At 65.5% G+C, this 57,671-nt stretch carries 44 protein-coding genes; 17 read left to right on the forward strand and 27 right to left on the reverse strand.

The window, feature by feature from the left end:
- The 3 genes from ACYVNQ_RS05955 to ACYVNQ_RS05965 form a co-directional block, all read left to right on the forward strand.
- Positions 1 to 1,207 (forward strand): MdtA/MuxA family multidrug efflux RND transporter periplasmic adaptor subunit (locus tag ACYVNQ_RS05955; RefSeq protein WP_460901395.1); only part of this gene is annotated, 1,207 nt, incomplete at its 5' end.
- A 21-nt stretch (positions 1,208 to 1,228) separates the two neighbouring features.
- The gene (locus ACYVNQ_RS05960; RefSeq protein WP_460901397.1) at positions 1,229 to 4,363 is read left to right on the forward strand and encodes an MdtB/MuxB family multidrug efflux RND transporter permease subunit; all 3,135 of its coding nucleotides are present in this window, start codon (positions 1,229 to 1,231) and stop codon (positions 4,361 to 4,363) included.
- Positions 4,364 to 4,366: 3 nt separating this feature from the next.
- A complete protein-coding gene (locus tag ACYVNQ_RS05965; protein WP_460901399.1) occupies positions 4,367 to 7,678 on the forward strand; it encodes an efflux RND transporter permease subunit in 3,312 nt (1,103 codons plus the stop codon).
- 112 nt (positions 7,679 to 7,790) lie between these two features.
- Here the strand turns inward: ACYVNQ_RS05965 and ACYVNQ_RS05970 are convergent, their stop codons facing one another.
- From ACYVNQ_RS05970 to ACYVNQ_RS05980, 3 genes are all read right to left on the reverse strand, one after another.
- Positions 7,791 to 8,255, reverse strand: coding sequence for a hypothetical protein (locus ACYVNQ_RS05970; protein ID WP_460901401.1), 465 nt, complete (start codon positions 8,253 to 8,255; stop codon positions 7,791 to 7,793).
- Between the two features lie 100 nt (positions 8,256 to 8,355).
- Positions 8,356 to 8,916, reverse strand: coding sequence for a peroxiredoxin (locus ACYVNQ_RS05975; protein ID WP_460901403.1), 561 nt, complete (start codon positions 8,914 to 8,916; stop codon positions 8,356 to 8,358).
- Positions 8,917 to 9,060: 144 nt separating this feature from the next.
- Positions 9,061 to 10,521: an EAL and HDOD domain-containing protein gene (locus ACYVNQ_RS05980; protein ID WP_460901405.1), complete on the reverse strand. Its 1,461-nt coding sequence runs from the start codon at positions 10,519 to 10,521 to the stop codon at positions 9,061 to 9,063.
- Between the two features lie 338 nt (positions 10,522 to 10,859).
- On the opposite strand from ACYVNQ_RS05980, the gene ACYVNQ_RS05985 reads away from it, so the two are divergent.
- Together ACYVNQ_RS05985 and ACYVNQ_RS05990 are read left to right on the forward strand one after the other, a co-directional pair.
- On the forward strand, positions 10,860 to 12,692 hold the full coding sequence (locus ACYVNQ_RS05985) for a putative bifunctional diguanylate cyclase/phosphodiesterase (protein ID WP_460901407.1): 1,833 nt from the start codon (positions 10,860 to 10,862) through the stop codon (positions 12,690 to 12,692).
- A gap of 94 nt (positions 12,693 to 12,786) precedes the next feature.
- Complete coding sequence (locus ACYVNQ_RS05990) at positions 12,787 to 14,244, forward strand: HDOD domain-containing protein (protein ID WP_460901410.1); 1,458 nt, start codon at positions 12,787 to 12,789, stop codon at positions 14,242 to 14,244.
- 98 nt (positions 14,245 to 14,342) lie between these two features.
- Here the strand turns inward: ACYVNQ_RS05990 and ACYVNQ_RS05995 are convergent, their stop codons facing one another.
- The 10 genes from ACYVNQ_RS05995 to ACYVNQ_RS06040 form a co-directional block, all read right to left on the reverse strand.
- Positions 14,343 to 15,749, reverse strand: a complete 1,407-nt coding sequence (locus ACYVNQ_RS05995) for an EAL and HDOD domain-containing protein (RefSeq protein WP_460901412.1) — start codon at positions 15,747 to 15,749, stop codon at positions 14,343 to 14,345.
- 218 nt (positions 15,750 to 15,967) lie between these two features.
- Positions 15,968 to 17,050 (reverse strand): succinylglutamate desuccinylase, encoded by a 1,083-nt coding sequence (gene astE, locus ACYVNQ_RS06000; protein ID WP_460901414.1) that lies wholly within the window; start codon positions 17,048 to 17,050, stop codon positions 15,968 to 15,970.
- Complete coding sequence (astB, locus tag ACYVNQ_RS06005; protein ID WP_460901416.1) at positions 17,034 to 18,374, reverse strand: N-succinylarginine dihydrolase; 1,341 nt, start codon at positions 18,372 to 18,374, stop codon at positions 17,034 to 17,036. The genes astE and astB overlap by 17 nt, the downstream gene beginning before the upstream one ends.
- Entirely contained in the window at positions 18,361 to 19,848 is a 1,488-nt protein-coding gene (gene astD / locus ACYVNQ_RS06010) for a succinylglutamate-semialdehyde dehydrogenase (protein ID WP_460901418.1), read from the reverse strand. The genes astB and astD overlap by 14 nt, the downstream gene beginning before the upstream one ends.
- A complete protein-coding gene (astA, locus tag ACYVNQ_RS06015) occupies positions 19,845 to 20,894 on the reverse strand; it encodes an arginine N-succinyltransferase (protein WP_460901420.1) in 1,050 nt (349 codons plus the stop codon). Before astA ends, astD begins: the two co-directional genes overlap by 4 nt.
- Positions 20,891 to 22,138: an arginine/ornithine succinyltransferase subunit alpha gene (gene aruF, locus ACYVNQ_RS06020; RefSeq protein ID WP_460901422.1), complete on the reverse strand. Its 1,248-nt coding sequence runs from the start codon at positions 22,136 to 22,138 to the stop codon at positions 20,891 to 20,893. The genes astA and aruF overlap by 4 nt, the downstream gene beginning before the upstream one ends.
- 72 nt (positions 22,139 to 22,210) lie before the next feature.
- A complete protein-coding gene (locus tag ACYVNQ_RS06025) occupies positions 22,211 to 23,443 on the reverse strand; it encodes an aspartate aminotransferase family protein (protein WP_460901424.1) in 1,233 nt (410 codons plus the stop codon).
- A 136-nt stretch (positions 23,444 to 23,579) separates the two neighbouring features.
- Positions 23,580 to 24,635, reverse strand: a complete 1,056-nt coding sequence (locus ACYVNQ_RS06030; protein ID WP_460901426.1) for a GlxA family transcriptional regulator — start codon at positions 24,633 to 24,635, stop codon at positions 23,580 to 23,582.
- 41 nt (positions 24,636 to 24,676) lie between these two features.
- The gene (locus tag ACYVNQ_RS06035; RefSeq protein ID WP_460901428.1) at positions 24,677 to 25,468 is read right to left on the reverse strand and encodes an ABC transporter ATP-binding protein; all 792 of its coding nucleotides are present in this window, start codon (positions 25,466 to 25,468) and stop codon (positions 24,677 to 24,679) included.
- A gap of 159 nt (positions 25,469 to 25,627) precedes the next feature.
- Complete coding sequence (locus ACYVNQ_RS06040; RefSeq protein ID WP_460901430.1) at positions 25,628 to 26,392, reverse strand: SDR family oxidoreductase; 765 nt, start codon at positions 26,390 to 26,392, stop codon at positions 25,628 to 25,630.
- A 153-nt stretch (positions 26,393 to 26,545) separates the two neighbouring features.
- On the opposite strand from ACYVNQ_RS06040, the gene ACYVNQ_RS06045 reads away from it, so the two are divergent.
- Positions 26,546 to 27,514, forward strand: coding sequence for a LysR family transcriptional regulator (locus tag ACYVNQ_RS06045; RefSeq protein WP_460901432.1), 969 nt, complete (start codon positions 26,546 to 26,548; stop codon positions 27,512 to 27,514).
- Positions 27,515 to 27,807: 293 nt separating this feature from the next.
- The gene (locus ACYVNQ_RS06050; RefSeq protein ID WP_460901434.1) at positions 27,808 to 29,028 is read left to right on the forward strand and encodes an NAD(P)/FAD-dependent oxidoreductase; all 1,221 of its coding nucleotides are present in this window, start codon (positions 27,808 to 27,810) and stop codon (positions 29,026 to 29,028) included.
- 235 nt (positions 29,029 to 29,263) lie between these two features.
- Here the strand turns inward: ACYVNQ_RS06050 and ACYVNQ_RS06055 are convergent, their stop codons facing one another.
- The 6 genes from ACYVNQ_RS06055 to ACYVNQ_RS06080 form a co-directional block, all read right to left on the reverse strand.
- Positions 29,264 to 30,136 (reverse strand): hypothetical protein, encoded by an 873-nt coding sequence (locus tag ACYVNQ_RS06055; RefSeq protein ID WP_460901436.1) that lies wholly within the window; start codon positions 30,134 to 30,136, stop codon positions 29,264 to 29,266.
- A 283-nt stretch (positions 30,137 to 30,419) separates the two neighbouring features.
- Positions 30,420 to 31,727 carry a shikimate transporter gene (gene shiA, locus ACYVNQ_RS06060; RefSeq protein ID WP_460901438.1) on the reverse strand — a complete coding sequence of 436 codons (1,308 nt, stop codon included), beginning with the start codon at positions 31,725 to 31,727 and terminating at the stop codon, positions 30,420 to 30,422.
- Between the two features lie 195 nt (positions 31,728 to 31,922).
- The gene (locus ACYVNQ_RS06065; protein WP_460901440.1) at positions 31,923 to 33,659 is read right to left on the reverse strand and encodes an FAD-dependent oxidoreductase; all 1,737 of its coding nucleotides are present in this window, start codon (positions 33,657 to 33,659) and stop codon (positions 31,923 to 31,925) included.
- A gap of 227 nt (positions 33,660 to 33,886) precedes the next feature.
- Positions 33,887 to 34,828 carry a LysR family transcriptional regulator gene (locus ACYVNQ_RS06070; RefSeq protein ID WP_460901647.1) on the reverse strand — a complete coding sequence of 314 codons (942 nt, stop codon included), beginning with the start codon at positions 34,826 to 34,828 and terminating at the stop codon, positions 33,887 to 33,889.
- 88 nt (positions 34,829 to 34,916) lie between these two features.
- Positions 34,917 to 35,612, reverse strand: coding sequence for a haloacid dehalogenase type II (locus ACYVNQ_RS06075; protein ID WP_460901442.1), 696 nt, complete (start codon positions 35,610 to 35,612; stop codon positions 34,917 to 34,919).
- A gap of 154 nt (positions 35,613 to 35,766) precedes the next feature.
- On the reverse strand, positions 35,767 to 36,351 hold the full coding sequence (locus ACYVNQ_RS06080) for a CGNR zinc finger domain-containing protein (RefSeq protein ID WP_460901445.1): 585 nt from the start codon (positions 36,349 to 36,351) through the stop codon (positions 35,767 to 35,769).
- 187 nt (positions 36,352 to 36,538) lie between these two features.
- On the opposite strand from ACYVNQ_RS06080, the gene ACYVNQ_RS06085 reads away from it, so the two are divergent.
- Positions 36,539 to 37,087, forward strand: a complete 549-nt coding sequence (locus ACYVNQ_RS06085; RefSeq protein ID WP_460901447.1) for a helix-turn-helix transcriptional regulator — start codon at positions 36,539 to 36,541, stop codon at positions 37,085 to 37,087.
- Entirely contained in the window at positions 37,084 to 37,500 is a 417-nt protein-coding gene (locus tag ACYVNQ_RS06090; RefSeq protein ID WP_460901449.1) for a VOC family protein, read from the forward strand. The genes ACYVNQ_RS06085 and ACYVNQ_RS06090 overlap by 4 nt, the downstream gene beginning before the upstream one ends.
- A 131-nt stretch (positions 37,501 to 37,631) precedes the next feature.
- On the opposite strand, the gene ACYVNQ_RS06095 is transcribed toward ACYVNQ_RS06090, so the two are convergent.
- The 3 genes from ACYVNQ_RS06095 to ACYVNQ_RS06105 form a co-directional block, all read right to left on the reverse strand.
- Positions 37,632 to 38,642 carry a patatin-like phospholipase family protein gene (locus tag ACYVNQ_RS06095; protein ID WP_460901451.1) on the reverse strand — a complete coding sequence of 337 codons (1,011 nt, stop codon included), beginning with the start codon at positions 38,640 to 38,642 and terminating at the stop codon, positions 37,632 to 37,634.
- Positions 38,643 to 38,723: 81 nt separating this feature from the next.
- Positions 38,724 to 39,302, reverse strand: a complete 579-nt coding sequence (locus ACYVNQ_RS06100; RefSeq protein WP_460901453.1) for a hypothetical protein — start codon at positions 39,300 to 39,302, stop codon at positions 38,724 to 38,726.
- Positions 39,303 to 39,982: 680 nt separating this feature from the next.
- A complete protein-coding gene (locus tag ACYVNQ_RS06105; protein WP_460901455.1) occupies positions 39,983 to 40,630 on the reverse strand; it encodes a hypothetical protein in 648 nt (215 codons plus the stop codon).
- 739 nt (positions 40,631 to 41,369) lie between these two features.
- Between ACYVNQ_RS06105 and ACYVNQ_RS06110 the strand changes: the two genes are divergently transcribed.
- On the forward strand, positions 41,370 to 42,359 hold the full coding sequence (locus tag ACYVNQ_RS06110; protein ID WP_460901457.1) for an LLM class flavin-dependent oxidoreductase: 990 nt from the start codon (positions 41,370 to 41,372) through the stop codon (positions 42,357 to 42,359).
- A 223-nt stretch (positions 42,360 to 42,582) separates the two neighbouring features.
- Here the strand turns inward: ACYVNQ_RS06110 and ACYVNQ_RS06115 are convergent, their stop codons facing one another.
- On the reverse strand, positions 42,583 to 43,620 hold the full coding sequence (locus ACYVNQ_RS06115) for an alpha/beta fold hydrolase (RefSeq protein WP_460901649.1): 1,038 nt from the start codon (positions 43,618 to 43,620) through the stop codon (positions 42,583 to 42,585).
- Positions 43,621 to 44,267: 647 nt separating this feature from the next.
- Here ACYVNQ_RS06115 and glgC point away from each other — a divergent pair.
- Together glgC and glgA are read left to right on the forward strand one after the other, a co-directional pair.
- Positions 44,268 to 45,542 (forward strand): glucose-1-phosphate adenylyltransferase, encoded by a 1,275-nt coding sequence (gene glgC / locus ACYVNQ_RS06120; protein WP_460901459.1) that lies wholly within the window; start codon positions 44,268 to 44,270, stop codon positions 45,540 to 45,542.
- Between the two features lie 335 nt (positions 45,543 to 45,877).
- Positions 45,878 to 47,338 carry a glycogen synthase GlgA gene (glgA, locus tag ACYVNQ_RS06125; RefSeq protein ID WP_460901461.1) on the forward strand — a complete coding sequence of 487 codons (1,461 nt, stop codon included), beginning with the start codon at positions 45,878 to 45,880 and terminating at the stop codon, positions 47,336 to 47,338.
- Positions 47,339 to 47,415: 77 nt separating this feature from the next.
- On the opposite strand, the gene ACYVNQ_RS06130 is transcribed toward glgA, so the two are convergent.
- Positions 47,416 to 47,712 carry a hypothetical protein gene (locus ACYVNQ_RS06130; RefSeq protein ID WP_460901463.1) on the reverse strand — a complete coding sequence of 99 codons (297 nt, stop codon included), beginning with the start codon at positions 47,710 to 47,712 and terminating at the stop codon, positions 47,416 to 47,418.
- A gap of 26 nt (positions 47,713 to 47,738) precedes the next feature.
- Here ACYVNQ_RS06130 and pdxY point away from each other — a divergent pair, with 26 nt between their 5' ends.
- Positions 47,739 to 48,602, forward strand: a complete 864-nt coding sequence (gene pdxY / locus ACYVNQ_RS06135) for a pyridoxal kinase PdxY (RefSeq protein ID WP_460901465.1) — start codon at positions 47,739 to 47,741, stop codon at positions 48,600 to 48,602.
- Between the two features lie 27 nt (positions 48,603 to 48,629).
- Here the strand turns inward: pdxY and ACYVNQ_RS06140 are convergent, their stop codons facing one another.
- Positions 48,630 to 49,505: an alpha/beta fold hydrolase gene (locus ACYVNQ_RS06140; protein WP_460901467.1), complete on the reverse strand. Its 876-nt coding sequence runs from the start codon at positions 49,503 to 49,505 to the stop codon at positions 48,630 to 48,632.
- Positions 49,506 to 49,716: 211 nt separating this feature from the next.
- Between ACYVNQ_RS06140 and ACYVNQ_RS06145 the strand changes: the two genes are divergently transcribed.
- Together ACYVNQ_RS06145 and ACYVNQ_RS06150 are read left to right on the forward strand one after the other, a co-directional pair.
- Positions 49,717 to 50,178 carry a hypothetical protein gene (locus ACYVNQ_RS06145; protein ID WP_460901469.1) on the forward strand — a complete coding sequence of 154 codons (462 nt, stop codon included), beginning with the start codon at positions 49,717 to 49,719 and terminating at the stop codon, positions 50,176 to 50,178.
- 258 nt (positions 50,179 to 50,436) lie between these two features.
- Positions 50,437 to 51,384 carry a phosphodiester glycosidase family protein gene (locus ACYVNQ_RS06150; RefSeq protein WP_460901470.1) on the forward strand — a complete coding sequence of 316 codons (948 nt, stop codon included), beginning with the start codon at positions 50,437 to 50,439 and terminating at the stop codon, positions 51,382 to 51,384.
- A 97-nt stretch (positions 51,385 to 51,481) separates the two neighbouring features.
- On the opposite strand, the gene ACYVNQ_RS06155 is transcribed toward ACYVNQ_RS06150, so the two are convergent.
- On the reverse strand, positions 51,482 to 52,477 hold the full coding sequence (locus tag ACYVNQ_RS06155; RefSeq protein WP_460901472.1) for a helix-turn-helix domain-containing protein: 996 nt from the start codon (positions 52,475 to 52,477) through the stop codon (positions 51,482 to 51,484).
- Between the two features lie 293 nt (positions 52,478 to 52,770).
- Here ACYVNQ_RS06155 and ACYVNQ_RS06160 point away from each other — a divergent pair, with 293 nt between their 5' ends.
- Together ACYVNQ_RS06160 and ACYVNQ_RS06165 are read left to right on the forward strand one after the other, a co-directional pair.
- Positions 52,771 to 54,120, forward strand: coding sequence for an aminotransferase class III-fold pyridoxal phosphate-dependent enzyme (locus ACYVNQ_RS06160; protein WP_460901474.1), 1,350 nt, complete (start codon positions 52,771 to 52,773; stop codon positions 54,118 to 54,120).
- A 389-nt stretch (positions 54,121 to 54,509) separates the two neighbouring features.
- Positions 54,510 to 55,661: a branched-chain amino acid ABC transporter substrate-binding protein gene (locus ACYVNQ_RS06165; protein ID WP_460901651.1), complete on the forward strand. Its 1,152-nt coding sequence runs from the start codon at positions 54,510 to 54,512 to the stop codon at positions 55,659 to 55,661.
- An 89-nt stretch (positions 55,662 to 55,750) separates the two neighbouring features.
- Here the strand turns inward: ACYVNQ_RS06165 and ACYVNQ_RS06170 are convergent, their stop codons facing one another.
- A complete protein-coding gene (locus ACYVNQ_RS06170; protein ID WP_460901653.1) occupies positions 55,751 to 57,634 on the reverse strand; it encodes a DUF3857 domain-containing transglutaminase family protein in 1,884 nt (627 codons plus the stop codon).
- Between the last annotated feature and the right edge of the window lie 37 nt (positions 57,635 to 57,671).

Raw genomic sequence — 57,671 nt, forward strand, 5'->3', positions numbered from 1 at the left:
GGCCGGCGCGGCAGCGGGAGCCAGCGGCGCGCACGCCGGGCGCGGCGGCGCGGGCGGCGGCCGGCGCGGCGCGTTCGCCAACCAGCCGCAGCCGGTGCAGGTTGCCGGCGTCACGCAAGGCGAAATGCCGATCGTCATCAGCGCGCTCGGCACGGTCACGCCGCTCGCCAACGTCACCGTGCGCACGCAGCTGTCCGGCACGCTACAAACAGTCGCGTTCCAGGAAGGCCAGATGGTCAGGAAGGGCGATCTGCTCGCGCAGGTCGATCCGCGTCCGTACCAGATCTCGCTCGCCAACGCGCAAGGCACGCTGGCCAAAGACGAAGCGCTGCTGCAAACCGCCCGCCTCGATCTGAAGCGCTATCAGACGCTGCTCGCGCAAGACTCGATCGCAAGCCAGCAGGTCGATACGCAGGCGTCGCTGGTCAAGCAATATGAAGGGCAGGTGCAGTCCGACCGCGCGAACATCGACACCTTCAAGCTCGACCTGACCTACGCGCGCATCACCGCGCCGGTGTCGGGCCGGGTCGGTCTGCGCCAGGTCGATGCCGGCAACTACGTAACGCCGGGCGACACCAACGGCATCGTCGTGATCACCCAGCTGCAGCCGATCAGCGTGATCTTCACGACCTCGGAAGACAATCTGCCGTCGATCCTCAAGCAGTACCGCGCGGGCAGCCAGATGTCGGTTACCGCGTACGACCGCACCAATACCACGTCGCTCGAAGCCGGCCATCTGGATACGCTCGACAACCAGATCGATACCACCACCGGCACTGTCAAGCTGCGCGCGATGTTCCCCAATACCGGCGGCATGCTGTTCCCGAACCAGTTCGTCAACGCCCGCCTGCTGGTGGACGTGATCAAAAACGCCACCATCGTGCCGACCTCGGCGGTGCTGAACGGCTCGATCGGCCCGTTCGTCTACGTCGTGAAGCCGGACAACACCGTCACCGTGCGCAAGATCGCGGTCGGCCCGGTCGACGGCGAGCGCACCAGCGTCAAGTCGGGGCTCGAAGTGGGCGAACGGGTCGTCACCGACGGCTCGGACCGCCTGAAGGACGGCGCGAAGATCACCATTCCGGCCGAGCATCCGCGCGGCGCGTCGGGGGCCTCGGGCGCCGCGGCGGCATCCGGCGCCTCGCACGCGTGGGGTGCCTCCGGCGCGCATGCGCATCGGCATCGCAGTGCATCGCAAGCGTCGTAACCCGGGCCCGGCCACGATCGAATGAATCCTTCCCGCGCCTTTATTCTGCGTCCCGTCGGCACCGCGCTGCTGATGGCGGCGATCATGCTGGTCGGTCTGGTCGCGCTGCGCTTCCTGCCGCTGTCCGCGCTGCCGGAAGTCGACTATCCGACCATTCAGGTGCAAACCTTCTATCCGGGCGCGAGCCCGGATGTGATGACCTCGTCGGTCACCGCGCCGCTCGAGCGGCAGTTCGGCCAGATGCCGTCGTTGAACCAGATGTCGTCGCAAAGCTCGGCGGGCTCGTCGGTGATCACGCTGCAGTTCAGCCTCGATCTGCCGCTCGACATCGCCGAGCAGGAAGTGCAGGCCGCCATCAACGCGGCCGGCAACCTGCTGCCGTCCGATCTGCCCGCGCCGCCGATCTACGCGAAAGTGAACCCGGCCGATGCGCCGATCCTGACGCTCGCGATCACGTCGAAGACGATGCCGCTCACCGAGGCGCAGGACATCGCCGACACCCGGCTCGCACAGAAAATTTCGCAGGTGGCCGGCGTCGGCCTCGTCAGCCTGTCGGGCGGCCAGCGCCCGGCGGTACGGATTCAGGCCAATCCGCTCGCGCTCGCATCGTACGGCCTGAATCTCGACGATCTGCGCACCACCATTTCGAACCTGAACGTCAATACGCCGAAAGGCAGCTTCGACGGCCCGACGCATGCGTTCACGATCGACGCGAACGACCAGCTTAAAGACGCGGGCGCCTACCAGAGCGCGGTGGTGGCCTACAAGAACGGCCGCCCGGTGATGCTGACCGACGTCGCGACGATCGTGGCCGGCGCGGAGAACACCAAGCTCGGCGCGTGGGTCGACGGCACGCCGGCGATCATCCTGAACGTGCAGCGCCAGCCGGGCGCGAACGTGATCCAGGTGGTCGACAACATCAAGCAGCTGCTGCCGACGCTGCAGCAGTCGCTGCCGGCCGCGCTCGACGTGCGCCTGGTCACCGACCGCACCACCACGATTCGCGCGTCGGTGCGCGACGTGCAGTTCGAACTGCTGATGTCGGTGGTGCTGGTGGTGCTGGTGATGTACCTGTTCCTCGCCAATATCTACGCAACCATCATCCCAAGCCTGTCGGTGCCGCTGTCGCTGATCGGCACGCTGGCGGTGATGTACCTGTGCGGCTTTTCGCTCGACAACCTGTCGCTGATGGCGCTGACCATCGCGACCGGCTTCGTGGTCGACGATGCGATCGTGATGATCGAAAATATCGCGCGCTACGTCGAGGAAGGCGTGCCGCCGCTCGAAGCCGCCTTGAAAGGCTCGAAGCAGATCGGCTTTACGATCATCTCGCTGACGGTGTCGCTGATCGCGGTGCTGATTCCGCTGCTGTTCATGGGCGACGTGGTCGGGCGTCTGTTCCATGAGTTCGCGATCACGCTGGCGGTGACCATCGTGATCTCGGCAATCGTGTCGCTGACCCTCGTGCCGATGCTGTGCGCGAAGCTGCTGCGCCATACGCCGCCGAAGGAAAGCCATCGTTTCGAAGCGCGCGCACACGCGTTTATCGACTATGTGATCGACCGCTATGCGGTCGCGCTGCGCTGGGTGCTCGACCGTCAGGCGTCTACTCTGGTGGTCGCGGTGCTGACGCTGGTGATCACCGCGCTGCTGTACGTGTATATCCCGAAGGGTTTCTTCCCGGTGCAGGATACCGGCGTGATCCAGGCGATCACGCAGGCGCCGCAGTCGGTGTCGTATCAATCGATGGCCGAGCGGCAACAGGCGCTGGCCGCCGAGGTGCTGAAGAATCCGAACGTCGACAGCCTGACGTCGTTTATCGGCGTCGACGGCAGCAACATCACGCTGAACAGCGGCCGCATGCTGATCAACCTGAAGCCGCGCGACGACCGCGACGCGAATGCCAGCGAAGTGATCCGCCAGTTGCAGCGCGCCACCGCGCATCAGTCCGGCGCGACGCTGTTTATGCAGCCGGTGCAGGATCTGACGATCGATTCGACGGTGAGCCCGACGCAGTACCAGTTCATGCTGACCGATCCGAACATCAACGAGTTCTCGGAATGGGTGCCGAAGCTGGTCGAGCGGCTGCAGCAGATTCCCGACATCACCGACGTCGCCACCGATCTGCAAAGCAACGGGCAATCGGTGTACGTCGAGATCGACCGGCCCACCGCCGCGCGCTACGGCATCACGCCCGCCACCGTCGATAACGCGCTGTACGACGCGTTCGGCCAGCGCATCATCTCGACCATCTTTACGCAGTCGAACCAGTACCGCGTGATTCTCGAAGCGCAGCCGACATTGCAGCATTACTCGGACTCGCTGAATTCGATCTACCTGCCCTCCTCCACCGCGGCCGGCGGCCAGGTGCCGCTGTCGGCGATCGCGAAGTTCCACGAGCGGCCTGCGCCGCTGCTGGTCACGCACCTGAGCCAGTTCCCGGCCACCACGGTGTCGTTCAATCTCGCACCGGGGGCATCGCTCGGCGCTGCGGTAAAAGCGATCGATCAGGCGGAAAAAGACATCAACCTGCCCGCGTCGTTCCAGACCCGCTTCCAGGGCGCGGCGCTGGCGTTCCAGGCGTCGCTGTCCAACGAGCTGTTCCTGATCCTCGCGGCGATCGTCACGATGTATATCGTGCTCGGCGTGCTGTACGAGAGCTTCGTGCATCCGGTGACGATCCTGTCCACGCTGCCGTCGGCCGGTGTCGGCGCGTTGCTCGCGCTGCTGGTCACCGGGCACGATCTGGACATCATCGGCATCATCGGCATCGTGCTGCTGATCGGTATCGTGAAGAAGAACGCGATCATGATGATCGACTTCGCGCTCGAAGCGGAACGCGAACACGGCAAGTCGCCGCGCGAGGCGATCTATCAGGCGTGCCTGCTGCGCTTCCGGCCGATCCTGATGACCACGATGGCCGCGCTGCTCGGCGCACTGCCGCTGATTCTCGGCAACGGTGCGGGCTCGGAGCTGCGCCGGCCGCTCGGTATCGCGATTGCGGGCGGCCTGATCGTCAGCCAGCTGCTGACGCTGTTCACCACGCCGGTGATCTACCTCGGCTTCGATTCGCTCGCGCGCAAGCTGCGCGAACGCTTCAACCGCGGCGGCAGTCGCGACACTCCGCCGCCGCCCGCCACCGATGCCGGGAGCTGACCGATGAATATGTCGCGCCTGTTCATCTCGCGCCCGGTCGCCACCACGCTGCTGGCGATCGGCATCGCGCTGGCCGGCATGTTCGCGTTCGTGCGGCTGCCGGTCGCGCCGTTGCCGCAAGTCGACTTTCCGACCATCTCGATTCAGGCGTCGCTGCCAGGCGCGAGCCCGGAGACGGTCGCCACCAGCGTCGCGAGTCCGCTCGAACGGCATCTCGGTGCGATCGCCGACGTCACGGAGATGACCTCGAGCAGTTCGGTCGGCTCGGCGCGCATCACGATGCAGTTCGGCCTGAACCGCGATATCGACGGCGCCGCACGCGACGTGCAGGCCGCCATCAACGCGGCGCGCGCCGACCTGCCGGCCAGCCTGCGGCAGAACCCGACGTATCACAAGGTCAATCCGGCCGATGCGCCGATCCTGATTCTCGCGGTCACGTCGAAAACGCTGACCGCCGGGCAGTTGTACGACTCCGCGGCGACGGTGCTGCAACAGTCGCTGTCGCAGGTCGATGGCGTCGGCGAAGTGGACGTCAGCGGTTCGGCGAACCCGGCGGTGCGCGTCGAACTCGAACCGCACGCGCTGTTCCACTACGGCATCGGCCTCGAAGACGTGCGCGCGGCGCTCGCGTCGGCCAATGCGAACAGCCCGAAAGGCTCGATCGAATTCGGTCCGAACCGCGTGCAGCTGTACACCAACGACCAGGCCAGCAAGGCCTCGCAATACAAGGACCTGGTGATCGCGTACCGCAACGGCGCGGCGGTGCATCTGTCGGACGTCTCCGAAGTGGTCGATTCGGTCGAAGACCTGCGCAACCTGGGTCTCGCGAACGGCCAGCGTTCGGTGCTGGTGATCCTGTACCGGCAGCCGGGCGCGAACATCATCGAAACCGTCGACCGCGTGAAGGAACTGCTGCCGCAGCTCACCGCATCGCTGCCGCGCGACGTGCAGGTGATGCCGGCCGCCGACCGCTCCACCACGATCCGCGCGTCGCTCACCGACACCGAGCACACGCTGGTGATCGCGGTCGCGCTGGTGGTGATGGTGGTGTTCCTGTTCCTGCGCAACTGGCGCGCCACGCTGATTCCGAGCGTCGCGGTGCCGATCTCGATCATCGGCACGTTCGCGGCGATGTACCTGATGGGCTTCTCGATCGACAACCTGTCGCTGATGGCGCTGACCATCGCGACCGGCTTCGTGGTCGACGACGCGATCGTGGTGCTCGAGAACATCGAGCGGCATATCGAGAACGGCGTGCCGCGCCGGCAGGCGGCGATCCGCGGCGCGCGCGAGGTCGGCTTCACGGTGCTGTCGATCAGCATCTCGCTGGTCGCCGTGTTCCTGCCGATCCTGCTGATGGGCGGCATCGTCGGGCGGCTGTTCCGCGAGTTCGCGCTGACGCTGTCGCTGGCGATCGCGGTGTCGCTGGTGGTGTCGCTGACGCTGACGCCGATGATGTGCTCGCGGCTGCTGCACGAGCCGCACCAGAAAAAACAGGAAGGGCGCCTCGCACGCTGGCTCGAACGCGGCTTCACCAGCATGCAGAACGGCTATGCGCGCACGCTCGGCTGGTCGCTGCGCCATCCGTTGTTGATCCTGTTCGTGCTGTTCGCCACCATCGCGCTGAACATCGTGCTGTACGTGATCGTGCCGAAGGGCTTCTTCCCGCAGCAGGACACCGGCCGGCTGATCGGCGGCATCCAGGCCGACCAGAGCACGTCGTTCCAGGCGATGAAGGTCAAGTTCTCCGAGATGATGACCATCGTCAAGGCGAACCCGGCCGTCGATACCGTGGTGGGCTTCACCGGCGGCCGGCAGACCAATGCCGGCTTCATGTACGTCGCGCTGAAACCGAAGCCCGGCCGCAAGGTGTCCGCCGACCAGGTGATCCAGGAGCTGCGTGGGCCGCTGTCGCACGTGGCCGGCGCGCGCACGTTCCTGCAAGCGGTGCAGGACATCCGCGTCGGCGGCCGGCAGTCGAACGCGCAGTACCAGTTCACGCTGCTCGCCGATTCGACCACCGATCTGTACAAATGGGCGCCGCGCATCACCGAGGCGCTGCAGGCGCGCCCGGAGCTCGCCGACGTGAACTCCGACCAGCAGGTCGCCGGCCTCGAAGCGCTGGTGACGATCGACCGCGCCACCGCGGCGCGACTGAAGATCACGCCGTCGCAGATCGACAACACGCTGTACGACGCGTTCGGCCAGCGTCAGGTGTCGACCATCTACAACCCGCTGAACCAGTATCACGTGGTGATGGAAGTCGCGCCGAAGTACTGGCAGAGCCCGCAGATGCTCAACGAGGTGTGGATCAGCACGACCGGCGGCACCGCAAGCGGTTCGCAGTCGACCAATGCGACCGCGGGCACGGTAACGGCGGCGCCTGCGGCCAGCACGGGCGGAGGGACCTCCGCTACGGCGGGCGCGACCAGCGCGGCCACCCTCGCGGCCGATTCCGCGCGCAACCTCGCGAACAATGCGATTGCCGCGAGCGGCAAGTCGAGTGCGTCGACCGGCGCGGCGGTATCGACCGCGAAGGAAACCATGATCCCGCTGTCGGCGATCGCGTCGTTCGGACCGGGCAATACGCCGCTCGCGGTGAACCACCAGGGGCAGTTCGTCGCGTCGACCATCTCGTTCAACCTGCCGCCCGGCAAGTCGCTGTCGGATGCCACCGCGATCATCGAGCAGACGATGGCTGAAATCGGCGTGCCGGGGACGATACACGGCAGCTTCCAGGGCACCGCGCAGGCGTTCCAGCAGTCGCTGTCGGACCAGCCGATCCTGATTCTCGCGGCGCTCGCGGCGGTGTATATCGTGCTCGGCATTTTGTACGAGAGCTACATCCACCCGCTGACGATCATCTCGACGCTGCCGTCGGCCGGTGTCGGCGCGCTGCTTGCGCTGCTGCTGTTCAATACCGAGTTCAGCATCATCGCGCTGATCGCGGTGATCCTGCTGATCGGCATCGTGAAGAAGAACGCGATCATGATGGTCGACTTCGCGATCGACGCGTCGCGCACGCGCGGGCTCGGCTCGCGCGAGGCGATCGAAGAGGCGTGTCTGCTGCGCTTCCGGCCGATCATGATGACCACCTGCGCGGCGCTGCTCGGCGCGTTGCCGCTCGCGTTCGGCCGCGGCGAAGGCGCGGAACTGCGCGCGCCGCTCGGCCTCGCGATCGTCGGCGGGCTGATCGTCAGCCAGATGCTGACGCTTTATACGACGCCGGTGGTTTATCTGTATATGGACCGCTGGCGCCTGTGGTGGGAAAAGCGCCGGGGTGGCGCAGTGCCTGCGGTGCCGACGGCGGAGTAAGGCGGTGGGCAGCGCGCGGCGCCGACGGCGAAGTAAGGCGGTGGCCAAGGCGCCGCGCGGTTGACGCGGCGCAGGTGGCGACCTGCTGCGCGAGCTATATCGTCGCGCCCAGCTACAGCTTCTGTGCCATCGCCAGCGTGAAAATGCGCTGCCATTGGCGCGCCTGCCGTTCGCCATGCATCGGCAGTTGCCACACCGGATGCGCGCTGTCTTTCACTTCGAGCGCGACACGCCATGCGTCGCCGTCGCGCTCGGCCAGCGCGCCGCGCAGGTCGGCGAAAATATACGCGCCTTGCACGCCATCGAGCGTCAGGTTGCACAGCCGCTTGCCTGCCGACAGCCGCACTTCGCCCCAGTTGTCCTTCAGCTGGTGGCTCCAGTCGCCATCGTGAATATTCGCGGCCACTTCCTGGTGGCGACGCCACCAGTACGCAAACGCGGCCGCCACGATGGCCGCCGCCAACACCGCCGCGGCAATCGCGACGCCGATGCCGAACGCTGCGGTCAGCACGTTGAACACATGCACCGCGCCCCAGATCAGCGCGATCAAAACCAGTAACGCGACGACGATCGGCATGGCCGGGCCCTCCGCACGGAATGATCAAACGGAAGCGCCAGCCGGCGCCACCTGATGAGTGCTACTGCGGGGTGCTACTGCGGCGTGTTACTGCCGCGCGCTACTGCGCCTTATGCGCCGCCGCCCACTCCTTCACCGCGCGCATCGTATTCTCGACGTGCTTGTCCGGCGACATGCTGGTGTATTCGTAAATGATCTTGCCGTCCGGCGCAATCACATAGGACACGCGGTTGGCCATGCTCTTCATCGGCAGGCCGGCGTCGTAGGCGCCGATCACCTTGCCTTCGGCATCGGCGGCGACCGGGAATTTGCTGCGGCATTCGCTGACCGAGAATTTCGTCAGCGTGTCGATGTTGTCGTGCGACACGCCGATCACCGTCGCGCCGTATTTCTTGTATTCGTCGACCGCATCGGCAAACTCGTGTGCCTCGATCGTGCAGCCGGTGGTGAACGCGGCCGGATAGAAGTACAGCACCACCGGCCCTTTCTTCAGCTGCTGGGCCAGCGAGTAGGTATAGGTCTTGCCGCCGAGCGACGCCTGCGCGTCGAAGTTGGGCGCCTCCGCGCCTGGCGCGAGCGTCGCGCACGCGGTGAGCGCATACAGCGACAGCCCCGCGGAAAAAATCACGGCGCGAGCGGCGTGGATGGTTTTTCGCTTCATGTCACTCCTCCAGTTGGGCGCGCGGCCGGGCAAACCCACGGTTCGCCACAGCCAGCGTCAGAGCGCTATTGGAGCACAGTTGCGTGGCGCCGGGCAGCGAGCGAGCCAGCCTATGCGGGCCACATCGCGCATCCGACGCTGCCCTTACCGCACCATCGCCCGTTCGCCCGGCAACGTCTCGCCGGCATGCGCGCCGAACCACGCCGCCGCCGACAGGTTCAGCTCAGCCAGCACCGACGGCGTCAGCACCGCAAACGGATCGCGCGGCTCGGCTGCGACGATCGCCGACGCATCGGCGCCCTGCCCGGCCGCTTCGGCAATGCGCAACAGCACGCCCATCTCGCCTTCGCGCGTGACGATCGCGTTGCGGATCAGCGGCGACAGGCCGAGCTTGTCGAGCGCCTTCGCAGGCGTCGCATCGACCACCACGTGCACCAGCGAAAAGATGCCGGTCATAAAGGCCGCATCGGCAAAATCTTCGTCGCCCGGGCGCAACAGCCGCGCGGCCAGCTCCATGAAGCGCGAGCGCGTGCCGGCCAGTTGCACCAGCGGGTCGGAGCGCCACGCCAGTTCGCCGCCGCCCGCGTACAGCAGCAGCTGCGCCCAGCGCGCGATCTGCCGCGTGCCGGTGGCGATGATCGCCTCGCGCAGCGACGCGATATAACGCCCCAAGCCGAACGCGCTCGAATTGACCAGTCGCAGCAACTGCACGACCACGGTCGGATGCCCTTTCAGCTCCGCTTCGAGCTCGAAGATGCCGGCATCGCGCGACAACAGCGCGAGCAGGCGCAGTAGCGCCGCGCTCGACGAGCGGCTGCGCGCGGCGGCCAGCACCTGTGGCCGCGCAAAGAAGTAGCCCTGGAACAGATCGAAGCCGAGATCGCGCGTCTCGAGAAAATCCTCGCGCGTTTCGACCTTCTCGGCGATCAGCGTCTTGCCGTGCTGCCGCAAGGTGGTTGCAAGCTTGCGCAGTTCGCTGCGCTCGGTCAGCAGCACGTCGACCTTGACGATATCCGCATACGGCAGCATCGCGTACAGGCTGTCGGACAGCTCGAACACGTCGTCGAGCGCGATCCGGAAGCCCGCCTGGCGCAGCTCGCCCAGGCGCGCCAGCAGCCGCGCATCGACCGTCACGGTCTCGAGGATCTCGAGCACGAAGCGTTCCGGCGACATCAGATGCACGATGTCGTCGAACAGCAGCCGCCGCCCGATGTTCACGTAGCCGCGATGGTGGCCGAGCACCGCCGGCACGCCGATCGCGCCGATCGTGCGCGACACCACCTGGGCGGTGGCCTGCGCATCGTCGGTCACGCGTGCGTGGTTGACCGCGCTGTCGCGAAACAGCAGCTCGTACGCGTGCAACGCGCCGGTGCGATCGAGAATCGGCTGGCGGCCGAGATAGACAAACTGGGGATTGAACTGGGTACTCAACTGCTCGGCGCTCAGTTGCTCGACATTGAACGGTTCGACGCCCGCCGGCTCGGCAGCCGGCTGTGCATCGCCCAACGGTGCGGCGCCCGGCGCCCTGGCGCCGCTTGCCGCGTCGCCTGTGCCGGCCGGTTGGGTAAGCTTGGGGGTTCCTCTGTCTTCGGACGGATCAGACATGATTGATGGCGGCATGATTCAAAAAATGGCACTCGTCGAGGCTGGGATGGAAACGGTCCCACGACCGCCGCCGCATCGTACCAAATCCGAATTGCCCCACGTACATCCGTTTTAACGGATTGAGGGAAACGTTACTTTAGACGATTCCATCCTGCGCTGCAGCGATCCTCCCATACTGTGGCCTGCGCGGCAGGTTTTTTTGGTGCCGCACTAAAGATTTCTCCCCGTAAGCCGTTATGGTGCTCTGATAGGCGTCTCCCCGATCTGCCGGTAGTTGTGCGGCGACCGGCAGACGGCATGGAGCGCCTGCGACGAATCAGGATTGCCAGCGAATCACAATGGAAGCGACCAGGATTACCGCACCTCGACGGGGATGGCTGCGTACGGCGTTCGAGCGCCTGCGCGCGGCGGCCGCCGCACGCATAGAGCCGCAGGCAGCAGCAGGCAGCGGCGCGGCAGGCGCGGCGCTCGGCCTCGAGCAGACCGTCGGCGCCGTCGATTTTCTCGCGCACGTCGACCGCGGCCTGCGGTTTCTGTACGTGACCGACGCGAGCCTGCGCTTCGTCGGCTACCACCGCGAATATCTGCAGACCATCACGCTCTCCGACATCGTCTCGCCCGCCGACGTGCCGCGTCTCGAAGCCGCGCTCGCGCGTGCGTCGACCAGCGGCGCGGTCGAGAAGATCTCGCTCGAGCTGGTCAAGTCGCTGACCTATCCGGTCGCCGTCGAGTTGCGCGTGGTGCGCAACCACCACGACGGCGTCGAAGGCTACGCGATCGCCGGCTTCGACGTGTCGCAGTGGCGCGCCAACGAGGCGAGCCTGCGCCGCGCGCTGCACACCGACCACCTGACTGGCATCGCCAACGTACCGGCGCTGGTCGATGCGATCCGCGACGCCCAGCAGCAGGCCGACCTGCACGGCACGCCGGCCGCGCTGCTGCTGCTCGACCTCGACGACTACCAGCGCGTGAACCGTGCGCTCGGCTACGACGCCGGCGACGAGATGCTGCGCGAGACCGCGCGCCGCCTGACCACGATGACGATGCAAGGCGAGATCATCGCGCGCGTGGCCAGCGACGAATTCGCGATCCTGCTGCCGCCGGCCAACTCGCGCACCGATGCGGCGCTCGCCGCCGAAGCGCTGGCGCGCCGCCTGCTGACCGCGATCCAGCAGCCGTACTCGCACAACCGTCAACCGGTGCACCTGTCGGCCAGCATCGGCATCGCGCTGTACCCGGACGTACAGCATTCGAACGACACCGTGCCGCGCGACAGCCAGCTGCTGCGCTGGGCCGACCATGCGCTGCTGCGCGCGAAAGCCGCGGGCGGCAACACGCTCGCGTTCTACGTGCCCGACGACAACCCGGCCGACGCCGAGCGCCTGAAGCTCGAAGCGGACCTGTACGACGGCGTGCGCAACGGCGAGTTCTCGCTACATTTCCAGCCGATCACCAACGGCCACTCACGCGGCGTGGTCGGCGTCGAGGCGCTGATCCGCTGGCATCATCCGCTGCATGGCCTGGTGCCGCCGTCGATGTTCATTCCGCTCGCGGAATCGGTGGGCCTGATCAACTATCTCGGCAACTGGGTGCTGAAGGCCGCGTGCATGCAGCTGATCCAGTGGGACACGCAAAACATCACGCTGCAGTACGTCGCGGTCAACGTGTCGGCGCAGCAGTTCCGCGATCCGCGCTTCACCGACAACGTGCGCGAAGCGGTCGCGCTGACCGGCATCGATCCGCGCCGCCTCGTGTTCGAGATCACCGAAACGCTGCTGATGCACGACCCCGCGCATGCCACCGCACTGCTCGCCGAATTGACCGCAATCGGCATTCGCTTCGCTGTCGACGACTTCGGCACCGGCTATTCGAGCCTTGCGTATTTGCAACGTTTCCCGCTCGCCAAGCTGAAAATCGACCGGAGCTTTGTCGAGAATCTGCTAACCTCGCGCAATGATCAGGCGATCGTCAGCGCGGTAGTAGGACTCGCGCAGACGCTCGATCTGGAACTGGTCGCGGAAGGCGTCGAAACCGAAGCGCAACGTGCATTGCTGACCGAGATGGGCTGCGATCACATTCAAGGGTGGCTGGTCTGCAAGGCATTGCCATCCGAAGAACTTGCGCAGTGCTTCGAATCGCGCACGCTTTATCTGCACGCACCGGCAGCGTGAACATGCTGCCGGGAACGCGCAACCGCACCGGCAGCCGGCACCCGTTGACCGGACGCCCATTTACTGGAAAAGGTATGGCTTTCGCGGGACTCCCATGTTAAAAGCGGCGCTGCTCGACAGGCTCTGGAGCAGGATGAGCGAGCGCGGCGATTTTCCGATGCTGTCGCAATCGCTGCGCACCACGATGGCAGCCGTCAAGAACGACGAGCTCGACTTTACGTCGCTCGTGCAGGTCGTGCTCTCCGACTTCGCGCTGACCCATAAGGTCTTGCGTCTCGCGAATTCGGCGATGTACATGGCGTTCGGCGGCAACATCACCACCATCTCGCGCGCGCTGATGGTGCTCGGCATGGATGCGGTCGGCCATCTGGTGGTCGGCCTGCAGATCGTCGATCACTTTCATCACAGCGCACCGCGCCGCATCGACGCGAAACTCGAACTGAACCGCACGATGCTGTCCGGCTGCGTGGCGCGCAAGCTGACCGAGCGCGGCGACCTGCGCGTCGGCGAAGAAGCGGTGGTCTGCACGCTGATGCGCCAGGTCGGCAAGCTGCTGGTGGTGTTCTATCTCGATCACGAATGGGACCAGGTGCGCCGCCAGATCGACGCGGGCATCAGCGAAGACGCGGCGTGCCAGGCGGTGCTCGGCGTCACCTTCGAAGAGATCGGCATCGAGGCCGCGCAGCGCTGGCGGCTGCCCGAGATCATCCGCGCCGGCATGACGCCGTACGACCCGGCGCGCGAAGACGAACCGCGCCAGACGCAATGGATGCGCGCAGTCACCACCTACTCCACCGAAGTCGCGAACCTGCTCACGTCGATGGACATGCCGGCTGCGCAGCGCGACGCGCGCCTTGCCGAGCTGGCGCAGCGCTTTTCGCGTCCGCTGAGCACCGACGCCGAGGTGCTGGTCGAGATGAGCCTGTCGCTCGCGCGCGAGGAAGCCGGCGACGGCGTGATGCGCGAGATCACCGAGCTGCGTGCAAGCGCCGATGCAATTGCACGCGAGCCGCTGCAACCGGAAGACCGGATTCGCGCGGGCGTCGAAGACCTGCGCGCGCTGCCGTCGGACAACGCACTCGCGCCGGCGCTGACGCTCGCCTCCGAAACCGTGCTTGCGAGCTTGGGCTTTGCGCGCACGGTGGTGTTCGTGCGCCAGAGCGGCGGCCTGTTCAAGGCGCGCATGGGCTTCGGCCCGAAAGTCGAAGCGGTGATGCCGCGCCTCGAATTCGCCGGCGCGTTTCAGCCCGACGTATTTCACCTCGCGATTGCGAACTCGGTGGGCATCTTCATCGAGAATGCGCGCGATCCGAAAATGGTTGCGCGTCTGCCCGACTGGTACAAGCATTCGTTCGCCGATGCGCATTCGTTCGTGCTGCTGCCGGTGATGCTCGACAACCAGTCGACCGTCGCACTGCTGTACGGCGACTGGACGCATAGCGATCAGCCGCGCCGCATTTCGCAGCAGGAGATGGCGGCGTTGAATGAATTGTCGCGGGAGTTGCGGCGTTTTTTCGCCCACACGCCGGTGACTGAACTGGAACTGCTGTAACGCGGCCGGATGCACGCGATTGAACGTCGACCCGGCGCGGCGTTCGAGACTTCCGGCAGCCGGGTTACCGGTTTAGCCCTTCGATAGACTTCCCTGCTTCAATCTTCGATGCGCTGCAGCCCTTCGGCTTCGGCGCTGCGATCCGCAATGCCCGCCCATGCGGCGGCAGTCAATGCAAGCTCGGTCGCCGCGCACGCATCGAGCGGCGCGAGCCCCTCGCAGGCGCGCCCGATCTCATCCCAATCGCCGCGCTCCAGCGTTTCGCTCAAGGTCAGCAATGCACCGAGCGTGCCCTTGTGATGTTCGATCGCTTCGCGAATCGGCTTGGACAGACTCAGAATATTCAGCGTGTTTTCCAGTGTGCCGCCGAACACCGCATCGACGAACGAGAACACGCCGGTCAGGAAGGCTGCATCGCTTTCGTCGCGAAACGCTGCGGGCAGCTGCCCGATCGCCAGTTCCATAAAGCGCGCGCGGGACGCCGCGAGTTGCAGCAGCGGGTCGTCTTCGAGCGCGACCTTGCGGCCGTCCGCGTAGAGCAGCAGTTGCGTCCAGCGCGCGATGCGGTCGGTGCCGGTGGCGTTGATCGCGTCGCGCAGCGTCGTCACGCGCAAGCCCAGCGCAAGGCCGCCCGCATTCGCGAGGCGCATCAGATGCATCACCAGCACCGGGTTGAGCTTCAGCTCCGCTTCGAGTTGTGCGACGGTCGGCTCGCCCGCCAGCAGTTGCAGCAGGTTCAGCAACGCGTGGCGCGGCGCGCTGACGCGGCGGGCCGATGCACTCGCATGCGGACGCGCGAAGAAGTACCCCTGGAAGCGATCGAAGCCCAGCTCGAAGGCGGTTTCGAAATCGGCCTGCGTTTCGGTGGACAGCGCGATCAGGATCTTGCCCGCCGATTTCAGCACGCTGGCCAGCTTCGGCAGCAGCGCGGCCGGCGCGCGGCGCACGTCGATCTTTACGATCTCCGCATACGGCAGCAGACGCGCGAAACGATCGTCGACCTGGGTGACCTCGTCGATCACGAAGCGAAAGCGGCGGCCATGCAGCATCACGATGCGCGCGATCAGCGCTTCGTCGATGAGAATGCCGGCGGGCAATTCGAAAATAAAGCGCTCGGGCGGCAGCGCCTTGATTGCTTCGTCGAACAGCAGCGCGCGGGTGACGTCGACATACGCAGGGTGGCCGGTCAGCGCGGCGTGCACGTTCGGTTGAACCAGCGTGCGCAGCAGCGAGCGCGCCTGCAGTTCGGCGAGCGCTTCCGGATTGGCGGCAGGATCAAGCGCGGCAGCACGCTGCGAGCCGGCGTTCGGTTGTTGTGCTTTGGGGGCCTGGGGATCTTTCGCTTCCGGCGTTTCGGGAAAGAAAACCTTCAGTTCGAAACCGCACAGCATGCCGTCGCGGGTCAACAGCGGCTGGCGCGTGAGATGCACCGCGCACAGCGCTTCTTCTGCGCTCTCGGGCGCTCCATCCGGCTGGCTTTGCTGCTCGACTGCGGTGCTGGTCATGCGGCTCCCCTCTTTGCAAGGCGTGCGTGGCGCTTCGTGCGCTCATCGTTATTTCGTTGATCCGGACAACGCCGGCGGCGTGCGGCGCGCGTAATGCGCGCAAAAACCGGCCGGAGCCGCCCGGCGATTTTAGCGCACGCATCGGTCGCGAGCACAGCGAATTTCGCGGCTGCGCCACGAAAACTGCATGGCGCTGCGCCGTATTGATGGAGCTAGCCTTACTGCAGCGAAGCCAGCGTATCGGCGGTGGTTTCGATCACCATTAAACCGGCGCGCAAACCCGGTTTCACCGACGGGTTCGGAAACACGATGCGTTCCTCTGCATGGCGCACCGTGTAGCGATAAGCGCCGTCGCGCGCGAGCAAAGTGCCTTGCGGATAGGCCGTAAAGTTCGGCACGTCGGCGTCGACCAGCAGTTCGAATGCGTCGCTCTGTTTGGTGATCTGGTCGATCACCGTGAACACACGCGGCAGCGGTGCATGCTGCGTGTCCGCGCGGCCGCTGACCAGTGCGCGCAACGCCGCATCGGCGCCGCTGAAGCGGGACAGGTCGTTTTGACCGAACGGACGCACCTTGCCGAGTTCGAGCGTGCAGGCGAGCGCACCGCATGTGTCGGATGTGAAGTGCGAATAGGTGCTGCCCTTGGTGGTGTGCAGCAGCACCGCCGCGATGCGCGCATCGCGCAGCCATTCGACCATCGCACGCGACGGCGGTGCGCCGGTGTGCGGCAGCAGCGCGAACTGCTCGAACACCGACGCGCGAATCGCCGTGTGCATGTCGATGTGCCAGCGTGCGTCGGGCTGTTGCGGCGCGGACGCGAAGAAGCGTTGCGCGGCAGCTTCCAGCGTAGCGGCACGCGGTGCTTCATGGCTGTGCTTCGAGGCTGCCGTGTGTCGGCCGCTGAACAGGCGGTTCAGATCGTCGTCGACGTAGCGGCACGACGCGCGCATCGCGTCGAGGTTGCCGAGCACGACCAGTAGACGGCATGCGAGCGGTACGTGGCCGGCGCCGATATCCTGTACCAGCTGCGACAACAATTCGATCGGCGCGGTTTCGTCGCCGTGGATGCCGGCGGATGCGAGCACGCTGCGCAACGGTGTGGTTGCCTTGTCGCTCGCGACGCGAGGCGCCGGCTCGAATTGCAGCACGCCATCATCGAGCCACGTCCAGTGAATATCATTGCCGCACACGCCGCTGCGATGCGCCGCATCGGGCCGCGTGCCAGCCAGCGAACACGTCAGAAAACGCGCAAGAAAATCGTCAGGCGGCGCAGCGCCGCGCGAGTCAGCGCTGGAAGTCATACAGCGAGCCCAGCCGCAGAATCTGCGTCAGTTCGTCGAGTGCGGTGCGCGATTCGTTCAGCAGATGCGGATCGGCCAGATCGATCGACGCGAGCCGGTCGCGATAGTGTGTGTCGATCCATGCGTCGAGCTTGCCAAACAGCGCATCGTCGATCCACACGCCCGGCGCGACCGCGGCGCGCTCTTCATCGCTCAGCACGACGCGCAGCCGCAGACACGCGGGGCCACCGCCGTTCTTCATGCTCTCGCGCAGGTCGAATACCCGCACCTCGCCGATCGGACCCGTGCCCGCAACCAGATCGTCCAGATAGCCGGCCACCCGCTCGTTTTCGCGACATTCCTGCGGCACCACCAGTATCTGTCTGCCGTCTTCAGTGGTCAGCAGCTGGCTGTTGAACAGATACGACGTGACCGCATCCGCCACGCTCACGCGCGCATCCGGCACTTCGATCACATCGAACGGCGCACGTTGTTGCGCCAGTTTTGCGCGCAGTGCGTCGTACACAGCCTGCTGTTCGACGAACGCCAGCTGATGGCAAAACAGCGTGCTGCGATTGCCGACCGCGATCACGTCGTTATGAAACACGCCGGCGTCGATCACGTCCGGGTTCTGCTGCGCGTACACGGTGCCCGCCTCGGAGAGCCCATGCCGTTGCGCGACCGCGCGGCTCGCCTCGAAGGTCTGCCGTGCCGGGTAGCGTTTCGGCTCGGGCCCACGACGGTATTCGCTGCGCCCATACACGAAGAACTCGACGCCGCGCTCGCCGTATGCGTGACAAAAACGCGTGTGATTCGCTGCGCCTTCGTCGCCGAGCGCAGGCGTGCCGGGCAGCGCTTCGTGCACCGCGAAGCGCGCTTCGTCGGCGAAGATCGCGCGCAGCGTGTGGCGCGTCGCCTCATGCTCGATCGCGCGATGCAGCTTGCTGCACAGATTGGCCGGCGTGAAATGTACGCGGCCATCTTCGGTATCGGCGGATGGGCTCACGGTGGCTGCGTTGGCCGTCCACATCGCCGATGCCGAGCTGGCAGCCAGCAGCAATTCCGGCGCTTCTCTCGCGACGCGCGCGATCAGCGGCGCATCCGCACCGGAAAAACCAAGCTCGCGCAACAGCCGCAGCGACGGCCGCTCCTGCGGCGACAACACAGCTTGCCTGAAGCCGAGGTCCGCGAGCTGCTTCATCTTGCGCAGCCCCTGTTTGGCCGCGGCTTTCGGATTCGCGACGGTTTTCTCGTTCGACAGCGACGCGACATTGCCGAACGACAGCCCGGCATAGTTGTGCGTCGGGCCGACCAGCCCGTCGAAGTTCGCTTCAATTGCGTGCATCGCCCGCCCCCTGAAAATGAAGACCCGGCGACAGGTTCGCGGGCATCTGCAACTGCGTGCTCTCCACCGACGCCATCGGATACGAGCAGTAGTCGGCTGCGTAATACGCGCTCGGCCGCTGGTTGCCCGAGCGCCCGATACCGCCGAACGGCGCAGCGGACGATGCACCGTTGGTCGGCCGGTTCCAGTTGACGATGCCGGCGCGAATCGCACGCTGAAAGTGCGTCCATTGCGCTTCGTCGTCGGCGAGCAGGCCGGCGCACAAGCCATATGCGGTGTCGTTCGCCTGTTCGATCGCGGCATCGAAGCTCAAGTAGCGGACGATTTGCGCGAGCGGGCCGAAGTGCTCTTCGTCAGGCAGATCGTGTGCCGCGGTGACATCGAGAATCGCCGGGCTCACGAAGCCGAGTTGCGGGTCGCGCTGCGTCATCGTCAGCAGGCTCTTGCCGCCTGCGGCGAGCAGACGCGCCTGCGCTTCTACGAGCCGCGCCGCCGCGCGTGCGGTGATGACCGCGCCCATGTACGGCTGCGGTTGTGCATCGTACGCACCGACGCCGAGGCGCGCCGTCACGTCGACCAGCCGCTCGACAAAGCGCTCGCCGAACGCGCCGTGCGGCACGAAGATCCGGCGTGCGCAGGTGCAGCGCTGCCCGGCCGACAGAAACGCCGACTGGATCGTGTGATGGACGGCCGCGTCGAGATCGGCCACTTCGGCCACCACCAGCGGATTGTTGCCGCCCATTTCGAGCGCCAGCACGATTTCCGGGCGGCCGCCGAACTGCTTGTGCAGCAGCGTGCCGGTATCGGAACTGCCGGTGAAGAACAGGCCGTCGATCTGCCGGTGATTCGCAAGCGCGACGCCCGTGTCCTTCTCGCCTTGTACGAGATTGAGCACGCCGGCCGGCAGACCGGCTTCCTGCCACAACTCGACGGTTGCGCGCGCAACGGCCGGCGCAAGTTCGGACGGCTTGAACACCACCGTATTGCCGGCGATCAGCGCGGGCACGATATGTCCGTTCGGCAGGTGTCCGGGGAAGTTATACGGGCCGAACACCGCCACGACGCCGTGTGGCCGGTGCCTCAGCACTGCAGTGCCGTCGGCCACCGCGGCGCGCTTTTCGCCGGTACGTTCGTGGTAAGCCTGAATCGAAATCTCGACCTTGGCCGCCATCGACGCGACTTCGGTGCGCGCCTCCCACAACGGCTTGCCTGTTTCGCGACCGATCGTTTCGGCCAACGCATCCTTGCGCTCGTTGAGCAGCGCCGCAAAACGGCGCGCCACTGCACAACGCGTTTCGAACGGCTGCGCGGACCACATTGCGAATGCGCGACGCGCGGCCTTGACGGCACGTTCGACGTCGTTGGCGGCTGCACTGTGGCCTTCCCATACGGGCGCATTGGTGCCGGGGTTGCGCGACGCGAAGGCGTGGCCGCTGCCGGCGACCCACGCGCCGCCAATGAAGAGTTCGCTCATGAAGTTCCCTGTTTGTGTTTCGGCGTCAGCACGCGCACCGGATCGCCCGCCTTGACGCGCAGCGCCGCGGCCTCATCCGCCGAGAGCCTGAAGACGCCATTTTCGACGCTGCCCGCCACCGCTGCGCAGCGGAAATCGCCGAGCGCCGTGTTCGACACCAGCGAGCGCGGCCCATCGGGCGGCTCATCACGAGGCGCACCTGGCGCCACGATTTCGAGCGGCACGACGACGCTCTCGCGCACCGTGCGCAGATCGGCGATATGGCATTCGAGCACCGGGCCGGCATCGAAGATGTCGACGTGATTTTCGTAACGCAGGCCTTCGGCTTCGAGCATCTTGCGCGCGGGCAATGTGTCCACGTGCGTGAGGCCAATGCATTCCTGCGCGTGCTCGGGCAGCAACTCGACGTACACCGGAAAGCGTGGCATCAGTTCCGCCAGAAACGATTTACGGCCGTGCGAGCTCAGATAGTCGGCGGCGTTGAAGTCGATCTGGTAGAAATGCGAGCCCACCGCGCGCCAGAACGGCGACGTGCCTTCCGCATCGAAATGGCCGCGCATTTCCGCGCAGATGCGCTGCGGAAAACGCTCGCGAAACTGCGCGATAAACAGGAAGCGCGAGCGCGACAGCAGACCGCCGACGCCGTGCGTCCGATAGCGGGGGCTCAGAAACAGCGAGCACACTTCCGCGTAGCCGGTCAGATCGTGCGAGATGTTCAGCGCGCGCATCATGGTCCAGATGCCGAGTTCCTGGCTCGCGTGCACGACCGTGCTGACGCGGTAGTTGTAGAACGGCTGGTCGAGGCCTACCGCGGTTTCGATACCGCATACGCCGGCGATGTCGCCGCTTGCGGTATCTTCCATCACGAAGAAATAGCCCTGCTCGTGCGGCGCGGCATGGTCTTCGAGCGTGCGGCAGGTGCGCCCGATACGCGCGGCGAGCGCCGCGCGGTCGGGTTTGAACGAGGTCAAACCCGGGCCAGTTTCCTGGGCCAGCGCAAGCAGCGCATCCACATCGCCGGTCTGCACCACGCGCACGACGATCATGATGCGTCCTCCGAAGATAACAAGCCGGCCTCGGGATGCAGCGCGACGCAGCGCACGGTGTCGCCCTCGCGCACGTCGAGCGCGGCGCGCGTGGCCGCATCGAGCGGCGCGAACACGACGTGCGCGGCCAGCAGGTCGGCTCGCCGGTCGGCTTGCTGTCCGGCTTGTAGCTCTGCTTGCAGGTCGCGCGGTAGTGCGGCTCGCAGGTCAGCTCGCCACTCGGCTGGCGGTGCGGTTGGTGACCCTGCTGCCGGATCCGCCGTTAGTCCCGCCGCCAATCCCGCCGGCAGCTCGGCCAGCACGCAGCGAAAATCGCCGCGACTGTTGTTCGCGACCATATAGGTCGCACCGCCCGAAGCCGCCGCCGCGCCGGGCGCCATCACCGCTTCGAGCAGCTCGCCGGCGGTTTGCACCGTGCGCGTTTCGTTGCGCCTTACCGACGCAATCCGCTCGACCTGCGCGGTCAGCACCGGGCCCGCATCGAAAATATCGACGTAGCGGTCGGTCTCGAAGCCCTCGTCGAGATGGATCTCGTACGCGAGCAGCGCGTTCTCGTCCGGCTCGCCCAGCACGCGCTGCGCCGCTTCCGGCAACAGCGGCACATAGATCGGATAGCTCGGCATCACCTCGGCGATAAACGTGTTGCTGCGGCCGCCCGACTGCACTTCGATCTCCGCGAAGTTGCGGCCGAAGAACTTGCGGCCCACCGCTTCCCAGAACGGCGACACGCCCGCGTCGTCGGTCACGCCGAGCAGCAGCGAGAAGATCTCGCTGGTAAAGCGCTTGCGGTTCGCCGCGATGTACATCATCCGGGCCCGCGACAGCAGATGCGCGGCTGCATCGCCACGCAGCCCCGGTTCGATGTAGAAGCCAGCCAGGCGGCTCTTGCCCGTCAGTTCATGCGACATCGTCAGCGCGTGGATCTTGCGGTTCACGTGCAACTCGCGCGACGCATGAATCAGCGCGTCGTTGCGAAACACGTAGAACGGCTCCGAATAGCCGGCCGCCGCCACGATGCTTGCGGTGCCGAGCAGCTTGCCGGTGGCGCTGTCCTCGAGCACGAACAGATAGAACTCCTCGCCGGGAAAATCGGCCTCGCCGCGGAACGAATCTTCCGATAGCGCGAGGCGCGCTTCGAGCGCATGCCGGTCGTGCGGCAGCGAATGCAGCACGGGCTGCGCGGTGCGCGCCATCTGTTGCAGCGCGTCGAGGTCGGCGAGGCGGCCGGGGCGTACGAAAAGCATCGTCGTTCCAGTGAAGTGAAAGCGCGAAGTCGTGACAGCGGCTGCGGGACGTTCAGTACGGTTCAGTGCACTTCAGCGGGCCGGCACATCGGCAGTCGACACCACTTCCTCGATCGCCCTGGCGAGCCGCGCGAGACCTTCTTGCAGGTCGTCGTGTGGAATGATCAGCGATGGCGCGAAGCGCAGCACGTCCGGTCCCGCCATCAGCATGATCACGCCATGCCGGCCGGCCGCACTGACGAAATCCTTCGCTCGGCCTTTGTAGGCGCCGGTCAGTTCCGCGCCGATCAGCAAGCCCTTGCCGCGCACTTCGCGGAAGATGCCGAAGCGCTCGTTGAGTTTCGCCAGCACCGCCTTCAGTTCGTCGCTGCGCGTCCGTACGCCCGCCAGCAGCTGCGGGTCGCTGATCAGCTCGACCACCTTCAGCGCAAGCGCGGCGCCGAGCGGATTGCCGCCGTACGTGGTGCCGTGCACGCCGACCTTGAAGTGCGCGGCCAGTTCGTTGGTGGTCAGCATCGCGCCGATCGGAAAGCCGTTGCCGAGCGCCTTCGCGGTGGTCAGGATGTCCGGCGTCACGCCGGTGTCCTGATACGCGTAGAAATGGCCGGTACGGCCTACACCCGTTTGCACCTCGTCGAAGATCAGCAGCGCGTCATGCTGGTCGCATGCTTCGCGCAGCGCGCGCAGGAAGGCAGGATCGGCGGGAATCACGCCGCCCTCGCCCTGAATCGGCTCGACGACCACCGCGCAGGTCTTCGGGCCGATCGCGGCGCGGGCCGCGGCAATATCGTTGTACGGCAGATGCACGAGGCCGGCCGGCACCGGGCCGAAGCCTTCCGAATATTTCGGCTGGCCGCCCACGCTCACGGTAAAGAACGTGCGCCCGTGAAACGACTGCGCAAACGACACGATTTCGATCTTGTCCGCGCCGTGCCGCTCGAACGCAACGCGCCGCGCGAGCTTGAATGCGGCCTCGTTCGCTTCGGCGCCCGAGTTCGCGAAGAACGCGCGGTCGGCGAACGTCAGTGCTTCGAGTTTCTGTGCAAGGCGCAGCACCGGTTCGTTGGTGTAGCCGTTGCCGATGTGCCACAGCTTCGCGCCCTGCTCGTGCAGCACCTTCAGCAGTTCCGGATGCGCATGGCCGAGCGCCGTGACCGCAATACCGCCCGCGAAGTCGATATAGTCGCGGCCCTGCGTGTCCCATACGCGCGAGCCCACGCCGCGGTCCGGCACGAAGGGCGCGGGTGCGAACACCTGCACCATCACTTCGTCGAAGGTCTGGCGGCTGACGTTCTGGTCGTTCATGGCGGATCCTCGGGACGGGTAATCTCTGTAGTGTAGAAAACCCGGCGCGAATCGTCTTGCGCATACGCGACGCGTTCTATCGTGGTTCGCGGGTGAACATGCGGCGTGATTCGCGCGCGGCGCACAGCAAGTACCGCTATCGCTCGCCGCGCTGCGGCGGCGCTTCGCGCGCCGCCTCACGCTGAGAATCATCGCCCGGCGCACCGCCGTGTTGCCGCGCGAGCCACAGCCGGCGCTCCTCGCGCGGCGTCACGTTGAAGCGCTCGCGATACGCATTCGAAAAATGCGCAGCCGACGAAAACCCGCAAGCGAGGCTGATCTGCACCACCGACTTGCTGCTGCGCTGCAACTGCGTGCGCGCCTTCGCGAGCCGCAGCCCGAGGTAATACTTCGACGGCATCGCATCCAGATACTGGCGAAACAGCCGCTCGAGCTGACGGCGCGACACGCCCACCAGCGTGGCGATCTCGTCGGTGGTGAGCGGGTCTTCGATGTTCGCTTCCATCAGCAGCAGCGCGTCGTTCAGACGCGGATGGCGCTCGCCCGGCGCGGTCACGTACGGAATGCGCTGGCGCTCGTCGCCGGCGCGCAGCACGCCGACGCCGAGCGTATCGGCAATCCGCTCCGCCAGCGGCTGGCCGTGCTCGCGCGCGATCATCGCGAGCATGAAGTCGAGGCTCGCCTGGCCGCCCGCGCAGGTCGCGCGATCACGGTCGATCTCGAAGATCTGCTGCGTGACGATGCTGCGCTCGAACTGCTCGGTGAATTGCTGATACGTTTCCCAGTTGACGCTGACGCGATAGTCCGCCAGCAGCCCGGCCATCGCGAGCCACCATACGCCGTGATGGATGCCGCTGACGAGCGGCGTGCGCCGCGCGACATGCGTCAGGCCGGCGAGAAACCGTCGATGCCCGGCGAACGGCTCGAAGCGCTCGCTGACCACGATCAGCCAGTCGCACGCGAGCGCGTCGCTGAATGCGGCGTCGGCCGGCCACTGCGCGCCGCCGGTCAGCGGCATCGGCCGGCCGTCCCACGTGTAGAGCTGCCAGCGGTACAGCGCGCGGCCGTCGATTTCGTTGGCCAGATGCAGCGCGTCGACGATCGGCCCGACGCCCGACATCGAAACCGGCGGCAACGCGACGATCGCCACCTGAACGGTGCGGGCGGAAGCAGGCGACGAATGAAGCGGCATAAAGAAGCGCGGCGGCTCAGACTAAAAACGAAACCGCCATCCTACTTCAGGCTGCCCGACAAAAACTGCTTCAGGCGTTCGCTGCGCGGCGTGCCGAGCACGTCGGCGGGCGCGCCCTCTTCTTCGGTGCGCCCCTGATGCAGGAACATCACATGGTTCGACACGTTGCGCGCAAAGCCCATCTCGTGCGTGACGACGATCATCGTGCGGCCTTCCTCGGCGAGCTTTTGCATCACCTTCAGCACTTCGCCGACCAGTTCGGGATCGAGCGCCGACGTGGGTTCGTCGAACAGCATCACGTCCGGGTTCATCGCCAGCGCGCGGGCGATCGCGACACGCTGCTGCTGGCCGCCCGACAGATGCGACGGGTATTGTTTTTCGACGCGCGGCGCGAGGCCGACCTTCTCCAGATAGCCGCGCGCGCGGTCCTCGGCTTCGCGGCGCGGCAGGCCGAGCACGTGCAGCGGCGCTTCGACGACGTTTTCCAGCACGGTCATGTGCGCCCACAGGTTGAAATGCTGGAACACCATCGCGAGCTTGGTGCGGATACGCTGCAGCTGTTTGTGATCGGCCACCTCGAGGCTGCCGTGACGATCGGTTTTGGTGCGCACCAGTTCGCCGTCGACGATGATCTTGCCCGCGTTCGGCCGCTCGAGGAAGTTGATGCAGCGCAGAAACGTGCTCTTGCCGGAACCGCTCGCGCCGATGATGCTGATCACATCACCCTTGTTCGCGTTCATCGATACGCCCTTCAACACTTCGTTGTCGCCAAAGCATTTGTGGATGTCCTGCACGGTGAGCTTGCAGGCTTCGGCTTGAGTCGTATGCAGCAAGATGCCTCCCGTTCACGATGAATGCGCGGCGCGGCGCGCGAAGCATCAGGATCACCTCGTTGCCGGACAAAGGCAAGGCGCGCCGCAGCGCGAATGGCAACGCCATGCGCGGGTGCGGCGCTACGGGACAACCCTCGGCTACCACGACATCAGGCTGCGTTACATCCCCTGACGGGTCGGCATCACGACGACCTGCTGCAGATTGACATGCTTCGGCAGCGACGCGAGGTAGCCGACCACCCCGGCGACATCCTCCGGCTTCAGGAATTCCACCGTTTTTGCCGCGTTCGCGAGCCAGTCGTGCGCCCCGCTGAAGGTGACGTGGTTCACCAGTTCCGTTTCCACCACGCCGGGCTCGATCATCGAAACGCGGATGTCGCTTGCGCCCAGTTCCATGCGCAGATGGCGCGTCAGGTGGCTGATGAAGGCCTTGGTTGCGGAATACACCGCAAAGTACGGGTAAATGTATTGCCCGGTGATCGACGACGTGTTGATCACGTCCGCTTTCGCGCCCGCGCGGGCGGCCTCTTCGAGTTGCGGCAGAAACGCGCGGATCACGCGCAGCGCGCCGGTCACGTTGAGATCGATCATCTGCTGCCATTCGTCGAATTTGCCCTCGCCGATCGGGCCGGGCAGCATGATGCCCGCATTGTTGAACACGAGGTCGGCACGGCCGAATTCTTCATACACGGTTTGCGCGGCCTGATCGACCGATGCTTGCGACGTGACATCGACTTCTACCGCGATCGCCACGCCGCCGCTTGCACGGATCTGCCCGACGGCATCGGCCAGCCGGTCCTTGCGGCGCGCGAGCAGCGCGACCTTGGCGCCGTCCGCCGCCAGTTGCTTCGCCGCGGCGAGGCCGATGCCGCTCGATGCGCCCGTAACCACGGCCACGCGGCCCGAACCAACTTTTGCATTCATCACTGACTCCTGGGTCTGAGATTGGGTGAAGGGCTTCCACGAGACCGACTATACTGAGCGCGTTATCATCCAGGTAGACCATAATCGGATGTAACACTATGCGTATAAAGTTGCGAATCGCGGGCGCCGGATTCGCTGCAACCGGAGAGCGTCATGGATGAACTGAAGGCCATCAGCACCTTCGTGCGGGTTGCCGAACTCGGCAGCTTCAATCGCGCGGCGCAGCTGCAAGGCGCGACACCGCAGGCCGTCAGCAAGACCGTGCAACTGCTCGAGCAGAAGCTCGGCACCCGCCTCTTTCACCGCACCACGCGCCGCTGTTCGTTGACCGAAGAAGGCGAACGCCTGCTCGAAACGGTCAAGCCGAATCTCGAAGGGCTGCTGTCGGCGCTGGCGTCGACCGCTCAGGCAGCCGGCCATGACAGCGGCGTGGTGCGTGTCAGCGCGCCGCGCGCGATCGGCCGCTGGATGCTGCTGCCGCTGATCGTCGAATATCGCAAGCTGCATCCGGCGGTCGAGTTCGAGTTCATTCTCGAGGACAGTTCGCCTGACCTGGTCGAAGCGCGCATCGATCTGGCCGTTCGCGCCGGGCCGCCGCCCGAAGGGCAACTGGCGGTACGCAAGCTGTTCCCGATCTCGATGATTCCCTGCGCGTCGCCCGCCTATCTCGCGGCACGCGGTGTACCGCGCACCATCGAAGACCTGCTGCAACACGATTGCACCGGCTATCGGCACGCTGACAGCGGCAGGCTGATACCGTGGGAATTCAACGTCGGCGGCACCGTGCAGTACTTTTCCGCGAAAGTGAAGTTCTGCGCGAACGATGCGGAAACCGAACTCGATGCGATCAAGGCCGGCTTTGGCATCGGCATGGTCAAGAGCATGCTGGCGATTCCCGAGCTGCGCGCGAAGCGTCTGGTGCCGCTGCTGGTCGATCACATCAGCTCCAGTTCGGGGCTTTATCTGTACTACTTCCAGCGTGCGGATATGGCTAAGCGGGTGCGAAATTTCATCAATTTCTGTGTCGCACGTCTGGCCGATTCGCACGAACAGAGCATCGACTTCAAGGAGCTGCATGCGTTGACGCCGCGGGCTTCATCGCGGGCTTCGTCGCGCAAGTAGCCCGCCTCGCGGCCGCCGATGCCGGCGCTCACGCGCGCTGCATGTGCGCTGAGCACCGTTGCGCGGCCGCCTCGCCGGCCGCCTCGCCGATTGGTGCCCAGCGAGCAACACCGTGAGCCTGTCCACGTGCCTACCGTGGCGCGCCGCCCCCACCTAACATGCCTTCGCGCGGCACCTTGCCGCTCACGACAGCCGCGCCGCGGATGCAGCGATGCCGTGCACCGGTTGCCGCACGTTTGATCCGCGGCGCGCGTGTCGTCCACCTCGCAGTTTTCCAACCGAAGGCAAACATCATGTCGCAGAAGATCCTGATCGTGGGGGCCGGTTTTGCCGGGGTATGGGGCGCGCTCGCCGCGGCCCGCGTGCTCGATGGCGCCGGCGTCACCAGCCGTGACGTCGAAATCACGCTGATCTCGCCGAAACCCGAATTGCAGATCCGCCCGCGTCTGTATGAACGCGAGCCGCAACAGATGGCTGCACCGCTGATGCCGCTCCTCGATGCGGTAGGCGTGAAATTCCTGGCAGGCAGCGTCGAGCAGATCGCCGTGCAAAACAAGACCGTGACGGTCGTCGCGGCAAACGGCGAGCGCAGCACGCTCGCGTACGACCGGCTGCTGCTGACGAGCGGCAGCAAGCTATTCCGGCCGCCGGTTCCAGGCCTCGCTCAATACGCGTTCTCGACCGACAGCATCGACGATGCGGTGCTGCTCGACCAGCACCTGGCTCAACTGGCCAGCCAACCGGACGCGCCGGCACGCAACACGGTCGCCGTGGTCGGCTGCGGTTTCACGGGCATCGAAGTGGCCACCGAACTGCCCGGGCGTCTGCGCGAGCGGTTCGGCGCCGATGCGGCGATTCGCGTGGTCGCGATCGGCTCGCAGGCGGAGATCGGCCCCGATCTCGGCGCCAATCCGCGTCCGTATGTCGCCGAGGCATTCGATTCGCTGGGTGTCGAGACGGTGCTCGGCTCGCCGGTGGCGTCAGTCGATGCGGATGGCGTGCGCACCGCGTCGGGCCAGCGCATCGAAGCGAAAACGGTGATCTGGGCCGGCGGCATGCGGGCCAGTTCGCTGACGGGTCAGATAGCTGGGCAGGCGAACGCACAGCTCGACCCGCTCGGACGGATCGAAGCGACGCCTGATCTGCGCGTCGCGCAAGTGCCGGGCGTGTTCGTCGCAGGCGACGTGGCGCGCGCGGTGTGCGACAGCGACGGCCACTACGCGTTGATGTCCTGCCAGCACGCGATGGTGATGGGCAAGTTCGGCGGACACAACGTCGCCGCCGACCTGCTCGGCATGCCGACGCTCGAATACCGCCAGCCGTTCTATGCGACCTGCCTCGACCTCGGCGAATGGGGCGCGGTCTATACCGAAGGCTGGGATCGTCAGATCAAGCTGACGTACGCCGAAGGCAAGACGCGCAAGCAGATGATCAACACACAGTGGATTTATCCGCCGGCAGCGAATCGCGCGGATGCGTTTGCAGCAGGTGATCCGCTCGCGACGTTTGGTTGACCGATACACCGGTTCACCGCCTGATTGGTTGATCGGTTGATCGGTTGACGGCCTGGCACGGCAATGGTCGTGCATCCGCTCAACCGCGCGCACCTCGCGTACCGCTGCCGCGGTGCGCGAGCATTGCGGTGCACCAGCGCCGGATGCGACGGGCAACCCACGCAACGCACGACGCACCGGCCGCCCGTCACCGCGCGCAGCGCCGCGAATCACGACGCCCGACGCGTACTCCGCGTCACATCGCGCCGGCCAGCCACAGCGCGACGTTCACCGAATAACGCTGCGCGTCGCCTAACGCGTGCGGATCGGTCTGCATACCATTGCCCGGCGTCTCGGTGACGAAGCTCGGCGCACCGACGCGCGCGTCCCAGTTGTAGTCCGCGAAATGGTGAAACGTACTCTGCGCAATCGCACGGCCGCCGTGTGGCGAAGTTTCGAAAGCGACCGCGAGATTGAAGCGGTTGCCGGTCGCCTTGCTCGTGCCGCACGCGATCACGCGCGCGGGTTCGTCGGCGGGCGCGCCGACCGCGCCTTCGTGCGGATGCGCCGGCAGGAAGCGGATCGTACCGGTCGGCGAATCGGGGTTCGTCAGCACCGGATGCGGGTCGCCGACAATCGCGATCGGCTGGAAATCGCCGTTGGCGCCCGAGTGAAAATTGGGCCACGAGATCTCGGTGGTGTACGGATCGTCGGCCACCCGTCGCGCCGGATCCGGATCGGGATTGCGCGTATGAAAGTGATGCGCCTTGCCCACCCCGCCCAGACTGCACAGCGAGCTGCCGAGGTCCATGTGGTCGCGCGTGACGAATAGCCCGCGGCCCGCCTCGCGAAACCGCGTGATACCCGCGCAATCCGCCGCGGTCAACCCGTCGCCGGTGTCGACCGCAAACAGCCACAGTTCGTCGAACTCCGTTTCGTCGAGACGCGACAGCAGCGAATCCGGCTGGCCAGGCGGGTCGCGGTCGCGCGCGACGACGTTGAACGCCACCTGTTCGTTCGCATCGCGATACGTGCGCAGCAATTCGGTCAGGCGGCTAAAGCGCGCGATCGACCAGTCGTCGCTGGTAGTCGGGATGGTGGTCTGGAGCAGAATCTGGATAGTTTGCACGATGGGTCGTTGAGTCGGTCGATCGGTCGATCGGTCGCAAAGCCGACCGGGGCCGGCTTGCAGTCGTTTTCAAAAGGTAGCTAACGACGCGGAATTGTCAAATAGGCCGTCGCAATGCGCAAGCGCTGCGTCGGCGCACTAAATGCACTGAAAATGTCAAACGCGTTGCATGCACCAGACGCAGCGGATGCCCCACGCGTATCTTGCGCGTCTTGCGCATCTTGCATATCCGACGCGCGTCACGCGGGCGACACATTCAGCCCACCCGGCGCACCTGAAGCCCCTAGCGCACCTTCATTTTGCACGCGACCAGCACAGACAGCAGACATCCCCCGGCGAGGTACGCCGCAACAGGGTGCCACGAGCCGCCCGCCATGCCGACCAGCGCCACCGCGATAAACGGCGTGAAGCCGCCGCCTACCACGCTCGCCACCTGATAGCCGACACCCGCACCGCTATAACGGAATTCGGTGCCGAACATTTCGGTGAACATCGGCTGCTGCACGCTGACGACCATATCGTGCGCGACATTGGCGAGCATCACCGCGAATACGACGATCCATAGCGTGGCGCGCGCCTCCAGCGCGACAAAGAACGGCACCGCCGACAGCATGCCGATGGTCGCGCCCGCGATGTACACGCGCCGCCGCCCAAAGCGGTCGGCGGCCAGCGCGAACAGCGGAATCGTCACGATGCTGATGGCGCCCACCAGCAGTGCAATGTTCAGAAAAAACTGGCGCGGCATGCCGAGATTGGCAGTCGAGTAACTCAGCGCAAACGCCGTGACGATGTACATCGTGAACAGCTCGGCAAGCCGCAGCGCGACGATCAGCGCAAACGCCCCCGGGTTGTGACGCAGTGCCTCGATGATCGGCAAACGCGCGCGGCGCCGCGCCTTCTCGACCTGCTCGACGAACGCCTCCGACTCTTCCATGCTGGTGCGCACCCACAACCCGACCAGCACCAGTACCACGCTGAAAACAAACGGAATGCGCCAGCCCCACGACCTGAACGCGGCATCGTCGAGTGTGGTGGTCAGGATCGACACGATGCCGGTGGCGAGAATCAGGCCCACGCCATAGCCGACCTGCACGCCGCTGCTGTAAAAGGCCTTTCTCCGTTCAGGCGCGCTTTCGACTGCCAGCAACGCCGCACCGCCCCATTCGCCGCCTACCGCAAAGCCCTGCACCGCGCGCAACAGCACCAGCAGCACCGGCGCCCACCAGCCGATCGACGCAAAGGTGGGCAGCAGGCCGATCAGCGCCGTGGAGAGGCCCATCATCATCACGGTGAGCACCAGCATCCGCTTGCGGCCGATGCGGTCGCCATAATGGCCGAACACAAAGCCGCCGAGCGGACGAAACAGGAAGCCGACGCCAAACGTGCCAAATGCAGCGAGCGTGCCCATCGCGGGGCTGACTTGCGGAAAAAAGGCCTGGTTGAAGATCAGCGCGGCCACGATGCCGTACAGCAGAAAGTCGTACCAGTCGACCACCGCACCGACGAAGCTGCCGAGCGCGGCGCGGCGGGCGCGTTGTTTCGCGGCATCGCTCGCGGCCGCGGCGATGCGCGTGGGTAAGGCGGAGGTCATCGGGTCTCCCGGGTTGTTATGGCGGCTCGTTCTGATTGATGCGGACAGACTGATGCGCTGTACGCTTGCCGCGCAACCCGGGATCGTATCAGGTCGCTGCGCCTGCAGCGACCGCCGGCGCGTCACGTGTCACGAGAGCAGACGACCTGCTCCGCATGACCGCCTCGTTGCAGCACGCGTCGATCGCATCGACGCTCACAGCACCGCGCGCCGCTCCATCTGCAGCAGCGTGTGAATCTGCGCGACCACCGCCGAGCCCTCGCCCACCGCCGACGCAACGCGCTTGCTCGAACCCGAGCGGACATCGCCGACCGCAAACACGCCCGGCACGCTCGACTGCAGCGGCAAAGTGCGGTCCACGCCCTCCGCCACGTCGATGCCGGTCAGTACGAAGCCGTGGCTATCGAGCTCGACGCCGCAGGTCTTGAGCCAACCGGTATTCGGGGTCGCCCCAACGAACGCGAACAGATGACCGATCCTCATGCTGCCTTCCATGCCGCCCGCGCCACGAAAATGCACGCGTTCGAGCCGCTCGTCGCCTTCGAGCGCAGTCAGCTCGGCACGCGTATGCAGCGTCACGTTGGGCAGCGAAGCGACGCGATCGGCCAGGTAGCGCGACATCTTGTGATCGAGGCTCGCACTGCGAATGAACAGATGAATGTGCTCGACCAGCGGCGCGAGGAACACCGCCGCCTGCCCCGCGGAATTGCCGCCGCCCACCAGCACCACCGGCGCGGCGCGGCACAGCCGGGCTTCGATAGGAGTCGCCCAGTAGTAGACGCCACGCCCTTCGAAGCGGGTCAGATTGTCGATCTCGGGGCGGCGATATTCCGCGCCACTGGCGATGATCACGGTACGCGATGAAATGCGTTGCCCGCCGGCGAGTTCCAGCGCGAGCGGACGCTGATCGCAATAGAGGCTTTTGACCTCGCACGGAATGCCGATATGCGCACCGAACTTTTGCGCCTGGATATGCGCGCGGCCGGCAAGATCCTGCCCGCTGACGGCATTGGGAAAGCCGAGGTAGTTCTCGATGCGCGCGCTGGTGCCCGCCTGGCCGCCCGGCGCGCGGCAATCGAAGGCCGCCACCGATAAACCCTCCGAGGCCGCATAGACCGCGGCCGCGAGGCCAGCCGGCCCCGCGCCGACGATGGCCACGTCGTACACGTGCGCCGGATCGAATTCGGGAACGAGGCCCAGACACGACGCCAGCTGGTTTTCGTCGGGATTGCGCAGCATGTTGCCGTTCGGGCACAGCACCAGCGGAAGATCGTCGGGCGCGGGCGTCAGCCGCTCGAGCAAGGCAATCGCATCCGGATCGTGCGTGGCATCGACGCAGGTGTACGGAAAAGTGTTGCGGCGCAGGAAATCGCTCAATGCGAGCAGCCGCGTATGACCCGGCGGGCATACGAACACCACGCCGTCGCCCCGCTCCGTCACCAGCACACGCCGCAAAATCAGCGCGCGCATGATCCGTTCGCCGAGATCGGCTTCGCTGATCACCAGCGTGCGCAGCCCGTCGGGGCGCAGCAGAATCGCCGTGACGTCTTCGACTACATGCCCGTCGAAAACGGCCGGCTTGCTCGACAGCTGGCTGACGTCGGAGGTAAATTCGTTCGGCCCATATGTGTGCAACACGCGCCCGCGATTCAGGCCGTCGCGGCTGATCGCGCACACCTTGCCCGACAACAGCACGAATACGCCCGGGTTGATATCGCCGGCCCGGTACAACAACTCGCCGCGCCTGTAGCGCGACGCCTCGCCGAAGCGCCGCAGCTTGTCGACATCGGCCGAGGTCAGCACCGGAAACATCTGGTCGTAGCGCGGATGTTTGAGTACGACCGGGTCTTCGCTCAGCGAACCGTCCGCAGCAAGCTTTTCTGCCAGCCCGGCAACCGCGGGGCTTTCATCCCATTTCGATTTTTGGCTCATGTCGGACTGTCCCGCAGCAACGAAATAATCGGCGAGCCGCCAGGCGCGCAAAGCAGCGCAGCCGCACTAGCCGCGTGAGGCGTGAACGATGGGTAAGCCTCGCGCGGATTCTTTTGACGGTAGGTTCGCCATAGAGTATATCCGCCACAAATGACGCGCCGTGCAGGGTCTTGTTAAGCGTTGATTCGACGGTCAATCTTCAGACTTGTGAAGCCGGACTTGTGAAGTCAGGCTGGTGAAGCGCCGTCGAGCGCCTCGATGCTGTGGTTCAACTGGGCCAGCGTGGGCGTGACGTGACTCTTCAGGTAGTCCAGAAGATGAGAAATTTTTGCGTCGAGATAGCGCCGGTCCGGATACAAGGCCAGGATATTGAACGGCTGCAGCCGATACCGCGGCAGGACCCGCACCAACGCTCCACTGCGCAGATCGTCGATCACCGTGTAACTCGCCAGCGTTCCGATACCCGCGCCTGAACGCAGCGCAAATCCAAGCGCGCTCGACGAATTCGCCTGGAATGGCGAAACGGGCACCGGTACGACAACCTTGCCGTCGGGCCCATCGAGCATCCACTCGTCGGCCGGCCCCAATGGGCTCTCGAGACGCAGCAGCGTATGCCGCTTCAGGTCATCCAGATCTTGCGGCGTGCCCCGTTCCTGCAGATAAGCCGGCGACGCGGCCAGCACCGCATACGTCGAGCCGAAGGTTCTGGACATGTAGCCCGAATCGGGAAGCCTCGGCGCCGCCAGCAGCGATACGTCGAAGCCCTCTTCAACGAGATTGGGCATGCGCTGCTCGACCCGCAGCTCGATCGACACATCCGGATTCCCCGCACGCCACGCGACCAGCGCGGCTGTCATGTAACTCTCGGCAAGCCCCGGCATCGAATGGATGCGGATTCTTCCTTGCGGAACCGAAGTCGCACTGCTCGCTTCTGCATTGGCATGATCGATGTCGGCCAGGATCGCCTTGAGCCGCCGGTAGTAGCGCTCTCCTGCATCCGTCATCGCGAGGTGGCGGGTGGTGCGGTGAAGCAGCAGCGTGTTCAGATCCTGCTCCAGCGACGACACCGCGCGCGAGACCTTGCCGGGCGTTGTATTGAGCTCGTTCGCGATCGCCGTGAACGAGCCGCTTTCCACCACTCGTACGAAAATGCGCGCGTTGTGAAGCATCTCTGCCACGATCGTCTCCGGAGATTGAGGCTTGACCCGGCTGCCCGACCCAGTTGCCCGAGTCAGCCGCCCAAGTCAGTTGCCCGACTCAGCTGCCCGATTCACCCGCCTCGCTCATCAGCGCCGGCAGTTCGCCAAGCGAGCGATGCTCGCTGTAGAGCGGCGCAAACTCATATTCGGGCGGCCCATCCGTGCGGTTGATACGCGCCGACCTGAATCCGAACGACGCCGCACCCGCGAGGTCCCAGCTATTGCACGATACGAACACCACCCGCTCCGGCGTCACCTCGAGCCTGTCGCACGCGTACTGATAAACGCGCGGATCCGGCTTGTAGAGCTTCAGGTCGTCCACCGACAGCACCGCATCCATGAACGCCAGCAACCCGCCGGCCTTGAGCGCCGCTCTTACCATCTCGTTGGTACCGTTCGACAGCACCGCGAGCTTAACGCCGGTTGCTTTCAGTCTGGTCAACGCATCCAGCGCGTCGGGGTGCGCGCCCAGTTCGAAATACGATTTGAGCAGCCGGCTGCGCAGCGCTTCGTCCTTGTCGAGCTTGAAGGTGCGCAGCGTGAACAGCAATGCTTCCTCGGTCGCCGTCCAGAAGTCCGCGTAGCGATTCATCAACGCGCGGGTCCAGCTGTATTCCAGTTGGCGGGCTCGCCACAACGCGGCGAACGCGTCGCCTTTCTCTCCGAACGACGACACGTTCTTCGCCACGGCTGCATTCACGTCCAGCAGCGTGCCGTACGCGTCAAAAACGAAAGCTTCAATCTGTTGGGACATTGCGTTTCTCCAGATACCGACGATGTTGAAAAACCATCTTAACCAGTTGAACCGGTTTTTCGCAATGACGCGGTTCGTCTGGAGCCGGATTCAGCAGTGAAAACACTTTTGTATCTGCTGTCGGTAAAGACGGGCGGCCGCGTTTGCACCGCGGTCAGTGCGCGTGATGGCCTTTGCTGTGCTTGCGCATGAACGTGTCGGCTTTGGCGCGGCTTCCGCAACGCTGCATCGAACACCAACGGCGCTGCCCCGCAGGCGACGTGTCGAGAAACAGCATCCGGCAATCGGGTTGATCGCAGGTTTTCACGCGTATTCGAAGCGGTCCCGATACGAGATCGATCGCATCTCGCGCGATCAGGGAAAGCGCCGTTGCCAGTGGATCGTCCGACACCACCGATACGGTGCCCGTGGCGCGGTCGAGTTGCGGCGTGGCGAGCGGATAGCGGGCCGCGTCGTTCGCTACGCTGACCGCACCGGCCGGGAATTCGCCTTGCACCGACCCGGTAACCAGTTCCCAGATCGCCTCGCGCAGCTGCCGCAGGCTGGCCTCTTCGCTTTCCGATAGAACCGGCGCCTGCTGGAAAAGCCCTGCGTGATGCAGCCATCTGCCGCTCGCACCCGTCGTTGCGAGCACGTCCTTGGCGTGAGAAGCGCGGCGTCTGACGGTCGCCGCGAGGTCCAGGCATAGCCGGCCCGAATTGAAACGGAATTCGGATTTGATCGATCGTGTTGCCGCCATACTGCCGCCTCTTTTTGCGTGGGAGCGAAAAACCGATGCTTCCGCCTGGCAGCCAGTATAACCAGTTGAACTGGTTTTTACGGCGGCGCGGCTGCGGCCCATGCTGTGTGGGCGGCTTAGGCCGCGTAGGTTTTCGTATGCGGATACAGCGCCTAAACTACCCGCATCCTGTCCGCGCCCTCCAGCCATGCCCACTCGCGTCACCTCCCGCTCCCGGCCTGCCTCACCGTCCGATGCGCCGGCCAGCGCCGACCTGCCGCAAGACCCGGCGCTGCTGCGCCGCCTGTTGCGCGCCAAAGACCGCATGGATGCCGCTTCACACGAGGCCTGGCCGATCACGCGCCTCGCCGAGGTCAGCGGCGTATCGCCGGCCCATTTCGCGCGCGCGTTCAAGCGCGCCTACGGCATCCCGCCACACCGCTATCTGCTGACGCGGCGCATCGAGCAGGCCAGTACGCTGCTGCGCGACACGCAGTTGAGCATCACCGACATCGCGTTCGCCACCGGCTGGCAAAGTCTCGGCACCTTTGGCCGCATCTTCCGCGATATCACCGGGCGCAACCCCGGTGCGCTGCGTATCGACGCGCGCGCCGAACTGCCGCGCCTCGACTGCGTGCCCGCCTGCGTGCTGAAGGCCGCGCAACGCCCCGATCTGACAAGCGCAGTTTTGGAGAAGCGCCGCCGCCTCGCGAACGATACAGTGCAGCCGGAGCAATCAACCACGGAGGGGTCATGAATCAAGGTATCAGTGTGGTGGGACTGTACGTCGACGACCAGGACGAAGCGCTCAGGTTCTACGTCGACAAGCTTGGCTTTAGTGTGCACACCGACGTACGCAACGGCGCGTACCGGTGGCTCACCGTGCAGCATCCCGACCAGCCGTCGTTCCAGCTGGGCCTGTTCACACCGGGGCCACCGATCCACGATGAAGCGAGCGCGCAAACCCTGCGCGCGATGGTCGCCAAAGGCGCGATGCCGCCGCTCGTGCTGTCCGTGCCCGACTGCCGCGCGAGTTACGCCGCGCTGAAGGCACGCGGCGTGGAGTTCACGCAGGAACCGGTCGAGCGCTACGGCAGCGTCGATGCGGGCTTCCGCGATCCTGCCGGCAATGGCTGGAAGATGATTCAGGCGCCGCGCGGCAGCGCCTGACGCGGCACGGCCCGGTGCGGTTCAGTGGACCGCACGTAACGTATGCGGGCGTTCGGCGTCGCGGTCACGATAAACGCGCGGCGCCGCGCGCATCTACCGAACCGCGGATCATCCGGACCCGCCGCATTTATTTACGCCTGACCCAACAGCGAGCGGATCGCCGGCAGCATCGCCTCCACCGCCGCGCGCCCTTCCGCGATGGCCGGCCCCGCGCGGTGGAAATCGAAAATACCGAGGCCGCCCAGACGCGGCTGGATCAGCACGTCGGCCGGTTCGCCGGCGAGGCGGCTGCGCGTGATGCGCACCTGCATGATGTCGATGCCCTGTGCAACCGAACTGAGCATCGACGGAACCCGCGCGCTCGGCGCGCGCGGCACCCGCACGTCATCGTTCGCGAAGCCGGGCGCCGGCTGCAGCCAGCGCGGCCACGGCTTGCCATTGCGACGCAGCGCGAGCGGCGTGGTGAGCTCCGGCTCCGGCAGCACGCCCGGCTCGAGCGCGGCAGCGGCCTCGAGTTCGCTTGCCTGCGGCTCGTGCGTCGGCAGTTCGACTACCGCGCCGCCGAAGTCGCGGCCGTTCAGGATGTCGTTATTCAGGTCGACGGCGATCACGCAGTCCGCGCGCATGCCGCGCGCCACCGACACCGGCACCGGATTGGCCAGCCCGCCGTCGACCAGCCACACGCCCTCGTGCCACACCGGCGTGAAAATGCCCGGAATCGCAATCGACGCGCGCACCGCGTCGACCACGCTGCCATCCTGCAACCAGCTTTCGCGGCCGGTATCGAGCTCGGTTGCGACTGCGGCAAACGGCATCTTCAACTCGTCGATCTTGCAACCGTTGAAGCGCTCGGCAAACAGCTGGATCACCTTCTTGCCGCCGAACAGGCCGCCCGAAAAACGCAGATCGAGCAGCCGCACCACCGACTGCCAGGTGAGCCGCATCACCCACTCCTCGAGCCAGTCGAGATCGCCGTTCGCATAGACCGCGCCGACCAGCGCGCCGATCGACGTACCGCATACGAGGTCGGGCTTGATGCCGGCATCGTGCAGCGCGCGGATCGCGCCGATATGCGCCCAGCCGCGCGCGGCCCCGCCGCCCAGCACGAGACCGATTCTTTTGTAGCGACGCCGCTGCCCCACGTTGCGCACCCCTCGTTGTGTTATTGCCGGTTCAATGCGGTTGTTAATGCGATTGTTAATGCGACGATTCAATGCGATGGTTCAATGCCCGCGCATCACATCCGAACGCGACATCGTATAGACCTTCCGATGCGCGTCGAAATGCACGTTGAAATAGCCTTCTTCGGTCACGCCGCCCTCGCGCCATTTCCAGCTCCACACGGTCTCGGGCTTCAGCGGATAGACGGCGACCTGCGCCGGCTTGCCGAGCAGACGGCGCACTTCATCGTCGCTCATGCCGATGCGCACTTTCGCGAAGTTCGCCGCGGTCAGCACCTGCGTGACCGATACGAGGAGCCCATCCGGGCCGACATCGACGAAATACGTGTTGAGGCCGTCCGGGCCGCGCGGATATTCGAAACGCTTCGAACCATCGGTGAAGGTGCGCTCGGTTTCCGGCTTGCCCATCTGGCTGCGGATCTGCGCTTCGGTGGTGACGCCCGGCGTGAGGTTTTTCAGCAGCAGCACGTCAGGCTTCACTGCATTGAAGAATTCCTTGAGCTTTTGCACGGCGAGTTGGGTTTGCTGGTCGTCACAGCCAGTAAGCGCAAACGATGCGCCGAGCATGGCCGCGATGAGCACGGTAGAGCGGAAGGTCATCGGCAGGTCGGTAAAGGACATCCGGCGATCAGGAATCGATGACGTGACAGGATACCGCACGCGCAACGCGACGCGCGCTTCGAACCGTAAGTGTTTGTGAAAGCAGTAAGCGCGAATGCAATGCAATGCGGATGCGCCGCCAGCGGAGGCTCGCGCGAAGGATGGAAAGCAGATTGAAACCTTTGTGCGAAGACGAGGCCGGGGGGTTTGCCCGGGCGTAGCGGGTCGGGCCACGCCTCGCCTATCGACGCGCGCCAGCCGCTGATGCGCTGCGGCCGGAGACACCGTGTCCCCGGCCGTCGCGCTTACCCGCTATGTTGGCCGCCAAAGCGCGGCCGCTGGCCCCTCGTCTATGCTCGTTGCTGCTACCCTGAGGCAGTCAATCTAACGTTGCGGAGACAAATGCGCGAGAGCGCGTTTACACCGAATCGGCTGATGAATCTGCGGCGACCGTCGCACGCCGCGCGGCGCGCGATTCGAAGGCGCGTCACACGCGCCCGGCTGAGCCGGCCGGCCCGGTCGCCCGGGGGTACTTTGCGTAGCCGACCTACGCGTAACGACTGCAGGCCGGCCGGCGTCGGAGTTGCTGGAAGGCTGCCGTCATGGATACGGCACCGAGGTCAGATTAGCGCCGCGCTGCTGCGCAATCTGTACGAAGGCCCACGCTGTGGCGGGCCTTCGTTTCGTTGCCGCAGGTGTGTCTAGTCTTCGGGCAGGTTATCGGCGGCGCAGAGGTTCATTGACTTCAAGGGGACGGCGCCGGGCAGGTTCTCTCGCGCAATCAGGGAGAACGCTTTCCAGTCGGGTTCGTTGACGTATACGACTCCGCCTTTGCACCGCATCTGGGCCAGTCTTGGCTGCGTGTCGCACCAGGCGCCATCGATGACGCAGCGTTGCCATTGCGGGATGACGCTAGTGGGCCGCACCGCGCCGCTTTCGGGTTTGGCGTAGGCTTTTACGTCGCGAGTCGCGATCGCCATGTACATGAAGTCGAAGTCGGCGGAAACCGGCGCCGCGGCCTGCGCGTCGCGATAGCGGGCACGCAACTCGAAGACGTAGTGGGCGCTTGCCGTAAGGATGGCGATCGCGGCCAATGCCGCCGACACCGCAAACGTACGAAGCAGAGCACCGCCTGCGCTACGCGTAAAAGCGTAGCCGAGCAGCGGAAACGCGAAAGTACAACCGGTTGCCGACAAGAACATGACAGCGAAAGAGCGATTTTCGCAGTCGTATCCGCATTGCGGCATGAAGGCGAGCAGGATAGCGGCGACTGCAATCCCGGTAGCGAAACCCGATAAACAGAACAGAATGAGCGACGCAAGAAACGGCCGGTACGCGAATGATCTCAAGGCCACACCAACGCATAGAAACACGCATAGAAAACCACAGTTCCCAAGACAAGCAACGCAACCGGCCGAACATGGGATGAAGTCACGCTAGTCGCCTTCCAACCAACTATCGGCCAAACAAGGCTCGGCGCCACGATGAACGCGACGATAGCCACATAGCCAGCTGCCGACACATCGCAATGCTCGATGTCCCAGCAATCGTGCCAACGCGTGCCGATCAGCGGCCATGAAAACCGTTGTGATAATCCGCTCATCGCCAAAGCGGACTGCCACGACAGAAGAACACCCATGCAAAAGTAGACAACCGATCGGGCTGCGCGCTTCACCTGATTTCCCAGAAAAGGATTTGTTTCGACCACGAGATCCGAGTACCAAGCGGAAGATCGCCTTCGACGATCGCGTAATAGATGCCCATGATTTCGTCTCCCTTAGTCCGGTCGTGGCCAGTTGAAATCTCGGCGCAAGCAGGCCACGCAAGGAATCAGACCAGGACTAAAAAAGGGAACGAATAATGCGAATCGCATGAATCTGCGTACCCGCTTCGACATTCGATACGCGATGTCCAGGAAGTCGAATCATCCGGACGGGCAGTCGAATGTCGCGCCGGCTATCCGCGCGTCCGCGCCAGCGGCTACCGCCCCCCGCAACACCCTGCTACGCGCATGGGCATCGCGCAGCCTTCAGCGAGAATGGGTGCGCTTTGGCACAATCCGCTTTCGCCCACGCCGCCGCGCCCGCCATGATCCCCTTTTCCGTACTCGACCTTTCGCCGATCAACGCCGGTGCAACTGCCGCGCACGCGTTCCGCAACACGCTCGACCTCGCGCAGCATGCGGAGCGCTGGGGCTACCACCGCTTCTGGCTCGCCGAGCATCACAACATGACGGGTATCGCGAGCGCCGCAACCTCGGTGGTGATCGGCCACGTGGCGGGCGGCACCCAAACCATCCGGGTCGGCTCTGGCGGCGTGATGCTGCCCAATCACGCGCCGCTGGTGATCGCCGAGCAGTTCGGCACGCTGGCGTCGCTGTATCCGGGACGCATCGACCTCGGTCTCGGCCGCGCGCCGGGCAGCGATCAGACCACCGCCCGCGCGTTGCGCCGCGACCTGCAAGGCAGCGCCGATTCGTTTCCTGACGACGTGGTCGAGCTGCAGCGTTATTTCGCTGAGCCGGTGGCCGGCCGGCGCGTGCGCGCGGTGCCGGGAGCAGGCCTGAACGTGCCGCTATGGCTGCTAGGCTCGAGCCTGTTCAGCGCGCAGTTGGCCGCGGCGCTCGGCCTGCCGTTCGCGTTCGCGTCGCACTTCGCGCCCGATCACATGATGACCGCGCTGCAGCTGTACCGTGCGCAATTCCGGCCGTCCGCGCAGCTCGCGAAGCCCTATGCGATGGTCGGCGTGAACCTGTTCGCGGCCGACACCACCGCAGCGGCGCAGTTGTTGTTCACGTCGTTGCAGCAGCAGTTCATCAACCTGCGGCGCGGCACGCCGGGCCAGTTGCAGCCGCCGGTCGAGCGACTCGCCGCGACCGATTTCGAGCTGGCGAGCGTCGAGCATTCGCTGGCGTATTCGGTGGTCGGCGACCGTGCGACGGTGCGCGACAACCTCCAATCGATCATCGAGCAGACCGGCGCGGACGAGTTGATGCTGACCGCGCAGATCTACGATCACGCGGCACGGCTCAAATCGTTTGAAATCGCCGCGCAGGTGCGCGAGGAACTCGGCGCGTAGAAGTAGAACTTGCGTCAGCGCGTGCCGGAACCTGCTGGCCTTGCGCTGACGCCCGCTCGCACCGCTGCGTACTCATCAGACGAGCGCGGGCGTGGCCGGCAGCGCGCCCCGGCCAACGTGGTACAGCGAGACGCAGCAGCCGACGCGTACGGCGCGCCTCACAGCTGAACCCGCCACGCACACGCACCGCTCAACACGCGTCAGCCGACGCCCGCCCCAACCGCTATTGCGCGGGCTGCAGCGCCGCCATCCCCTCTAACAGCGCCTTGTGAAACGCCTGCGGGTCCTGCAGCTGCGGCGAATGCCCAAGCGCCGCGAATTCGACCAGCGTCGCATGCGGTATCGCGCGCGCCGCCGCCTTGCCCAATTCCGGATAGTGGCCCAGTTGCGCGCGCACTTCCGGCGGCGCCGTATCCTTGCCGATGGCCGTGTTGTCCTTGTCGCCGATCATCAGCAGCGTTGGCATCTTCAGCAGATCGAGCTCATAGACCACCGGCTGCGTATAGATCATGTCGTACAGCAGCGCGGAATCCCATGCGACCTGCTGCTTGCCCGGCCCGCGATACATGCCGGCCAGCATCTGCACCCACGGCTCGTACGACGCGCGCCATTCGCCCGCGTAGTAGGTCGCCTGTTCATAGCGGCGGATGCGGTCCGCGCTGGACTGCAATTCGCGCTCGTACCACTGGTCGACCGATAGCGACGGCACGCCCTTCGCCTTCCAGTCTTCGAGGCCGATCGGATCGACCAGCACCAGTTGCTCGGTGCCCTGCGGATACATCAGCGCATAGCGGATCGCCAGCATGCCGCCGGTCGAATGGCCGATCATCGTCGCGCGTCGAATGCCGAGCGATTCGAGCAGCGCGTGCGTGTTGCGCGCGAGTTGCTGGAACGTGAACTGGTAATGCTCGGGCTTGCTCGACTTGCAAAAGCCGATCTGGTCCGGCGCAATCACGCGGTAGCCGGCATCGGACAGACGCCGGATCGTCTCGACCCATGTCGCGCCGCAAAAATTCTTGCCGTGCAGCAACACGGCCGTGCGGCCGTTCGGATGGGCCGGCGCGACATCCATGTAGGCCATGTGCAGCGGCTCGCGCTGCGACGTGAAGGTGTATTGCTGCACCGGGAACGGATAGTCGAAACCTTGCAGTTCCGGGCCGTAAGCGGGGCCATCGTTGCCGGTGGCAGCGGGTGCGGCAGGTGCAGCCGCTGCCGCCGGGGCGCTTTCGGCCGCAGCAACACGCGACAGCGGCACAACCATAAGAGCGGACGAAACCAGCAACGACGAGAGGGCGAACAACGTAGGGCGGCGCAGATTCATGGTCTTGGTTTAAGTGGACGACTGGGCGGCACCGCACGCGGCAGCGCTTACCCGGCTTGAACGGATGCTAATCGGAGCGGATGATTCTAGCTGGCACAGATTGCAATTGCTGACAGGCACGCATGCCGGGACCGGACGAGTGCGGCGGGCGGCCTGCGATGTGCGACGCCCGGCGTGCGACGCTACGTACAGCGTCAGCGCATGCCGTGCGGGCGCGGCACGCGCCTTGCAACAGCGGCCTTGCGGCATGACAGGCAACGCGTATCGGATTCCGTAACAGCGTGAACCGACTCATCGCACCCGGGCTCGCGTTGCCTGATGTGTTGCCCGCCAGATCGTCCGCGATGTCGCCCGCTGTGCCGCCTTACCGCTTGCCCCGTCGTATTGCCGATTGCGCCGCGTCGGCACATGGTAGAGACTTGCCGTTAGCGCGGCACGCAGGCAATCAGAGCATCAATACGCGCGCCTGCGCCCGTCATACCGATAGAACCACGCAAAAAACCGCGCAAAAATCACAATAAACAACAGACAGCACCTTGCAGCACGCTCGCTTGTCCGTCCGGGGCCCACCAATAAAGGAGACGCACATGGATACGCCGGCAAGCCTCAACGATCTGCAGCACACCACCCTCGCCATCGTGCTCGCGGGTGGCCGCGGCACCCGGCTCGGGCCGCTGACCAACAAACGCGTGAAACCGGCCGTGCATTTCGGCGGCAAATACCGGATTGTCGATTTCGCACTGTCCAACTGCCTGAACTCAGGCATCCGCCGCATCGCGGTGGTCACGCAGTACAAGGCGCATTCGCTGCTGCGCCACGTGCAACGCGGCTGGGGTTTCCTGCGCGGCGAGTTCAACGAGTTCATCGACCTGTGGCCCGCGCAACAACGCGTGGAAGGCGCGCACTGGTACCGCGGCACCGCCGACGCGGTGTTCCAGAATCTCGACATCATCCGCTCGATCAGGCCGAAGTACATCGTCGTGCTGGCGGGCGACCACATCTACAAGATGGACTACACGCGGATGGTGATGGATCACATCGAGAGCCGCGCCGACTGCACGGTGGGCTGTATCGAGGTGCCGCGCATGGATGCGGTGGCGTTCGGCGTGATGGCGGTCGACGAGGCGCGGCGCGTGACCGGCTTCGTCGAGAAACCGGCCGACCCGCCGGCGATGCCGGGCCGCCCGGACATCGCGCTCGCCAGCATGGGCATCTACGTGTTCAACGCCGAGTACCTGTACTCGCTGCTCGAACAGAACATCACCAGCGAGGCGACCGATCACGACTTCGGCAAGGACATCCTGCCGCGCGTCGTTACGTCGGGCCATGCGATCGCGCATCCGTTCAGCATGTCGTGCGTGTCGTCGGACCCGAGCGTCGAGCCTTACTGGCGCGACGTCGGCACAATCGACGCGTACTGGGCAGCCAATCTCGACCTCGCGTCGACGATTCCGACGCTCGACCTGTACGACCGCAACTGGCCGATCTGGACGCATCTCGAGCAGTTGCCGCCGGCCAAGTTCGTACGCGACCTGAACGGCTTGCAGGGCTCATCCACCAACCTGATCGTTTGCGCCGGCTGCGTGATCTCAGGCTCGCAGATTTCGCGCTCGGTGTTGTCGACCAATGTGCTCGTGAATTCTTTCTGTAACATCAATGAGGCAGTCTTGTTGCCGCAGGTGACGATCGGCGCGAGCTGCCGGCTGCGCAAGGTGGTGATCGACCGCGGCTGCACGATACCGGACGGCACGGTGATCGGCGAAGACCCGACGCGCGACGCCGAGCGCTTCTACCGTACCGAGAGCGGCGTGGTGCTGGTCACCGCCGAGGCGCTCAATCGCCAGGCCGCGCACGCGGGGTGACCGCACCGTGCGGGGCGCGGCGGCGCTGCAGAGCGCCGCTGCACCACGACGTCGCTCTGCAGCAGGCCGAACCGCGCATGCAAGGTGAATGAGCCGCGCGAGCGGTTTAGAGGCCGAATGCTTCAGCCGAATGAATGGACCACGCAAGTCGTGTAGAAGCCGACGGCTTCAGCATCACCAGAAGCAAACGGCGGCAAACGTCCGCTCCGCACCCTGCGCGACAGAATCACCCGCAGCAATCACAATGGCATGCGTACCGCTGCCGCCCGCCGCGCCGCGCGCGCCGCAGGCCGGCCTCCCGCTGACGCGTCACCGACCTTCGAGGACTCACGCCTATGACGATCCGCGCGCTGCACGTCGCAAGCGAGCTGTTTCCCCTTCTGAAGACGGGCGGCCTCGCCGACGTCACCGGCGCGCTGCCGCCGGCGCTGATCGAGCGCGGCGCCGACGTACGCGCGCTGGTGCCGGGCTTCCCGCAGGTACTCGCGGGCCTCGGCGAACTGCGTCCGATCGCGCAGCTTGCGCACCCGTTCGGTGCGCCGCAGGCGACGCTCGAACAGGGCACCCTGGCCGCCAATGGCCTGATCGTCTACGTGGTGCGCGCAGACGGTTTATACGACCGCCCGGGCAACCCTTACCTCGACGCACAGCACGTGCCGTACGGCGACAACGCGCAGCGCTTCGCGCTGCTCGGCTGGACCGCCGCGCAGCTTGCACAGCATGTGGATCCGGCCTGGGCGCCACAGATCGTGCACGCGCACGACTGGCACGCGGGCCTCGCGCCCGCCTACCTGAAGGCCGCTGAACGCGCGCAGCAGCGTGCGCTCGCGCGCAGCGTCTTCACGGTGCACAACCTCGCGTACCAAGGCGTGTTTCCCGCGCAGCAGTTCGGCATGCTGGGCCTGCCGCCGGATTTCTTCGACGTCCACGGCATCGAGTTCTACGGGCAGCTGTCGTTCCTGAAGGCAGGCCTGTTCTACGCGGACCGGCTCACCACGGTCAGCCCCACCTACGCGCGCGAAATCCAGACGCTCGCGCAGGGCGGCGGTCTCGACGGCCTGCTGCGGCAGCGCACGCACGATCTGTCGGGCATCCTGAACGGCGTCGACTATGCGGTGTGGAAGCCGTCCACCGACACGCTGCTGCCGGCCCGCTATACCGATACGCGCTTCACCGGCAAGCGCACCTGCAAGACCTCGCTGCAGGCGCGCTATAACCTGCCGCAAAAAAGCGATGTGCTGCTGTTCGGCGTGGTGAGCCGGCTCACCGAGCAGAAAGGCCTCGACCTGCTGCTCGCCGCGCTGCCCGAAATCGTGCGGCGCGGCGGCCAGCTGATCGTGTTCGGCACCGGCGACCCGGCGCTCGAAACCGGCCTGCAGCGTGCCGCGCAAGCGCACCCGGAAGCGGTCGCGGTCGAGCTCGGCTTCGACGAAACGCTGGCGCACGCGATCATCGCCGGCAGCGACGTGATCGCGGTGCCGTCGCGCTTCGAGCCATGCGGTCTCACGCAGATGTACGCGCTCGCGTATGGCTCGTTGCCGCTGGTGCACCGGGTCGGCGGGCTGGCGGATACGGTGGTCGACGCGTCGCTCGAAAATCTTGCCGACGACAGCGCGACCGGCTTCGTGTTCGAGCGTTTCGAACCCGATGCGCTGGCCGCGGCGATCCGCCGTGCGTTCGCACTGTATGCGCGGCGCAGCGAATGGAAGGCGACCCAGCAGCGCGGCATGCGCCAGGATTTCGGCTGGGGCGCGTCGGCGGAACGCTATCTGGCGCTGTACCGCGAACTGGTGTGACAGAAACGGCGGCGCGCGCGCCGATGCGCGCGGGCAATGCATGCGTGCGGCGGCGCGATCGCTCGACGGTTTGCAAGTCAGCGCAGCGCGGCTAGCACGGCTTGCCCATCGCGTCGCAACCACACCGCGCCACGCGCCGCGCATAGCCGCTGACGCATCGGCGCCACAATGCCCACGCCGCGCCGATGACAGCGATATTGCGCGCCGCAAAATCTCATGTATTGTTCACCACAGCAGCCCGCCGCCTGCGCTACGCGGCCCGCCCAGTTGCCCGCCTTGCTGTCCGCTTCACCGACCACGCGAGCCGAAGCGGACCGGAGCGCGCCGCGCATCGGCATCGAGCGGGTTTGACCGGTCATTCCAACTAGAAACACGGGCCCCGCGCCTCGCAAAAACCGTCATGAAAAACGTCCTGAGTATCCAGTCGCATGTCGTCTTCGGGCATGCGGGCAACAGCGCCGCGGAATTTCCGATCCGCCGGCTCGGTGTCAACGTCTGGCCGCTCAATACCGTGCAGTTCTCCAACCACACGCAGTACGGCCACTGGGCCGGCAGCGCGATCGATGCGACGCAGATGCAGGAACTCGTCGAAGGGATCGGCGCGATCGGCATGCTGTCGCGCTGCGACGCCGTGCTGTCCGGCTATCTCGGCACGCCCGAGCAAGCCCAGGCGGTGATCGAGATCGTGCGCGCGGTGAAGGCGGTCAACCCGCACGCGCGCTACTTCTGCGACCCGGTGATGGGCGCCGCGTCCGGCTGCCGCGTCGAGCCGGGCATCCAGGAATTTCTGGTCAAGTCGATGCCGGCCGTGGCCGATGCGATGATGCCCAATCACAGCGAGCTGCAGCGGCTGGTCGGCCGCACCATCGAAACCGTCGAGGAAGCAGTGATCGCCTGCCGCGAGCTGATCCAGCGTGGGCCGAAGCTGGTGCTGGTCAAGCATCTGCTCGACCGCAACAGCAAGGCTGACCGCTTCAACATGCTGGTGGTCACCGAGCGCGAAGGCTGGGTCGGCCAGCGCCCGCTCTATCCGTTTGCGCGGCAGCCGGTCGGTGTCGGCGATCTGACCAGTGCGGTGTTCGTCGCGCGCACGCTGCTCGGCGACTCGTTGCGTGCCGCCTTCGAGCACACGCTTGCAGCGGTCAACGGCGTGATGCGCGCGACGTGGGATGCGGGGCGCTACGAGCTCGAACTGGTCGCCGCGCAAAACGATATCGCGCACCCACGCGAGTGGTTCGACGCGTGGGTGGTCGAATCCGCCTGAGGCTGGCGCGCGCCGCCCTGCCCGGGCTTACTGGTCGCCGAGAAAATGCAGCACCGCGAAGTTGAACTGCGCCGGATCCTGCAGAAACGCAAAGTGGCTGGTATTGGGCAGGATCATCAGCCCCGCGCCCGGAATCGTCGCCGCGATGTACTCGGTGTGCGCGCGTTTGATCGCTTCGTCGTGGTCGCCGTCGAGCACCAGCACCGGCGTTTTGATTGCCTGTAGCTGCGCGTCGGTCCAGTTCGGCTGCGACGCCCACATCTTGCTGATCTGCTCGACGAACCCGTCGTAGTCGTTCGGCGTCGCCGACAGGCGCCGGTATTCGTCGCCGGCGCGCTGGATAAACGCGGCGAAGGTCGGGTTCTTCTCGACACCTTCGGTCACGCCGTCGGTCTTCGTATTGGCAGCGAACGCCACCACCTTGTTCAAGCGCTCGGGGTGGCGGATCGCCAGATCCAGCCCGAGAATCGCGCCGTCGCTCCAGCCCACCACGTCGGTCTTCTGGATTTTCAGCTTGTCCATCAACGCGACCACGTCGTCGGCCATCAGGTCGTAGCCATACGGCCGCGCATCGCGCGTGCTGCGCCCGTGGCCGCGGCTATCTACCAGCACCACCTTGTGGTGCTTCATCAACGCCTTGACCTGATAGCCGAAGTAATCCGAATTCGACAGGCCGCCGTGCAGCAGGATCACCGGCGAGCCCTGGCCGATGGTCGCGTAGTACAGGCGAATTCCGTTGACCTCGGCCATGCCGTGCTGTTCGCCGGCTACCGGTGCGGGCGTCGGCGGCAGGGTCTGCCAGCGTGGTTCGGCATAGACATGTTGCACGGTGACTGCCGCCAGCGCGGCGATGACGAAGCGCTGTGCACGACGCGGCCAGCACGCGGTCGATTGTTTGAACATATGAACCGTCTCCCAAACTGTGAAAGGAATCCAGCATTACAAAATACCAACATTGATGATTACAAATGCAGCACACATAACAGGCCAGCCCCGCGCAATATTCCGCGTCACCCGGCCAGCGCCCGCGAGGCGTCCTATAATGCGTGCCGCGCGTTTTGCGCTCTGCCAATCAATCCTTTCTGCCCTACGCAGACAAGCCAGTGAGGTTCCGATGGACGGCTACATCCGCAGCGAAGACGAAGAACGTTTCGAAGAATTGTGCATCTCCGTCGATGCCGACGAGACGCACGAACAGGAAGCGATCGAATTCTTCGAAACGCACGTAACCGAGGCGAGCTTCGACGCCGCGCAATGGCTCGACATCGCGCTGTACTACTCGCCTGCGGTCGCGCGCGGCATCATCGACATGGTCACGCCGGACGACAAGGCGCGCAGCACCATTGCCGAAGTGATCGCCGGCAATCTCGACATCTCGTACGGCGAAGACGACTGCCGCCAGTTCGCGGAAACGCTGCAGTTCGCGATGGCCAACGGCGTGCCGGTCGATCTCGACATCGTGCTCGACGGCTGCCACAGCGCGATCGACGACCTCGACACGTGGGCCGACGACGAGACCAAGGCGCCGCTGCTGCAGTTTCGCGACGAAGTGCTGCGACTGCAAGGCGAGCAATAGCCAACTGCGGCCAACTGCGGCCAACCGCGGCCAACCGTGACGCGCCGCGGCCCACCGCCGCCCACGCCGGATTTCTTTTGACTTATTTCTGTCCACCCGCGCGTGTTGGGCCCACGACAGCGTTTTTTCACACAACTTTTAAGCAAAACGGCATGGCAAGCATTCTGTAGGACAAATATCACGTGGCATTCATCGACCCTGCTTAAGGTCCAGTCCCAGCGTTGAGCATAAGTTTCCTCACCCCTCTGGGAGTTTTGAATGTTGCGTGCTACCCCCCTGGCATCACGCCTGAAAGCCGTTGCCGCCGCCGCCCTGTTCAGCCTCGCATCGATCGGCGCCCATGCCGGCGTGCAAAACCCGACCACGCAAATCACGCAAAGCGGCTACCAGTCGCTGTATCTCGGCGTCGATTCCGAATCGGCCACCGTGCCGTCCAACCCGGCCACCGCCGGCGGCGCACCGACCGTGAGCCGCGCGTACGTGATGCGTATCGACCTGTGGGCACCGGGCGTCTCGCTCGAAGTGACCGGCCACAGCGGCCCGTTGATGACGACCGCCGAAACGATTTCGCAATTCGCCGCGCGCACCGGCGTGCGTGCCGCGATCAACGCGAACTTCTTCGCGCCGTGCTGCAACGCGACCGCGGAACCGAAGACGGTGATCGGCCTGCTGGTGTCGCATGGCCAGGTGATCAGCCCGCTGACCAGCGACCCGACGCAAAGCGAAGCCGTGCTCGCGGTCACGCGCACCAAGCGCGCGTATATCCGCAACGCGACGCAAATCTCGCCGCAAGACCTGAAGCTGATCGATTCCGCCGTGTCCGGCTCGGCGATCCTGGTGCAGAACGGCCAGGACATCAGCGCGCAAAGCCCGAACGAAGGCGACCCGCTGAATCCGAACCCGCGTACGCTCGCCGGCCTGTCGCATGACGGCCGCTTCCTGTACTTCGTCGTGATCGACGGCCGCGTGACGGGCTACTCGGCCGGCACGACCAACGCGCAATCCGCCCAGCTGATGCTGGCAATCGGCGCGACCGACGCGATCAACCTCGACGGCGGCGGCTCGACCGAGCTGGTGCGCGCCGACCAGATCGGCACGCCGTTTATCGTCAACACGCCGAGCGGCGGCGCCGAGCGCTTCGACGCGTCGGCCATCGGCGTGCACGCGCTGAAGCTGCCGCTGTCGGGTTCGGGCTTCCCGTTCTAAGCTCAGCCCAGTGCAGTGAGACGGGATGCGCGTCGGCGTGCATCCCGTCGCATCCCGTGAAGCGGGTCCGCGCACCACGCACCACGCACGAGGCGCTTCAAGCCTGCTGGCTCGACGTGCAGACCGTATCGCGAGCCGCGCTACCGCCTTGCTCGTCGAGCCCATACACCGATGCTTCGCGCGGCGTGACGCCATAGCGCTCCTTGAACACCCGGCTGAAGTGCGCAGGCGTAGAGAATCCGCAACGAAACGCGATTTCGCGAATCTGCGGGATGCTCGTACCGCCACGCTGCAGCAGCTCCGCTGCCAGCTCGAGCCGGCGCTGCCACACGTAGCGCATCAGCGATTCGCCATCCGCGCGAAACAGCCGGCTGAGATGCGCATCCGACACGCACACCGCATCGGCGATCAACGGTGCGGTCAGATCCGGATTGCGCAGGTTCTGGCCGATAAAGCGCTTGGCGCGAAACAGCGTCGCTTCGCCGCTGCGCGAGCGGGCCAACGCCACCGGGTCGTCGAGCAGCAGATCGATCAGGTCGAGCAGCTGCGCGCCCTGGCGAGACCGCAGGGTTTCGCTGGTATCGCCGTTTTGCGCCGCGATCGCAGCCATCATTGCGCCGACCGCGCGCACGTCCGGCGCAGCCGGGTCCGGCGCCACGAAGCGCCGCAGCAGGTCGTCGCTATAGCCGCGCTGCTTCAGGCTATGCCGCGCAAAGCGCAGCGCCACCATATGCGTGGGCTCGGCGAACGACTGCCGGTAAGGCCGCGCCGAATCGATCAGCACCAGTGAACCAGGCCCGAAGCGCTGTCCGCGCCCATCCTGTTCGACGTCCATCGTACCGGCCACGATCAGCTTGATAAACAGCCACGCGTCGGCTTCGTCGCGCATCGGCAGCGCCGACCAATGCGCAAAACGCCCATCGAGCAGTTGCGGCTCGCCGAGACTCCATGTGCGCATCGAGGAGCCGACCCACTGGCCCGGCGCGAATTCGCAGGTCAGCCTGAACAGGTTGGCGGCGTGATGCCGCCACACATCCTTGCCGTGAGCCGAACCGTTGGTCTCCAGCTGGAAGTAGTCGCAATTGCCTGTCATGGAGAGTGTGTGGGATCGGTGGCTGTGAGTTTCTAAACAGTCCAGACGAGCCGGTTATTCCGTTACCCCGTGTTTGCTCCGCCGCATTCCGGCACTGCGAAGCAGCCGCGCCGCAGCTGTGTCAGCCAATCGAAATGCACGAACCAGTCATCGCGCGTGCAGGCCCCGGAAAACTGCCGCATCCCGCCGCTCCCTACGATTGAGCCATGCATGGAACCGCTTGCCGCAGCCCCTTGCGGGCCGCGCGACAGGCGCTCTGCATACCTACCTTTCTGGATATGGAGCACCTCGCAATGAACGCCTTTCAGACGCATTTCTGGAGCCCCGAAACGCATCCCGCGATCGAGCAGATCCTGAAACCGCTGCGCATCGTCCGCGGCGACGGCTGCTATCTGTACGACGACGCCGGCAACGAACTGGTCGACGGTTCGTCCGGCCTGTGGAACGTCGCGGTCGGACACAACCGCCGCGAGATCAAGCAGGCGATCGTGCAGCAGCTCGACGAACTCGAATATTCGACGATCTTCGGCAGCGCGATATCGCATCCGCGCGCCGAAGAACTCGCGCAACGCCTGATCGAGATGCTCGAGCCCGAGCAGATGCGCCGGGTGTTTTTCAGCCTCGGCGGCTCCGACGCAGTCGAAACCGCGCTGAAGCTCGCGCGCCAGTACTGGAAAGTCGAAGGCCAGCCTGAGCGCACCAAGTTCATCTCGCTGAAGAATTCCTATCACGGCACGCATTTCGGCTCGGCCGCCGTCAACGGCTTCATGCACTTCCGGCGCAACTACGAACCCAATCTGCCCGGCTGCTTTCACGTCGAAGCGCCATGGCTGTATCGCAATCCGTTCACGCAGGATCCCGAAGAACTGGGGCAGATCTGCGCGACGCTGCTCGAGCGCGAAATCCTGTTTCAGGGCGCCGACACGGTGGCGGCGTTTATCGCCGAACCGGTGCTGGGCGCGGGCGGCGTGATCGTGCCGCCGGCCAACTATTGGCCGCTCGTGCGCGAGATCTGCGACCGGCACGGCGTGCTGCTGATCGCCGACGAAGTGGTGACCGGGTTCGGTCGCACCGGCACGCTGTTCGGCAGTCGCGGCTGGGGCGTGAAACCCGACATCATGTGCTTTGCGAAAGGCATCACATCGGGCTATGCGCCGCTTGGCGCGACTACCGTCAACGAGCGCATCGAGCGGGCCTTTCTGAACAACGGCAATTTCACCGGCGCCATCATGCACGGCTACACCAACTCCGGGCATCCGGTCAGCTGTGCGGCGGCGCTCGCGACGCTCGATATCGTGACCGGCGAAAGCCTGGCGGCAAACGCAGCCGCTCAGGGCGAGTATCTGCTGCGCGCGATGCAGCCGCTCGCCGAACGCTTCCCGCAGGTCGGCGACGTGCGCGGCAAGGGGCTGCTGGTCGCCGCGGATCTGGTGTACGACAAGTCGAGCCGCGCCGGCGTCGACATGATGTCCGGCTACGCGGAAACGATCTGCAATGTCGCGCGCGAACACGGCGCGCTGCTGCGGCCGATGGGGTCGATCATCGTGGCCGCGCCGCCGCTGGTGGCACGACGCGAGCATCTGGACAAGATCGTTGACGCGCTGGCCGCAGGGCTGGCGGCGGTACCGCCCGCGCAAGCCTGACGCCCACAGGGCCACCGCACGCGCAGCGCGCGTCGCGGCCGGTCCTGCCTGCTCGCCAGCCCGCCTGCGCCGGGCTGTGCCGAAATCCGCATCCGCGATGCCGCGATCTGCCAAGACGGCCTCAAATTGGCTTTCTATAGTCGCGCCAGATTTGTTGTGCATACCGCAACACGGCTGCCCGCAACCTGCCCGCGCGCGGCATGACGGTCTGCACCGCGGCATACACCGCGCGCCTCTCCAGTGCGCGTTTTCCAGCATTGCCAATACGCGCCGCACGCGCCGTAATCGGGTGCAGCAGCGCTGCGCGCATCGTCCGCACAACGGACGATGCGCGCACCACCAAAGGCTTTCCGTTACCCGTCGTACCGACCCAAGGAGAGACCATGAGCCTGAGCCTGTGCAACACACTAAAGCCCTTTGCGGTACTGCTCGGCGCGCTGTTCGCGCTGGCCCCGGCGGCAGCCTTTGCCGACGACCTGCAGGTGAAAATCGGCTTCGCCGGCCCGCTGACCGGGCCCAATGCCGGCTACGGCAAGGACCTGCAGAACGGCGTGCAACTCGCGATCGACGAAGCCAACGCGCAGAAGCTCAAGATCGGCGACAAGGTTGCGCGCTTCGTGCTGGTGTCCGAAGACGATCAGGCCGATCCGCGCATCGGCGTGCAGGCCGCGCAGAAACTGGTCGACCAGAACGTGTCGGCGATCGTCGGCCACTTCAACTCGGGCACCACGATTCCAGCTTCGCAGGTCTACGAAACGGCCGGCATCCCGATGATCGACCCGGCGGCGACCAATCCGATCATTACGAACCGCGGCTTTGCGAACGCCTTCATGGTGATCTCCACCGACGCGCAAAACGCCGGCAATGCCGGCACCTACGCGGTGAAGACGACCAAGGCCAAACGCATCGCGATCATCGACGACCGCACCGCGTTCGGTCAGGGCGAAGCGGACGAGTTCGAAAAGGCGGTGAAGGCCGCCGGTGGCACCATCGTCGCGCGCGAATACACCGACAACAAGACGATGGACTTCAGCACGCAGCTAACCAAGATCAAGTCGGAGAACGCGGACCTGATTTTCTTCGGCGGGCTCGATACGCAGGCCGCCGCGATCGCGAAGAAGATGAAGCAGCTGAATATGAGCGCGCAGTTGCTGGGTGGCGGGGGCGTCGAAGATCCGGAGTTCGTCAAGCTGGCCGGCGACGCGGCCGAAGGCGCGATGGCGTGGGAATACGGCCGGCCGCTCGCGCAACTGCCGGGCGGCAAGGACTTCTCGCAGAAGTTCAAGAAGCGCTTCGGCGAGGACATCCTGTCGTACGCGCCGTTCGGCTATGACGGCGCATGGGCCGCGATCAAGGCGATGCAGGCCGCGAAGTCGACCGCGCCGGCCGACTATCGGCCGATGCTGAAGAACATCAATTTCGAAGGCGTGACCGGCACGATCTCGTTCGATGCCACCGGCGCGCTGAAGAGCGGCGCGTCGACGCTTTATCAGGTGAAGAATGGCGTGTGGGTGCCGGTGGTGACGAAGAGCGGCACGTAGCGTGCGGATTAGTGCTGGCGGCGCGGGCGATCGATCGGGCGACGGCCTGATTGCAATGGCACGATTGCGTGCGCCGGCTTGCGGTTTTCTCAGTCTGCCGCGTTGCGCGCGGGGCCACCACCACCGCTTCGCGCCACCGCGCGCACCACGATCTGCGACAGCGCATCGCGCTCGATCCTGACGAGCGATGCGCGCATCGCGCGGAACTCGTCCGCACTGCACATCTGGTGTCCGAAGCGCGCGTCGAGCCGCCGCGTGATCTGCACGACGCGCGTGACCGGATCGAACACGTAGTGCGATTCGAAATCGAAGAAGCGGTCTTGCACGCGCGCGTCCTGCGGCAGGTCGGTCACCCGTACCGTATCGGGTAGCCTGATCTGCGCGGTCTCGTCGAAGCGGCCTTCGATGCACACCCACGGCTGCGTGCGCTGCGGCTCGGCGAGCCACGCCTGCACCTGGCTGCCGAGGCCGCCGGACAGGCTCGTCAAGGCGGGCAGCGCGGTGGTGCCGTCGGGCCACGTCACGTGTTCGAGCGTGCCTTGCATCGAGGTCGCGAACGGTCCGGAAGTCGCGTTCAGATCGCCCGGCTGGATTCGCGCGAGACCGGATAACCCGCTGACCCGCACCCGCTCGGCGGCGATCTGCTGCCAGCGCTGCCGCGTCGTGCGGCGAAACATGTTGCGCTCGAGTTCGGCGGGCGCACCGCCGTCTTCGACGCGATAGCTGAAGCGCCCCGCCCCGCTCGCGTCGACATCGATCTCGACGCGGGTCGCGCGCGAACGCGGCTGCGGCGGTGGTGTGCGCGTGAGCACACCCTCGTCGACCAGCAGCACCGGCCGGTCCATCACGCCGGCCGGCAGATCGCCGAACGCCACACCGCCCGCGGTCGTATCGGCGAATTGCGATAGCGACGGAATCCACGTGATCACGTGATTGATTGCGCTTGCGCCGTAGCCTGGCACGCTGGGCAGTGTGTACACCGGCCCGAGATTCAGCAGCACCGCTTCGCTGTCGATGCCGACCGCCGCGAGCAGCGCGCCATACAGCGCGACGTGATCCTTGCAGTCGCCGTAGCGGTTGCGCAGGATATCCACCGCCTTGTGCGGCACCGCCGCGGTTTCGCCGAGAAACAGCGCGACGTAGCGGATGTTGAAGCGCACCCAGTCGTACAGGATGCGGGCCTTGTCGCGCGGGTCGGGGCTTTGCGCGGTCAACTGCTGCGCGAGGCGCACGATCGACGGGTCGCGGGTGGTCGGGTCGGCGGCCGCATCGCGGTAGCGCGCGGCGAAGGTGGCGAAGTCGGGCGTGGTCGATACCATCAACCGGTCGCCCCAGGTCGCGTAGCCGACCGCACCGGCTTCGAGCGGTGCGTACGGGCCGTGGCTGTACGTGAACGTGTAGCGGGTGCGGCCGTTTTCAGTGACCGGCGGCTGCGCAACGTAGCCGCGTGCGTCGGCGTAGAGCGGCACGTCGGCGGGCAGATCGAAGATCAGTTGCTGCATCTCCACCGGCCCGCGGGTCGGTTCGACGAAGTACGCGAAGGTGCCGGCCTGCAACGGCACACTGCGCGTCTTGCGGAAAGCCAGATGCACGCGCGCGCCCGGTTCGACGCCCGGGAAGATCACCGTGCGCAACACGCCGTCCTGAAACGTCGGCGCGCCGGCCGAGCGCGGCTCCTGCACGTCGCGGATACCGTCGGGGCCGACCGGATGCGCGACGCCGTTGCGGTCGATGGTTTCGGCGGCGAGCAGTTGCACCTGCTCGATGTCCTTGTTGAACCACACGTAGCGTTGCGCGATCTCGTCGACGCCGCTGCTGGTGTTCGCGCGCAGCACGGTGTCGTCGTGCTCTTCGATCGAGCCGTCTTTCTGCACGATGAACAGGTGCACGTCGCGCTCGATGGTCGACGGCGGCACGTCTTCGGGTGCGGCTGGGTTGCTGTCGGCATGCGCGAGATACGGCGTGCCGCCGATGCATAACGCGATCAGCCAGGTGCGCAAGCGCTGCGCT

This window comes from Paraburkholderia jirisanensis, assembly GCF_054782355.1.

Excerpts from the sequence above, each read along its gene's own strand:
- ACYVNQ_RS05960 (WP_460901397.1), top strand. The coding sequence starts at position 1,229 with ATGAATCCTTCCCGCGCCTTTATTCTGCGTCCCGTCGGCACCGCGCTG.
- ACYVNQ_RS05965 (WP_460901399.1), top strand. The coding sequence starts at position 4,367 with ATGAATATGTCGCGCCTGTTCATCTCGCGCCCGGTCGCCACCACGCTG.
- ACYVNQ_RS05970 (WP_460901401.1), bottom strand. The coding sequence starts at position 8,255 with ATGCCGATCGTCGTCGCGTTACTGGTTTTGATCGCGCTGATCTGGGGC.
- ACYVNQ_RS05975 (WP_460901403.1), bottom strand. The coding sequence starts at position 8,916 with ATGAAGCGAAAAACCATCCACGCCGCTCGCGCCGTGATTTTTTCCGCG.
- ACYVNQ_RS05980 (WP_460901405.1), bottom strand. The coding sequence starts at position 10,521 with ATGTCTGATCCGTCCGAAGACAGAGGAACCCCCAAGCTTACCCAACCG.
- ACYVNQ_RS05985 (WP_460901407.1), top strand. The coding sequence starts at position 10,860 with ATGGAAGCGACCAGGATTACCGCACCTCGACGGGGATGGCTGCGTACG.
- ACYVNQ_RS05990 (WP_460901410.1), top strand. The coding sequence starts at position 12,787 with ATGTTAAAAGCGGCGCTGCTCGACAGGCTCTGGAGCAGGATGAGCGAG.
- ACYVNQ_RS05995 (WP_460901412.1), bottom strand. The coding sequence starts at position 15,749 with ATGACCAGCACCGCAGTCGAGCAGCAAAGCCAGCCGGATGGAGCGCCC.
- astE (WP_460901414.1), bottom strand. The coding sequence starts at position 17,050 with ATGACTTCCAGCGCTGACTCGCGCGGCGCTGCGCCGCCTGACGATTTT.
- astB (WP_460901416.1), bottom strand. The coding sequence starts at position 18,374 with ATGCACGCAATTGAAGCGAACTTCGACGGGCTGGTCGGCCCGACGCAC.
- astD (WP_460901418.1), bottom strand. The coding sequence starts at position 19,848 with ATGAGCGAACTCTTCATTGGCGGCGCGTGGGTCGCCGGCAGCGGCCAC.
- astA (WP_460901420.1), bottom strand. The coding sequence starts at position 20,894 with ATGATCGTCGTGCGCGTGGTGCAGACCGGCGATGTGGATGCGCTGCTT.
- aruF (WP_460901422.1), bottom strand. The coding sequence starts at position 22,138 with ATGCTTTTCGTACGCCCCGGCCGCCTCGCCGACCTCGACGCGCTGCAA.
- ACYVNQ_RS06025 (WP_460901424.1), bottom strand. The coding sequence starts at position 23,443 with ATGAACGACCAGAACGTCAGCCGCCAGACCTTCGACGAAGTGATGGTG.
- ACYVNQ_RS06030 (WP_460901426.1), bottom strand. The coding sequence starts at position 24,635 with ATGCCGCTTCATTCGTCGCCTGCTTCCGCCCGCACCGTTCAGGTGGCG.
- ACYVNQ_RS06040 (WP_460901430.1), bottom strand. The coding sequence starts at position 26,392 with ATGAATGCAAAAGTTGGTTCGGGCCGCGTGGCCGTGGTTACGGGCGCA.
- ACYVNQ_RS06045 (WP_460901432.1), top strand. The coding sequence starts at position 26,546 with ATGGATGAACTGAAGGCCATCAGCACCTTCGTGCGGGTTGCCGAACTC.
- ACYVNQ_RS06050 (WP_460901434.1), top strand. The coding sequence starts at position 27,808 with ATGTCGCAGAAGATCCTGATCGTGGGGGCCGGTTTTGCCGGGGTATGG.
- shiA (WP_460901438.1), bottom strand. The coding sequence starts at position 31,727 with ATGACCTCCGCCTTACCCACGCGCATCGCCGCGGCCGCGAGCGATGCC.
- ACYVNQ_RS06065 (WP_460901440.1), bottom strand. The coding sequence starts at position 33,659 with ATGAGCCAAAAATCGAAATGGGATGAAAGCCCCGCGGTTGCCGGGCTG.
- ACYVNQ_RS06070 (WP_460901647.1), bottom strand. The coding sequence starts at position 34,828 with ATGCTTCACAACGCGCGCATTTTCGTACGAGTGGTGGAAAGCGGCTCG.
- ACYVNQ_RS06075 (WP_460901442.1), bottom strand. The coding sequence starts at position 35,612 with ATGTCCCAACAGATTGAAGCTTTCGTTTTTGACGCGTACGGCACGCTG.
- ACYVNQ_RS06080 (WP_460901445.1), bottom strand. The coding sequence starts at position 36,351 with ATGGCGGCAACACGATCGATCAAATCCGAATTCCGTTTCAATTCGGGC.
- ACYVNQ_RS06085 (WP_460901447.1), top strand. The coding sequence starts at position 36,539 with ATGCCCACTCGCGTCACCTCCCGCTCCCGGCCTGCCTCACCGTCCGAT.
- ACYVNQ_RS06090 (WP_460901449.1), top strand. The coding sequence starts at position 37,084 with ATGAATCAAGGTATCAGTGTGGTGGGACTGTACGTCGACGACCAGGAC.
- ACYVNQ_RS06100 (WP_460901453.1), bottom strand. The coding sequence starts at position 39,302 with ATGTCCTTTACCGACCTGCCGATGACCTTCCGCTCTACCGTGCTCATC.
- ACYVNQ_RS06110 (WP_460901457.1), top strand. The coding sequence starts at position 41,370 with ATGATCCCCTTTTCCGTACTCGACCTTTCGCCGATCAACGCCGGTGCA.
- ACYVNQ_RS06115 (WP_460901649.1), bottom strand. The coding sequence starts at position 43,620 with ATGGTTGTGCCGCTGTCGCGTGTTGCTGCGGCCGAAAGCGCCCCGGCG.
- glgC (WP_460901459.1), top strand. The coding sequence starts at position 44,268 with ATGGATACGCCGGCAAGCCTCAACGATCTGCAGCACACCACCCTCGCC.
- glgA (WP_460901461.1), top strand. The coding sequence starts at position 45,878 with ATGACGATCCGCGCGCTGCACGTCGCAAGCGAGCTGTTTCCCCTTCTG.
- pdxY (WP_460901465.1), top strand. The coding sequence starts at position 47,739 with ATGAAAAACGTCCTGAGTATCCAGTCGCATGTCGTCTTCGGGCATGCG.
- ACYVNQ_RS06140 (WP_460901467.1), bottom strand. The coding sequence starts at position 49,505 with ATGTTCAAACAATCGACCGCGTGCTGGCCGCGTCGTGCACAGCGCTTC.
- ACYVNQ_RS06145 (WP_460901469.1), top strand. The coding sequence starts at position 49,717 with ATGGACGGCTACATCCGCAGCGAAGACGAAGAACGTTTCGAAGAATTG.
- ACYVNQ_RS06150 (WP_460901470.1), top strand. The coding sequence starts at position 50,437 with ATGTTGCGTGCTACCCCCCTGGCATCACGCCTGAAAGCCGTTGCCGCC.
- ACYVNQ_RS06155 (WP_460901472.1), bottom strand. The coding sequence starts at position 52,477 with ATGACAGGCAATTGCGACTACTTCCAGCTGGAGACCAACGGTTCGGCT.
- ACYVNQ_RS06160 (WP_460901474.1), top strand. The coding sequence starts at position 52,771 with ATGAACGCCTTTCAGACGCATTTCTGGAGCCCCGAAACGCATCCCGCG.